Origin of the sequence: Paenibacillus sp. FSL H3-0469, from assembly GCF_038051945.1 — a bacterium.
GTDB lineage: Bacteria > Bacillota > Bacilli > Paenibacillales > Paenibacillaceae > Paenibacillus_AQ.
Window position 1 is genome coordinate 4,436,184 of record NZ_CP150302.1, and the last position, 57,671, is coordinate 4,493,854.

Genomic DNA, 57,671 nt, shown 5'->3' on the forward strand with positions numbered 1-57,671 from the left:
TGGCTACATCCGTTTCCGCTTCTGATTCTGCTGATTCTGCAGTTCCTGCTGCCTCTGCCCCGAAGCTCAAAATCTCCTGGACCATGCATCAGAATCTGCCGGTTGCGGAGGATGCCGTAATGGTGCGGGAGCTGGAGCAAAAGTTCAACGTAGATCTGGACTTCTGGAATCTGCCGAACAACAAATACGAATCCCTGCTCGACCTGAAGCTGGTGCAAGGCAGCATTCCCGACCTGTTCCGGGTCCGGCAGACCCAGGATCTGCTGAAGTACCAGCAGCAAGGCGTGCTCGCCCCTATTCCTGAGGAATTGCTGAACACCTACGCTCCCAATATTCTTAAGGCCATCCGCGAGAATGCACCGGCCTATCAGCAATATGGCCGCATTAACGGGTCCTATTATGGCATTCCAGTCATTAATCCTACCAATATCTACCGGGTCCCTGTGGTCTACCGGCAGGATTGGCTGGATAAGCTCGGCCTTAAGGTGCCGGACACCCTGGCCGATTTCGAGAAATTCATCTATGCCATAGCGAACGAAGACCCGGACGGCAACGGGATCCGGGACACCTATGGCTTGTCTCAGGAGGGCATGAATGTGGTCTTCGGCGCATTCGGGCAGATGGTCTTCACGGATCAGCTCTACTTCAGCCGGAAGGATCAGGGGCTGGTCATTGGCGCTCTGGAGCCGGACATGCAGGAAGCGCTGCGTTATCTCCGCAAATGGTACCGGGATGGGGTCATTGATCCCGAGTTCATCACCGGGGAGAATAGCGGAGGCTACAAGCATCTGTCGCATGCCTTCATTAACGGGCGGATCGGCATGACCTCCATGGGCAATTATTATCACTGGACACAGGCAGGAGCTTATACAGACTGGAGACTGGATGACCAGAAGGCAGCCAGGTTGGTTCCGGTAGAAGCAATGTTTAACGTCAAGGAGTTAACCGCCAAGCATCCGCAGGCCAAGATCGCTTTCGGGCGGCCGGTTAGCGGCCCGGACGGCAGGCGCGGCTCCAAAGCCTATGATATGCTGATGAGCTTCACCGCCATTGGCGCGGATGCTACTCAGGAGCCGGGCAAGCTGGAGAAGATCCTCCAGCTGCTGGACTACGTCAGCGCAAATCCTGACCCCGATGAAGCAGCAGCTCTGCAGTATGGTATTCGGGGGACACACTGGGACTGGGCCGGAACGGACAAGAAGGACATCATCCTGCTGCCGCCGTATAACCATAGGTTCAGCTACCAGAATACGATCGGCGCGGGAATCGGTATGACACTGCCCATCCTTCCTGCCGGCCGGAGCGAGCAGTGGGCAGCAACCCTGGGGCTGGATCACGATGGCATCTATAATGCCCTGGAGGTGGCTACGCCCTCTCTGATCAGGAACGGCCCTGGACTTATTAAGCTAAGAGACCAGGCATACATTGCCTTCATCACCGGGGAGCGTCCGCTTGAGGAATTCGGGGAGTTCGTGGAGGAGTTCCTGGCGGCGGGCGGTGCGGAGGTACTGGCGGAAGCAAATGAGTCCTATAAGACGCTTGATCCACATCAAAAAGGTGAGCAAAAAGCGAGACCCTAGTCTCCTCAGTTGCTCACCGATGTTTACCATTATTGTGCAGCGTTCCCGGGCAGATCCCTGTGCCGGTTGCGCGGATGCTCCGCAAGCATGGAGTCGAGCAAGCTGCGAACCGCAGGATGAGAGGACTGCAGGAACTGCTCCTTGCTGTCGTTATATTCCACGACCCTGCCCTGATCCATGACAGCCAGGGCGTCTGAAATCATACAGGCGGCCTTAATATCATGGGTGATGAACAGATAGGAGAGGCCGAACGCAGCCCTGAGCTCACCAAGCAGCCGCAGAATAGTAGTCTGGTTAATCATATCCAGACTACTAACCGCCTCATCCAACACGATGAGCTTAGGCTTGAGCGCAATCGCTCTGGCAATATTAATCCGCTGCAGCTGTCCTCCGCTGAACTGGTAGGGCTGCTTCTGCATGTCTGCCGCGCTTAGTCCGACACACTCCAGTAGCTCGCCTACCGTCCGCTTCTGCTCCTGAACACTCAAGGATTCGTAGTTGGACAGCGGCTCGCCAATAATCTGCTCGGCTGTCATCCGTGGATTCACGGCTGAATAACAATCCTGAAAGACCACCTGCAGATCGCGGCGTATGGTCCTGCGCACCTGCCGACTCAGCTCATACAGATCCTGGCCTTGAATCAGCACCTGGCCCGCGCGGGGCGGCTCCAGCCCGAGAATAACCCGGCCCAGTGTGCTTTTACCGGCTCCGCTTGATCCCAGCAGCCCCAGGCAGGTTCCCTCTTCTATATGAAGAGACACGCCGGACAGCACAGGTTCCTGCTCCTCCGAACGCCTCCACCGGCGGGATGCAGCATAGGTATGGGTAACTTCCTTGACCTCAAGCATGTATTCTGCCGCTATTCCGGTCATAACTGGCCCCCTGACTGCGGACTAAGCTGAAGCAGCGGCCTTGCTGCAAGCAGCTCCCGGGTATATTCATGCCGGGGATGGTCGAACAACTCGAATACATTAGCGGTCTCAACAATCCGCCCGTGCTGCATGACCGCAACTTCATCAGCCAGCTCCGCAATGACGCCGAGGTCATGGGAGATCAGCAGAATAGCAGTTCCATGCTCCTGCCGAATTCGGTCCAGCTGCCGCAGCACCTGAAGCTGATTGGACACATCCAGAGCCGTAGTAGGTTCATCGGCAATGATCACGGAGGGCTTCAGGCACAGGGTAAGCGCCAGCATCACCCGCTGGAGCATCCCGCCGCTCAGCTCATACGGATACTTGCGCAGCAGCGCTGTGGGATCGGGCAGATTCATATCGGCCAGGGAACGGACCATGCAGGCTCTGGCTTCTTTTTCCCCCAGCTTCATATGTGTACGAATCGACTCCACGAATTGCGCACCAATGGTATACACCGGAGAGAAGGCCGTCATCGGATTCTGCATAATCAGCGCAAGACTACTGCCGCGAAGCCTGCGCATGTCCTTCTCCGGGAGTCCGTTCAGCTCACGGGTATGCAGCCGGATACTGCCTTCGATCACACTCGTCTGCCGGTCCAGCATCTGGAGGATCGCCAGCGACGTAACGGTTTTTCCGCTGCCGCTGCCTCCCACAAGACCCATCACACGCCCCGGCCTCAGCTCCAGGTTAACGTCCTCTATGAGGGGCAGAACTCCTGCCGCTGTCTTCACAGATACCCTCAAATCCTTCACCTGCAGCACAACTTCCGCTTGTTCCATGATTTGCTCATTCCTTCTTTCAGGAGCCTCGTTTGATCCCGTACCGTTCAGACAGCGCCTCGCCCAGCAGATTAAACGAAGCTACAACCATAATAATCATCAAGCCCGGATAGAGCATCAGCTCGGGATGATTGCGGATGAAGGATTTCCCTTCGTTCAGCATCGCCCCCCATTCCGGTGTAGGCGCCTGGACGCCCAGGCCCAGGAAGGACATCGCGGAGATATCCATAATCGCCCAACCCATCTCAAGCGTCCCAATCACCACAATCGACGGCAGAATATTGGGAATAAGGTGCCTGCTCATGATCTGCCAGGGGGAGGAGCCGCTGATCCGCGCTGCCGTGATGAAATTCCGCTCCTTCAGGCTGACAATCATATTCCGGAACATCCGGGCGAAGTACACCCACTGCACCAGCATCAGAGCAATAACCAATTGTGACAGGCCCGGCCCCAGAATCCCGATCAGACCGAAGACCAGAATCATACTGGGAAAAGACATAATGCCATCGCACAACCGCATCAGCACAGCATCCAGCCACCCGCCGATGTACCCCGAAACCACTCCTGCGAGCAGTCCCACACCTAAGGAAGCGGCAAAAATAAGTGAAGCAAAGCCCAGCGAGATCCGTGTTCCATACAGCAGCCTGGATAGATTGTCCCGCCCCAGCTGATCTGTCCCCAGCAGATATTCCCACGAGGGCGGACTGAGCTTCGCTGCCAGGTTCACCCGTATCGGGTCATGCGGTGAGATCCATGGAGCCAACAGGCCAGCAAGACCAAACAGGATCAGCAGGCTGCCGCAGATCATGATCACTCTCTTGCCTTTGAAACGGCTGCTTAAGTTATTCATCCTTGGCTGGCCCTCCCTTTACGCGCAATTCGCGGGTCCAGGAAGAGCTGGAGCAGATCGGCGATCAGATTGCTCCCGGCAATCACACAGACCGAGAGCATGATGTAGCATTGAATCACCGGAATGTCCCGGTTAATGATCGCTTCAATGAAGTACCGGCCGAAGCCCGGCCAGGAGAATACCTGCTCTACGATAATCGCTCCTGTCAGCAGCTTCCCCAGATTGATGCCCAGTCCTGTAATAAGCGGCGCTATGGCAATTCTCAGCACGTATTTATACAGAATCACACGTTCCTTTATCCCTCTAGCCCGGGCATAACGGACATAAGCCTCCTTCAGCTCCTCCAGAACGGTCGTCCGCAGCAGACGCGCGTAGATGGCAATCAGCCAGAGGGCCAGGGTAATAGACGGTAGAATCAGATGCTGCACGGACCCTCTGCCCTCCACAGGCAGCCATTCCAGCTTGACCGAGATGAAGAACATCAGCAGATAGCCGATCCAGAAGACTGGAACACAGGCGCCGATATAGGCGAATACCCGGATCACATGATCCACTAGCCGGTTTTTGTAAATCGCTGCTAACACCCCAAGCGGGATGCTAACCACCAGCGCCAGCACGATACTGGCGGACGCAAGCTGAAGCGTTGCGGGCAGCTTCTGGGCAACCTCTCCCCAGACGGGCATATTGGACAGGTAGGAATGGCCAAAATCCAGCCGGAGCAGCCGGCCTACCGATTGAACATATTGCGTCAGCAGCGGCTGGTCCAGCCCGAATTCATGCCGCTTGGCAGCCAGCACTTCATCATCCGGCTGGATATGGGCCGCAGCCAGATAAGCTTCAGCCGGGTCGACCGGCCCCACCCGGATCATCACGAACATCAGCAATGAGGAGAACAGAAGGATGGGGATGATCGCCAGCACTCTTTTTCCAATATATACGCCCACTTAGAACCCTCCTGCGTGACTACTAGTTCTTCTTGGTGCCATGAAGCGGATATTCATCCCGGTTGGACGGGAACTTGAATTCAGCCACATTGTCCCGGTACACCGCCATCTGCTTGATGTAGGAGATCGGAAGGATCGAAGACTGTTCCTGCAGCGTAGTGAGCACAGAGCCGAACAGCTCGGTACGGGCCTTATCGTCTGTTGTTGCCATGGCTGCTTTGATTTTCTTATCAATCGCAGCCTTCATTGGCAGAGCCGCCAGGGTATCCGAGACCCCATAGCCCGGCTGAACCACAGCCGTCATGAAGGAATGCGGGTCATACGGCGCACCAAAGGTCGAGTAGAAATTCATATCGAACTCATTGGCCTTTCTGCGCTGGATGTAGACGGTCAGCTCGACGCCGGTGATTTTCAGATTCACACCGATTCCCGCCCATTCAGCTTGCAGAGTCTCCGCCATCGCCTTCATCGTCTGATCCGCCTTGTCATACATCAGCTCCAGCTCAAGCTTCTGTCCATCCTTCTCCCGCACGTCAACACCTGAAGGCAGCTTCCAGCCCGCTTCATCCAGCAGCGCTTTTGCCTGCTCCACATCATATTTCACCGGGGTCACCTTGATATTGGTATAAGGCAGATTCGGGGGCAGGATATTGTCCGCCTTCTCCTCCAGCCCCAGCGTCACCCCTTCGACCATCGCTTCCTTATTGAAGCCCATGCTAAGTGCCTGACGGACCTTAAGATCAGCCAGCTTCGCGTTCATGGTATTCAGCACCAGATTGCGGGTTGCAATCGGCTCTGACAGCTTAGTGACGTACTTCCCGGTGCTCTCAAGCTCCTTGTAGGCGTCATAGCTGATGAGACCTTCGCCGTAGATCAGATCCAGATCCCCTTTTTCAAAAGACAGCACACGGGTCTCCGCATCCGGGATCACCTTCACCACCACCTTGTCCACCTTCGGCTTATCGCCCCAATAGTAAGGATTCGGTGTAAAGGTTGCCGCTTCATCCTTCTTATACTCGCTTAGCACCCAAGGTCCGGTTCCGATCGGGCTCTTCACGCCCTTGGATGTATCGCCATCCTCCGGGAAGCCCGCCTCGCCAAGGAAACGTACCGGCCGCACCACTGCAAGATCGTACAGTGCCGGGTAATATGATTCCGTCAGCGTGAGCCGGAACGTAGTGTCATCAAGCGCTTCTGTTTTCTCAATCAGCGGAATCATGCCCAGCCACGTGTGCAGCTTCTTATTATGTAAGACCGCATCCATATTCTTCTTCACCAGCTGTGCGGTAAAAGCCGTTCCGTCCGAAAACTTGACGTTGCTCCGGATCTTGAACGTGTATACCTTGCCATCCGGCGATAATGTCCAGGATTCGGCCAGAGCCGGGACAAGCTTCCCGTCTTGATAACTGACAAGCGGCTCATAGATCATAGACTGGGCTAACAGCTGGGACGGGTTATATAAATGCGGATTCATCGGTCCGATATCCCGGGGCCACGCCATTGTAATAGTCTTCGTAGCTTGCGCGCCTCCGGCGTCCGCTGATTTCTCCGTATTATTCGATGAACAGCCTGCAGCGACCATGGATATAACCAACAATACGAGCAGGCCTTGCAGCAGCTTCTTACCTTTAGATGCGAACATAGCGTTGACTTCCTCTTTTCTAATCGAGAATGATTATCATTATAAATTAAAATATTACTGTACCTGACACAATTCTGTCAATGGTAACGGTTGTATGCTCTGTACATACCAAAAAAAACCACCCCAAAACCTGGAGTGGCGATGATGTCATACGTTATATGTCATGCGTTATATGATTGATTATCCCTGTTCTTGCCCTTCTTCTTCCGGCTCCCCGAATCCCTCGTCTGGACCAGGACTGACGTAAGCCTGCAATACGGAATCCAGCAGTCCGGGGAACCGCTCGTCCAGATCTTCCGTCCGCAGGGACAGAATGCGCTGGGTACCCTGCACCCGGGTATGAATGACGCCCGCTTCGCGCAGCGTCCGGGCATGGTGGGTCAGCGTGGACTTGGCAATCGGTACCTTGAAGCTGTTGCAGGACTGCGGGCCGTGGTTACAGATCTCCGACACTACATACAGACGGATCGGATCGCTAAGCGCGTACAACACTGAGGCGAGCTGGATGTCCTTGCGGTCGGGATGATGGAGCTGCTTCATGAATAAGACTCCTTCAGAGGATATAATAGTACTTCTTTTCACGATGATTTCCTAATTGCATTTTACATTAGCGCATGCTATATTTCAATAGTTCGTAAGTAATCGAACAATACAATAAATTAATGAAGGAGTGGCTTTCTCATGACCTCATCACCTGCTTCTGAGGGCGATCAAGAGCATTCAATGGCTGCTCCGCAAGCGGTTCTTCCACGGGAAGGACTGCTAACTCTGCTATTCAGCGTTGCTGTCGTGCTCGTGATTATGAACACAGCGATGTTCAATCTGGCCCTGCCCGATGTAACCGAGACCTTCGGCATCACCGCAGCGTCCGCCTCCTGGATTGTAACCGGGTATTCCATCATGTTCTCTATTGCCTCAATCACATACAGCCGGCTCTCGGACTTCCTGCCGATCCGCCGGCTGCTGATTATCGGGCTGCTCACCTTAGGGCTTGCTGCTGTGGCCGGATTCTTCAGCACCAGCTTCATTTTCCTGCTGATTGTGCGTATCCTGCAAGCGTCAGGTGCAGGCGCCGTGATGTCACTGTCCCTTGTCCTGTTCACCCGCTACATTCCGCAGGCCCGGCGCGGCAAAGCCATGGCGACGATCATGTCGGCCGTCTCTCTGGGACTGGGTCTGGGTCCGGTAGCCGGCGGCTCCATTGTTGAATACCTCGGCTGGACCTGGCTGTTCGCAGTCACTGCCGCCATTCTGCTGCTGGTGCCGCTGTTCCTGATCCTGCTGCCCAAGGAAGTTCCCGCTAGCGGCTCATTCGACATCCTGGGCGGAATCTTCCTCGGCGTGGGTACCACCGGTCTGCTGCTATTCCTGACCAGCGGACTGTGGATCGCGCTGATCACCGGCATCGCTGCGATAGCCTTATTTGTAGGGCGTATCCGCACAACCCCTGATCCATTCGTGCTGCCCGCGCTATTCAGCAACCGGCCTTATCTGGTACTGGCACTGATCGGGGTTGCCTCTTACCTGTGCAGCTTCGCTACCCTGTTCCTGCTGCCGCAGATTCTGACTCACCGCTTCGGCTTCAGCGCCAGCCATGCCGGTCTGGTCATCTTCCCGGGCTCACTGCTGGCCATCTTCGTCTCCCGACTGGTCGGACGGATGATTGACCGCTACGGCAACACCGGGATTCTGCGCTTCGCACCGCTGCTCGTACTGGCCGCCACCGTATTATTCGCCCTATTCGCCGGACAATCCTGGATCGCCGTCATGCTCGTCTACATGATCATGAGCCTGTCCTTCACTGTACTGTCGAGCAGTGTGTCGAATGAAATCTCGCGTATCCTGCCTGCTTCGCAGATCGGCTCCGGGATGGGGCTCTTCCAGCTGCTGCAGTTCTTCAGCGGTGCCTTCAGCGTCGCGATGGCCGCTAGCGCCCTGGAATGGCAGCGCAGCCTGCCGCTTCAGGCCGCTTACTCCAACATCTACTGGGGCTTGTCAGTTGCAGCAATCGTGGCGATTGGCTCCGCCTTCATCTACCTGCGGGGCAGTCAGCGCAGCCCGCTGCCCGAGATGGCGAAAGCCGCAGACTGCTAGATAACAATACTTTGAATGTAATGCTATATCCGCAACTATACCTTTCACGCATACACCCGCACGCCAAAACACCCTGCAGCCTTCACGGCCACAGGGTGTTTCTTATTCCGGCCGCCCTCAGACGACCAGATATTCCGCATTTCGTTCACATTCCGCACATTTCGCCGGCGGGTCCCAGTCCGAGAACTCCGTCTCCTTCAGATCGACTACATCCGGTGCATCCTCGTACTCGTCCACAAATTTGTCGATGGCCAGCTCTACGTGTTCCTTACAGACTACATACATTCAATCAAGCATCCCTTTCTGTGCCGCTGCGGCGTAGACTTATACTACTGTTCTACCACACTTCCCTGCAAAAAGGAACCTCCCGCAGCGCAAAACACGGCTCTATTCCCGCCCCGTAAACTTCCGGACATCCCCGGCAATGAATCCGAGCGCCTCCTGCCAGAAATTCAGGGAATGCACATCAATATCCATCAGCTTCGCAGCGTCTGCGATGCTCCGGGTACTGGTCGCTGACAGGAACTGTTCATAGCGGCTCACGAACGCCTGCCCCTGCTTTTGGTACTGGGCATATAGCCCCTTGGAGAACAGCAGCCCGAAGGAATACGGGAAGTTCAGGAACTCATTGCCTGCCATATAATACCCCGCCTTGCTAATCCACTGGTAAGGATGAATGGACCCGGGCAGCACGCTGTCCCCGTAAGCCGCAGCCATTGATTCCAGCATCAGTGCGTTCAGCTCCTCTAATGGAAGGGGACCGGATAACCGGCGGGCATAGAGCGCACTCTCGAAGCAGTACCTGGCATAGAAATCGACAATATAATACCCTGCATCCGAGAGACTACGTTCCAGGATCGCATCCGCTTCCTCCGCAGGCAGCGAGTTTAAGAGTTCAACATGAATCAGACTCTCACAAAAAATCGACGCGGTCTCCGCAATCGGCACCGGATAATCCATGTTGACCATCGTATGTCCTGCGAGGCGGCTGGTATGATACGCGTGCCCAATCTCGTGGGCCAGCACACTCACATCTATATATTGGCCGTGGAAGCTTGTTATGATCCGGCTCTCTCCAATCGGGACGATATCGACACACATCCCGAAATTGCCCTTCCCGCTGCGCGGCTCGGCATCAATCCAGCGCTCCCCGAACACCTTGCGGGCGAACCCGCCCAGCTCGGGGCTGAACCTGCTGAACCCCGCGATAATCATCGCCTGGGCCTCAGCATAGGTTATACGGACTGAAGACTCCGTGCCAACGGGCGCAAAAACATCCCAGAACGGCAGCTGTCCCTCCGCATGCCCCAGCCGCCCAGCCTTTCCGGCATAATATTGCCGGAAGACCGGCAGGCTCTCCCGGATGGCCTGAAGCATCACCTCCAGCGTCTCCTGATCCATCCGCGCTGCTTCCAGCACCTTATGCAGCGGAGAGGCATAACCTCTTAGCTCATAGACGGCTGCCGCCTCACCGGAGACCGCATTGATACAGGCAGCACTCTGCTCCGCTACGCTGCGGCAAGCCTCATGCTCTGCTTCAGCCGCCGCCCTACGTACCTCAGGATTGGGATCATAGACCAGATTCCGCAGCTCCGCCAGCGTCACACTGCGGTTTACCCCAGCCAGCTCCAGATCGGTCCGCAGTGTAGACAGCGTCTGCATGTACAGCCGCTCCCACGCTTTAGAGCCGGTGTTCTGCATCCGGGCAATCACCGCTTCGCCTTCTGCGCTAAGCATGTGATGCGATTTCCCCTGTAATCCGCGCAGATAGAAGCTATGCTGCTCCAGATAAGCGCTGGAACGGAGACTCCGCTCCAGCTCATCCGCACTTCCCCCTGCCAGCCACTTGCTGAAGCGGACCAAGGCTTCACCCGCTCCGCTGGTCACCTCTTCCAGCTCATCCATCAGATTCACAGCTTCCTCACACTGGCTGTCCGCACTGAACCGCAGCTCCGCGTAGCTGAACAGACGCAGATATAGCTGTTGATACGCATTATATTGTTTAAGGAACACTTCCATCCGGTCTGCAGCGTCCTGCCCGCTAATGGGCTGCGAGGCCGACCAAGTATTCAGCTCCCCGGCAAGCGTCTCCACCCGCCTGCGGTCGTGCTGAAATCCCTCCGACTCGAAGGAGGGATAGATCCGGTCCAGATTCCATGTTAATTCCATTCATTAACCTCTCCTTAACTATAGTCACAGGAACAACCCTTACAAGAAAATCCATTTGAGTATATCATACACACCAAGTTAGAAGTCCACGGAAATAACAGCTATAATCAACTGTACAGCCATTACCGATACCTGGAAAGGAGCGCCACATGGTCAACCAATCGATCACCGAAGGAGTTATACGTACACGTTCCAAGCTGCGCAGAGATCTGCTAATTTCTGTTTTTGACGAATTCGATGGCAGCATTATGAGCCTGTCCCCTGATAACCGAAGGGAAAAATACAGCAAAATGGCGCAAAGCGCCTTTTCCTTCTACCGGGGGAGCGCTTATCTGTTCTATTTTGACACGACAAGACAATACTTTCCCTACCATAGCTCGCCAAGCCGGCCTACCTGGATTCAAGGAGATCTGCATTTCGAGAACTTCGGCGCCTTCCGCAGTGAGGACGGAGCGATTGTGTATGATGTGAATGATTTTGACGAGGGGTATGTCGGGTCCTATCTGTATGATCTGCTGCGGATGGCGGTCAGTCTAGCGCTTGTCGCCAGGCAGCTTGGTCATGGTCAGTATGAACAGCACAAGCTCATCCTCAGCTATGCGGAGGCTTATTACCGGCAAATTCACCGTTTCTGTGACCACAAAGACCATCCCGGAAGCTATGTAGTGGATGAGGATACCGCCAGAGGACCCGTCCGCAAGCTGCTACGTAAACTGGAGAAGCGCCGGCAGAGTCATTTCCTGGAGAAGGTTACCGCCCAGATGCAGACCAGCAGAGTGTTCCTGGAGACCTCGGAGCTGCTGATCCCCGGAGCTGCGGAGCAGGCACAGCTGGAGCAAGCCTGGGGCTTCTATACCCAGACAGTGGTGTCGCGCAGCCTGAACGAGGAGCATTTCCGGATCAAGGACATCGCGGTCAAACGCGGCTCGGGGACGGCTTCCATCGGCCTGAACCGCTATTATATTCTTATCGAGGGCGGTATGGAGCAGGCAGGGACCGACGATACCGTCCTGGAGGCCAAAGAAGTCCGCGTTCCCGTTCCTGCCTATTTCCTGCCGTATTCGGACTCCTTCTGGCAAGCCTTCGCCCATCAGGGCAAACGCGTATCCGCGACCCAGCAGGCTATGCATCATAAGGCTGATCCCTACCTTGGCTTCCTGACGGTGGATGGCCGGGAGTTCTATGTCAGAGAGCGTTCCCCGTACAAAAAAAGACTGAAGGCCACAAGCCTCACAGATATGGATGAGTTGACCGCAGTGACCCGGCAGATGGGCAGCCTGACCGCCAAAATCCATGCCCGCGCCGATTCCGATGTCGACAAAGGCATTCTCGACTATCACAGTGAGTATGAGATCGCGAAGGCCATGGGCGATGATTCTGAGGCCTTTGCCCGTTATCTTGCTGAGTGGGCCTACGGCTATGCTGGACAGGTGGAGAAAGACTATGCCATGTTCGCGGACTGGGTGTCCGGGCAGTATGGTATATAAAGGTAACGGCCGTTCAAGATAGCCTGCTGCTACCCCGCAAGCAAAGAAGCCCTCTTTACCCGAAACCGGGCGGAGAGGGCTTCTTTGCTCACTATTCCTACTAGACTCAATCTATGTGAACCTATCCTTAATTACCAGGCACTTCCTTCAAATACTGGCCCGGCCGGTCCAGCTCATAGAGCTTGCGGTAACGCGGCTGCTGCTCCATCAGCTCGGCATGAGTGCCGCGCATCTCCACCTGACCATTCTCCATGAAGATAACCTCGTCCATCTGCTCAGCGCCGACCAGATGATGCGTGACCCAGATCAGCGTCTTGCCGGCCATCGCCTCGAACATCGTGGCCAGCAGCTCGCGCTCCGTGCGCGGGTCCAGGCCAACGGTCGGCTCATCCAGCACGACGACCGGCGTATTCTGCAGCAGAATCCGGGCCAGGGCGATCCGCTGGCGCTCTCCGCCGGAGAAGCGCTGCCCCGCCTCGCGTACCGGAGTATCATAGCCCTCCGGCAGCGAAGAGATCAGCGTATCCAGCTTCGCCAGGGCTGCCGCCTGCTGGACCGCTGCCTCCGAAGCCCCCGGGTCCCCGAGCCGGATATTGTTCGCCACCGTCGTGTCGAACAGATGCGGGCTCTGGTTCAGCACCGCGATGAGCTGCGGAATCCGCTCACCGTAAGCCGCAGCATCGATCCCGTTAATCGTCACGGAGCCGATGGTGGGCGCAATCACGCCCTGCACCAGCTTGAGCAGTGTCGATTTACCGGCTCCGCTGCGGCCGATAACTGCAACCTTCCGTCCCTGCGGCAGCGCAAGGTCGAGCCCCTGAACAGAGAAGTCGTCGCCCGCCGCATAGCGGTAGCCCGCCGACTTCAGTTCAATCTGAACCTGTCCGCTGGCCTTGGCAGCCTCGGCAGCAGCACCAGCCTGAGCCGCAGCTTCGGCATTCCTGCCTTTTTCCGCCTCAGAGAGTGCACCCTCCGCCGGGGGCTCCACACCCTCCAGCCGCTCCAGTGAATTCCGGTATTGCGGAATTTTCTCCACAGCCTCGGATACGGGCAGGAAAGCATCCGCCACCGGGAAGACCACCAGCACGAACGCTGCAATCAGCGTTCCGGCAATCGCCCCCTCGGCATACTGTCCAGCCGCCCAGTATAACAGAGACAACACGGCCAGGCCAACAACCGCCTGCCCGATGAACATACGCAGCCGTGCCCAGCGCCGCAGCGAACCGTCTATGCGGGCAACTGCCTGCTCGTCCGCTTCATACGTATCGACGAACTGGCTCTGCCGTCCGCTGATGACCCAGTCACCTAGTCCGAGCACAGCATCTGTCAGCTTTTGATACAGCCGGTTGCGCTCCTGCTTCACCTGACGCTGACGCTTCTGGGTCAGCAGGAGGGAGATCAGAGGTAATACGACAACCAGCACCAGCATATAGAGTCCCATAAGCAGAGCAAAGACCACATCGAACGTCCCGAGCGCAATCATCGCCGCTGCATAGATCAATAGCGCGATAATACTCGGAAAGACCGTACGCAGATAGACATTCTGCAAATATTCGATATCATCGGCAAGCATACCGAGAATATCCCCGGTACGGAAGCGTGAGGACAAGAACAGCGCCTGCGGCTCCAGCATATGGTACAGCCGGACCCGCATCTTCGACAGAATGCGCAGTATCGTGTCATGTCCCACAAGCCGCTCCACATAGTGGATAACAGCCCGGCTGGTCCCGAAGGTGCGCACACCGACAATAGGGACATAGATCATCAGTATATTTTCCGGCGGAATCGAGGCCTTCGAGATCAAGAAGCCTGAAGTATACATCAGCGAGGACGCAGAGAGGATAGTCAGAGCGCCCAGCAAGATGATTAACACGAACCGCCAGAAGTAGGCAGAGTAATAGGGAGCAAACCATCCTTCACGTTTCAATGGATTCCCTCCAATTGACTTTGAATAAGCTCATAATAAGCGCCCTTCCGCGCAGTCAGCTCGCCGTGTGTGCCTATTTCAGCCACCCGTCCCTGCTGCATAACGACAATCAGATCCATGTCGATCATCCAGTGCAGGCGGTGTGTAGCCAGGAATACCAGCTTGTCCTCGAACAGCGGCAGCATCGTCTCCTTCAGCTCATATTCGGTCTCGATGTCCAGATGGGCCGTCGGCTCATCCAGCAGCATGATAGGGCGGCTGCTCAGCAGGGCGCGGGCCAGAGCCACACGCTGCTCCTGCCCGCCGCTGAGCGAACGGCCGCCGCCGCCGATCATCTCGTTCAGACCTTCCGGCAGCGAAGGCACCAACTTCGCAAGTCCCGCAGCGGACAAGGCCGCTTCCACAGCCTCCTGCGAAGCCTCAGGATAATAGAACCGGACATTATCAGCCAGCGTGCCGCTGAAGATATACGGGCGCTGCGGAATATAAGCCGTCTGCTTCCGCCAACCCTCATCGGTCAGCGCACTGACCGGGGTTCCATTGATCGTAAGGGTTCCGGAGGTTGGATGAAGGAAGCCGCCCAGAATGTCTACCAGTGTAGACTTGCCTGCTCCGCTCTCTCCGATAATACCAATCTTGCGATGCCCGCTGAATTCAAGATCAACAGCTTCGAGTGACGGCACTCCGTCCGCTTCATAGGTCACGCCTACCCCGTCAAGCTTCAGGTGGCTGTTATTGTTCCACGTGAAAAATTCGCCTGACCAAGCTCCGCTCTGGCCCGCCATCTCCTTCTGCCCACCCGGCTCCAGCAACTTCGCCTGGACCGTCTCACGGTCAATAATGCTCTTCATCGCTTCACCGGCCTCCTTACCATCCAGTGTGGCATGGAAGTCTGCACCTACCAGCCGTACCGGCAGAAAATATTCCGGGGCGAGAATCAGGATCGTCAGTCCGGTAACCAGCGTCATCTGCTCATTGACCAGACGCAGACCCAGGCTTACCGCTACCGAAGCAACAGACAGCATGGTGAAGAAATCCAGTGCGAACGAGGACAGGAAGGCGACTCGCAGCGTACGCATAGTTGCTGAACGGTAGCGGTCACTGACCTTGGCGATACTCTCACTGTGGCTGCGGCTTCGTCCAAGGAATTTCAGCGTCTCCAGACCGCGCAGCGAATCCACAAAGTGATTCGATAAGGTACGGTAAGACTTCAGCTGACGGTCCATCTGCTTGCGGGCCGTCATCCCGATCAGGATCATGAATACAATAATGATCGGCATCGTTAAGGTAAGAATGACACCGCTGGACGTATCCAGGGTGAACACATAGATAAGCAGCAGAGCGGGTGTTACCGCCATACCGACCATCCGTGGAATAATCAGCTCCAGGTACGCGCGGAACTTCGTTACTCCTTCAAGCACTAATGTGACCATATTTCCGGTCCCCCGGTCGCCAGCCAGCCTTGGTCCCAGCTGGAACAGCTTGTCCATCATCTGTCTCCGCATGCTGCTGCCGGTCGCTTCCGCGAAGCGGTACGCCGCCCGGCTCATCAGCATAGCACAGGCATGACGCACAAGAAACGCAAGAAGGAACAAGAGCGCTCTAGCCCCTTGTTCCTTCAGCGGTTCTCCCGCAAACAGCGCAGAGACAGCTTCTGCCAGCGACTTCGCCAGCAGAAGAATGGAGAAGCTTTGCACCAGGGTTAGGAAGCCAACCAGCAGGAAGACAGGCTTAACTCCTTTGTACCCAAGCAAATTTTTATCCATTAGTATTCAAGATGCTCCTTCTCATGAACCCGTTTGTGGAAGATGAAATAACTCCAGATCTGATAGCCCAGCACGAACGGCAGCAGAGTCAGCGCGACAATTGTCATCACCTTCAGCGAATATTGGCCTGAGGCCGCATTCGTAATCGTCAGGTTGAACGCCTGATCCAGCGAGCTGATCATAACCCGCGGGAACAATCCGATGAAGATCGAAGCAACAGACAAGGCCATCACAGCACCAGTCATCCCGAAGGCATAGCCGTCCTTCTTCTTAGTCATGAAATATCCGGCCAGCAGATAAGCGGCTACACCCAGAACAACTACAATCCATAGCAGCGTTCCGCGTTTATCGAAGATATCTGTCATAGTATAAGTCATCACAACGAAGGCTACCAGCAGCGCCGCCAGTGGAATCAGCAGCTTCTGGGCCAGCTTGCGTGCCCGTTCCTGCAGATCTCCAAGCGTGCGGAGCGTAGTGAACATCAGCCCGTGTACCAGACACAGCAGAACAACTGTAATCCCAGCAACCACCGTATACGCATTAACGATATCGAAGAATCCGGCATACATCTGCATATCCTTGTCAATCGGCAAGCCCTTGATGAAGCTGGCGAATACCACGGCGAGCAGGAACGGCGGCAGGAAGCTGCCGAAGAAGATGCAGACATCCCATGTTTTCTGCCAAGCCTTGGAATCGCGTTTGCCTCTGAATTCGAAGGCGACACCACGGGCGATCAACGCCAGCAGGGCAAATACAAACGGAATATAGAAGCCGCTGAACAGCGTAGCATACCAATGCGGGAAGGCCGCGAACATTGCACCGGCACCCGTAATCAGCCATACCTCATTCGCATCCCAGAACGGCCCGATCGAATTGATCAGTATCCGGCGCTCCGTATCATTCTTGGCCAGAATCTGCGTCTCCATCCCTACACCGAAGTCGAAGCCTTCCAGGAAGAAGAACCCGACGAACAGCACCGCAATCAGCAGAAACCATAATTCATTAAGTGACATTGGTTAGCCCTCCTTGTTATACGGATCGTGGGATTCACCGTGTTCGTTATCCATAGCATAAGGACCTTTTTTGATCACTTTGACGAACAGGCCTACCAGCACTGCACCTAATATGGCATAGATCGCGGTAAAAGAAATCACCGAGAACAGCACCTGTCCGCTGGTAATATTAGGCGATACACTGTCTTCTGTAGTCATAAGTCCGAATACCGTCCATGGCTGACGCCCGATCTCTGTCATAATCCAGCCGGCCGTGTTGGCAATCGGCGGAAGCAGCAGTCCCCAGAACATGAAGCGCATGAACCAGGTATTCGGTCTGTCCATCTTTTTGCGCCACATGAGGTAGATAGCATATACCCCGAACAGCATCATCAGCGTGCCGGCAGCAACCATGATCCGGAAGCTCCAGAAGGTTGTTTTGACCGGCGGAATATAATCTCCTGGTCCGTAGGCTACTTCATACTCCTTCTGCAGCTCCAGCATCCCCTTCACATCACCGGAGAATTTACTGTAGGACAGGAAGCTCAGCAGATATGGGACCTGAACTTCATTGCTGTTGGTCTGGTTCTTCACATCGATATTGGCAAATACCGTCCAAGGTGCCGGGTCGCCGCTCTCACCCCACAGCGCTTCGGATGCGGCCATCTTCATGGGCTGTGTCTCTACCAGATATTGAGCCTGTGCATGTCCGGCAACCGCAACGCCGAAGGAAGAGATAACCCCTACAATGGCTGCAATCTCGAATGATTTCCGGAAAAAGGCAACGTCCTGCTTCTTAAGCAATTTGTAAGCACTGATCCCTGTTACCAGGAAAGCGCCTGTAGCGTAGGCGGCAAGCACTGTATGCGGAAATTCCACCAGCAGCTGGCCGTTCGTAATCAGTGCGAAGATATCATTCATTTCAGCCCGACCGTTATTTATTGCAAAGCCGACCGGATGCTGCATGAACGAGTTAGCCAGCAGAATCCAGAATGCCGACAGCATCGTCCCGAAGGCGACCAGCCAGATGGATAATAGATGAATCCGCTTGGATACCTTATCCCAGCCGAAGATCCAGATTCCGATGAATGTGGACTCCAGGAAGAAGGCCAACAAGGCTTCAATCGCAAGCGGAGCCCCGAACACATCACCGACGAAGCGCGAATAATCCGACCAGTTCATCCCGAACTGGAACTCCTGCAAGATCCCTGTTACTACACCTACTGCGAAGTTAATCAGGAATAGCTTCCCCCAGAATTGCGCCATTCTTTTGTACTCTTCATTGCCCTTTCTTACGTACATGGTCTCCATAATGGCAATTATGAGCGCAAGTCCGATCGATACTGGCACAAAGAAATAATGAAAAATTGTCGTCGACGCAAATTGTATACGCGACAGCAGTACTGTATCCATATTTCTCCCCTTCCTTCTCCCCATTTCGTTATGTCTATTTTGTCAAATATCCATCACTCAAAGTGTGATAATTATCACATTATACGCCCCGTTTAGGCATAAAAAACAATAAATTTGTGACAAATATCACAATTTTGCATTTAAAAGCAAAAAAAATAAGACGGATTCACCGTCTTGAATGTGTCTATCATATATAAGTTGTCTTGACTCATAAAGGTATTGGTTTAGGTAATGGAAATACCTTTCTTAAGCGATTTGAGATCGCCATTTGAATTAAGCAATTGCGGCAGCATCTTCATGCTACGAACCATTGGGGAATGACAGAGACGGCAGGAAGGTGCATGTTCAAATGCGAAATTATCCCTCATCCATCCATTACAATCCTCATTGGTACAGGCCCAAATTGCGGTATTTTCTTCCGGTACTTCCTCCAAAGGCTTTTTCCGGTAGTTCATTGCCGTTCCTCCTTCCTTTATGTTGCAAGCGAGTAATGATAAAAAAAGACCGTCCCAACTTTCACAAGCGGGGACGGTATCTTCTATTAATTACAGTTTTACAACGTTTTCGGCTTGTGGTCCGCGGTTGCCTTGAACAACGTTGAATTCAACGCGTTGGCCTTCGTCCAAAGTTTTGAAGCCGTCGCCAGTGATTGCGCTGAAGTGAACGAATACGTCGCTTCCGCCTTCAACTTCGATGAAACCGAATCCTTTTTCTGCGTTGAACCATTTAACTGTACCTGTTTGCATGTGTGTTACCTCCACAAATTTAAATTAATATGTTCTTTTTATCTTCAGACAAAGAAAAAATTCACACATTGAGAAAGGTTGTAGCTTTGGTTGACAGCCCTTTTCAATGCGAGAATAAGGTATCAATGTAAGAACAATTTCATGTTACCACACCTTAATAACAAAGGCAAGCTGTTCTATCCTAATTTCTCCGGTTTTTCCCTTATAAGGACTACTTCCCAATGTAAGGGCTACCAGTCGTATTAAATTGTAATATTTATACCCAATGCTACCATTTACCCCATTTATTTATTCTTGAAACAGCCCCGCCCTCTTCTTTTTTCCTGAAAAGGACGGCTTGAACTGTTTCCGTAATCGTGACTGCCTCATTATTATATACGGTCATTTCCAATTTTATTCCTCTGGCTTCTCAAGAAGCTGAACTGTTGTCTGCTTCACTTCACCATTACGGTAGAAAGTGATCTTCAGCTTATCTCCGATCTTGGTATGATCGTACAGGTATTTGCGCAGCGATAGCGTGGAGGTAATCGGCTTGTCGTTGAACTTGGTAATCACATCGTTAAGCTGCAGGCCTGCATCCTTCGCCGGCCCCACAGCATCCAGAACCACAACCCCATCCGTTACTGTAGACGGAAGATTAAGCTCCTTACGCTGGTCATCGGCCAGCGGAACATACGGATTATTCAGATCCACGGAATAGACGCCCAGGTATGACCGGGCTATACGGCCTTTGGAGGTAAGCTCATTGGCTGTGTCTACTACACGATTGGCGGGAATTGCAAAACCTAATCCCTCTACCCCCGTATCGGAGATCTTCATCGTATTGATTCCAATCACCTTGCCGTCCAGATCCACCAGAGCACCCCCACTGTTGCCCTCGTTAATGGCCGCATCCGTCTGGATCACTTCCTGCTCCCAATCGTACACACCGTCCTGGTTCAGTGACACCGGTATCGTCCGCTCTGTATAGCTGACAATGCCGGAAGTTAGTGTATCCCCAAGCCCTAGCGGGTTACCGATGGCAATAACAGTTTCACCCAGACGCAGCTTGGAGGAATCCCCAATCTCAGCAATCCGGTCGATTCCCTTGCCGTCAATGGAGAGCACAGCAATATCACTCACCTTGTCGGCACCCACCAGCTCCGCCTTGTGTGTCACACCGTCTACTGTAACCACTTCAAGCTTGCCGGCACCCTCAATGACATGGTTATTCGTGATGATAAAGGCCTTATTGTCGTCCTTCTTATAGATAACTCCTGAGCCTAGAGCCGATTCATCGAGAATATTAAGTTCCTTATTGTCTTTTTTATGATTAATGATGCTCACTACCGCAGGGCGGATATGTGCAGCAGCCTGAATAATCCGGTCATACGGATCTGCACTGCTCGCAGCCACCTTATCAATAACCACCGGGGCCTGAACTCTCTCCGTGGTGAACTGTCCCGTTACCAGACTGAACAGCAGCACAGCCGCTACAGCACTGCAGACAGAGCTGATCAGCGAGATCTGCCAGGTTGCCAGCGACCGCTTCGATTTGCGTACAGCCCACTTGCCGTCAGCATATCCGCCGGTTGATTTAGATTTGCCGCTTTTGCGCCGTGACACCTTGGTTGAATAAAAATCATCATCGAATAATCCCATGTTACACTCTCTCCCCTCTATTGCCACCGCATTCACGACCTGAACGCCAAGCAACCACGCCCGAGCTTAACCGCTATATCTCTTAGACTTCACGAAGTACTAAAAGGTTTCACTTGATTTATTCACCACATTCCAGTGGGTTCTAAGCGCAAGGGATGTCTATTATTCTAATAAGCTACTAAAAAGTTTAACAGCTTGTATCCGGAATATTTTGCAACTTAAAAGACTACAATAGGATTAGAACGCTCTATATGATTGTATCACAGGCAGCCGCGCTGCCCACATGTTTTCTATGTTAAATAAATGTAAATTATTCACAGCCTCACTATAACCTATTTCACAAGGAGGGCCGGACTATGGAGTCTTTTTCAACAAGTAAGGATCTGGTTCAGTTCATTGGCAAGCTGGGGGACCTTAAGGATGAGCATTATCAGCTGATTCTTGTCCAGCATGCAATGATTGAGCTGTTAATTGATAAAGGTCTATTCTCCCGCCAGGAGCTGGAGCACAAGATTACCGAGGTTGACCGCCTTATGACTGGCTCACCTTATCCCATGGCGTAGGCCGGTCATAGTAGGTGTCACAGAGCCTGAACTCACTGTCTTTGTAAAAGCAGCCCCGGTCCTCCATCGCCCCGCGCACGGACATCTTCGCCAGATCCATCATATTATGGTCTCTGCTTAAGTGGGCCAGATAGGCGCGCTTGGTCCGCCCGCTTAGAATCTCGCTGAGCGCTGCTCCTGCCGCTTCATTGGACAGATGCCCAAGATCGCCGAGAATCCGCCGCTTCGTATTCCAGGGATAACGCCCCATCCGCAGCATTTCGATATCATGATTCGACTCCAGCACAAGCACATCGGCATCCGATATAGCCGTTCTCACCTTGTCGCTGACATACCCGAGGTCTGTCGCTACACACAGCTTCTCCTTGCCGTCATAGAAATTGTAAGCTACCGGCTCCGCAGCATCGTGGGAGATGGCGAAGGATTCCACCCGCATGCTGCCGAAATCCCGGTGCTGGCCGGTCTCCATAATGACCCTGTTATGCTCCTCAATCTTGCCGATCCCCTTCTCTATGGCTCCCCAGGTGTTCGAATTCGCATAGATCGGAAGATTATACTTGCGGGCCATCGCGCCCAGCCCCTTAATATGATCCGAATGCTCGTGGGTCACAAGAATCCCGTCCAGCTCCGCTCCCGTCAGCTCACGCATGGCCAGCAGCTCGTCAATCCGCTTCGCACTCAGACCCGCGTCGATCATAAGTGTGGTCTCGCCGTTACGCACCACTGTCACATTCCCGGTAGAACCGCTGGACAGTACTGTAAATGAAATCCCCATATCTCTCCTGCTCCTTCTACTCTGTTGTCTTCGGACTGATAATATCCGCACTGATCGCATCCATATAATAGGCACTGCCGTCCTCCAGCATGAACCGCCACATCGGCGAAGCCACCTGGCTCTCGGAGTTAAACAACTCTCCGTAATAGCCCAGCTCAATCTCCTTCACTGCAGCACCCGCAGGAAAATACTTCTCGATCAGACTGCTAAGCGCCTGCGATGCCGGGAGAACCTTCTGCAGATCCTCGCTCCGGCTTGCTGCGATCTCAATCTTCGGCCAGCGGTAGGCCACAATCTTCTGGTCACTGTTGATCAGCTCCAGCCGCACTCTGAACAGAGACCACTTGTTATCCACCAGCGGATGCAGGACGAACTTGCCGACCTCACTCTCCTGTGAATCGAACCGGTAATTGGCAATGTCGGGAATCTGGCCCTTCAGCAGATTGCTAAGTTCCGAGAACGAGGAGTACATCAGCTTGCTGTCGACCGGCTCCTTAAGCTTCACAGGCAGTTCATTCTGCTCTTCGGCCGAATAACGGTACGTGATATCAGGCAGCTGTGGAGTGCCAGCCGGAATCGGGCACAGCAGCCTGATGTTCTTCTCTTCCATCACCGCCTTAGTCTCAGCAGACAGGGAAGTGAAGTCAAGTCCAGCGCTGACCTGATCACGCACATCAATCCATAGCTGATAGCACAGCAGCAGATTCAGCACCAGAAAGGCATATATCAATACACTCTTAGCCCTTCCCCAGTCCATAACGTCCCTCCTCGAATCGTATCCTGTCCGCTTGGTTTATCTCCGCCCTAATTCAATGTAAGCTCACTGCCGTCACTGAGTGTAACCCGCCAGACCGGATGAAGCTGCAGCTTCTCCCCGGCCAGCGCAGGCATATAGGCAGGCGTAAGCTCAATGATCCGCAAGGAGCTGCCGATCTGCGCCAGCCGCTGCTTCAGCAGTTCGCCGCCGGGCAGCTCAACAATGGTCTTTTCAGACTTTTCCTCATTCGTGTACATCAGGGAGCGCTCATAGGAAGAGACCGTTCCCTGCTGGAGCTCCAGATGGATTACGCCATACTGAAGCTGCGGATTGCTCATAATCGGATAGGAGCCGGACGGATAAGCGCCATAATATTGCTGAAAAGAAACCTTGCGGTCCTGCCGGCTCTCCTCCGTAGCAGCCAGCCTGTAGGTTCCGTTCCAGCCGCCATGGTTATTGACAAATTCCACCGCCACCAGTGCATCCTTCGCCGGTGTGCTGTCCCCGTCCGGAAGTGCTGCAGGATCACTATAACTCATCCAGTTCTGCTCCTGGTCCACCTGCAGGCTGCGTTTGCTGTCCGTATAGATTTTGGAGCCGTCCTTCTCAGGAATATACCTTGTATTGCCTGCATCGAAGAACAGATTGCTTTGCATTTGCTCAATGGTATACATACTCGCAGGCATCACAACTTTAACCAGCGGAACATCCGCCTCAGGGACATAATACTCACCGTTTACGGCTGTATACTGCGTCAGATTCTTACCGAAGTCCACATGCTGCTGCACATCCTGGACCGTAAGATCAGCCTTAGCCGCCTCGTACACAATATCCCCGCGTGTGCTGAAGAAGATAACATGGGCTTTGGAGTCATTTTTGATATTGTAGATCCAGATCCGGTCAATGCTCTCCCCCTCGAACAGCGAATCTGACGAGATCTGCATAACCCGCTGCAGCAGCGTTACCGGAATGCCTGCCCCGAACGACAGCTCAATGCCCGGATTCTCACTTCGGATCTTGTCCCAGTCGAAATCCTGTACGGACCGCCGCTGGAAGCTCTCGAAACTGCGGCCCTTCAGGCGGTTCATAATCAGGTTATAGAAAGTGGAGCTGGGGTAGAACAGTGTATGCTTGTCTCCGCCCATATGAATAATCATTTTATCGGGGTAGAGCAGGTTCTCCACCTTTTCCTTCGGCCCCATATTATCCGTCTTCACATATAAGGTCTTCGACAACACTGCCGAGTCGCTGCCGGGCAGCCTGTAGATCAGATAATAGCTCTCCACGAGACTTCCGAGTATAAGCAAGACCAGCATCCATGACTTGATTCTCTCCTTCACGCCTCACTCCCCCTTTGCTTCATCAAAGGCAGCGTGAACGTGACCAGCGAGCCCTCATTCAGCTCCGATTGCAGGGAAATGGAGCCGCCGTGGGCTTTGACAATTTCCCGGGCAATGGACAGGCCCAGACCTGTTCCGCCCATATTCCGCGAGCGCGCCTTATCAACCCGGTAGAAGCGTTCAAAGATGCGTTCAATATCCTTCTTCGGAATCCCAATCCCGGAGTCGCGGACAGACACGGCCAACATGCCGTCCTCGTTCTTATGCGCCTCCAGCTGAATACTCCCGCCTTCCGGCGTATACTTGAGGGCATTGGAGACCAGATTACCCAGCACCTGGTCAATCTGGTCCCGGTCCAGCCACGCAGTAGCGACATCCTTGCGCACCCTCGTGCTGATATGAATCCGCTTCTGGCGGATCTGGAAGGAGAAGCGGTCGGCCACATCCTCCAGCATCTCGGAGATATCCGTCTGCTGAATGCGCAGGCTGGATTCCTTGGAATCGAGCCGCGACAGATGCAGCAGATCCGTAACCAGCCGGATCATGCGCTCCGTCTCGTTGCGGATAACTCCGACGAACCTCACGGCGAGCTGCGGATCTTCGAGTGCGCCGTCATCCAGCGCCTCCGCATAGCTCTTGATCGTCGTAAGCGGCGTCCGCAGCTCATGCGATACATTCGCCACGAACTCCCGGCGGGACTCCTCCAGATTCTCCTGCTCCGTAACATCCTGCAGCACCGCAATCGTCCCGGCGATCCGTCCGCCTTCACGGCGTTGGATCGGGGTGAAGGTCACCCGCACAATATTGGGGTCCTCTCCACCCATGGGAGACAGATGAAGCATAGCCGACTGAGGAATGCCTTGGGTCACCGAGACGGACTGCTCAGGCTCCAGCCCTAGCAGTCCGCCGAGCGAGGCCCCGGCAGGAAGGGGGCCTTCCGCGCCCAGCATCAAGGCGGCGCGTGTATTCATCAGAATCACCGCGCCGCTCTCATCTGTGGCTACGACACCGTCACTCATATTGGCAAGAATGGAGGACAGCTTCTCCTTCTCCTCTTCGTTCTGCAGCAGCGCCTCGCGCAACCGGTCTGTCATATAGTTGAAGGCCTGGCTCAGCTGGCCAATCTCATCATTGCCGAACACGGGAACCTTCCGGTTGAAGCGCCCTTCCGCCACAGCCGTAGCATGCTTGGTCATCTCCTTAATCGGATGCGTAATCGTATGCGCGAGGATAACTCCCAGCACTGCCGTGAGCGCCAGCGCCAGCAGCAGCCCCGAGAGGAACACACTGTTAATCCGGCTCATGGTGGCATATAAGTCTTTCATATCAGCAGCTATATAGATGGCACCTACCACCTTATCACCGGAAATTACCGGCTTCGCTACTACCTTTTTGCGCACATTATCATCAGCGATGATATATTCCTCATTATCGCTGATGCCCTGCAAGGCGCGGCTGACCACGGTCTGCGTGTTCCGCTGGCCGACATAGTCATTCTGTGAAGGGATCGAGGTGGTGATAATCTTGCCGCTCGCATCCAGCACCTGAATTTCTGCGCCATTGATATACAGATTGTTCACCATGCCGCGCAGGCTCTCCACAGCCGATTCCTCATCGGCTGTGCCCGTCTCACTGCCGAATTTGTCAGCGGTGAGGATCGAGAGCATTTCGGCCCGGGCCTTCAGGTCCTTGGTGAAGTTATCCGTCAGCGAGTTCTTCATCGAGCTGACAAAGTATACGCCGATCAGCTGCATCGCAATCAGAATCAGCAGTACATAGATCACGATAAGCCTGGCCTGGATCGTCCGGAAAAAGGACAGTGCCTTCATTACAACCCTCCGTTTTTGGGGCTATGCATCAAATAACCGAGTCCGCGCCGGGTATGAATATACTCCGGCTTGCTGGGATTCTCCTCAATTTTTTCTCTGAGCCGGCGGATGGTCACATCCACTGTCCGCACATCGCCGAAATATTCGAAGCCCCACACAGCCTGCAGCAGATGCTCCCGGGTCATTACCTTGCCCGCATGGCGGATCATATAATAGAGCAGCTCATATTCACGATGCGTCAGATCCAGAGGCTCACTATCCTTGTACACCATATACATATCCGTATCAATGAATAATCCGAAATGATAGACCCCCTGCTTGCTCTCCACCGCTTCACTCGGCGCTTCCGACTGCGATGGCTTATGCTGGCGCCGCATTTGGGCCTTAACTCTGGCCAGCAGCTCACGTGTACTGAACGGCTTGGTCACATAATCATCCGCACCGAGCTCAAGACCCAGCACTTTATCGATCTCTCCATCCTTCGCGGTAAGCATAATGATAGGAATATCCAGATGGGCAGAGCGTACCTCACGGCAGACATCCATTCCGTCCTTGCCGGGCAGCATGAGATCCAGCAGCATCAGATCGGGGCGTTTGGACAGAGCCAGCTCCACCGCACTGTTGCCGTCGAAGGCGCAGATGACCTCATAGCCCTCTTTTTCCAGATTGAATTTCAATATATCAGCAATAGGTTGTTCATCATCCACTACCAGAATCGTTCCCATTTGCATATGCTCAGCTTCACCTTTCTAACGGTACTCGAAACCCTGATTCCTTTATTTTAACATACCTGGCTGGGCGTCACATCAAATTACCCCCGCAAAGTGAGGCTTTAGCTTCGAGGAGAACTCAGATACTTTCCGTGAGATACAAAAACCGCCCGAAATCATCCGGACGGCAGGGAATTATAGAATGGAAGCCTATCTGTCATTCATTACTTTAGGTATTTCATCGGATTGATGGCCGTCCCGTTCTTGCGGATCTCAAAATGCAGGTGCGTCCCCGTCGAGCGCCCGGTGCTGCCCATAATGCCGATGGAACTTCCCTGTCCCAGCTTCTGTCCGGTTGAGACCGAGATACTGCTTAAATGCCCGTAGTACGTAACGTATCCGTTGTTATGGTCAACAATCACCACATTGCCATAACCGTTCTGCACACCGGCGAAGCTGACCGTCCCTGCATCCGCAGCCTTGATCGTGCGGTTGCCCGATACCAGATCGACTCCCTTGTGTGTGCGTCCCCATCGCTCGCCGTAGCTGCTGGAGATCATCGCTCCGCTAACCGGCCAGGCGAACATTCCTGTTCCTTCACCTACAACCTTGGTACCAGAATAGACCACTTCAGGCAGAGAAGCCTTTACTACGCTCTGACCCAGCCACTCCTCCTGAACCACCTGTCCGTTCTCTTTGGTCAGCCTGTACTTCATCGTTTTGAGCCCGGTTTGTCCGGGACGGACTACCTTCCGCTTGCCTGCCGGCAGCTGGTCACTCTTGCGGATAATCACCTCAGGCTCCGTGACCACCTCTTCGGTTACCTGTTCTACGGTCACTACCGTAAGGTCAGGCTGCGGCACCGTTAGCTGCAATTCATCCCCAATCTGCAGACTAAGCTCCTTCACCTCAGGATTATTGCGGAAAATCTCCGCCTGGGTAATGTTGAACCGGGAAGCAATAGCAGAGACTGTGTCGCCTTCCTGAACCGCATAGCGCAGCGGCGCCTCTCTGCCTTCGGTGAGTACCTTCACTGCTTCTTCTACGCTAAGCACCTTATTGGGATCTGCCTTCACCGGAACGATGTTGACTTCCTCCCGGATCTTGACTGACTCCACCTGATCATTGGCGGCTGAACCAGCCGCTCCCGCCTTGGCTGCCGTCTTCTTCAGCTTCGCACCCGGAGCTGCCGCATTCTGCGGAGCGTAATGCGCCTTAACGGCCTGAAGCACTGCCGCCGCCGTCTCCTGATCCTTCACAATTCCCAGCGGTTCTCCGTCCACAGCCAATTGTACGCCTACGGCATAAGCCTTGAGCATACCATCCAGCTTGTCCAGTGTAGCTTCGCTGTTAACCTCCGGCTTGTAAGCCCGCTCGGCCTCGGTAGTAATACCGCCGGTCTGCAGGACCATCACAGAGTCAGGATATTTGAGCTGATATTCCCGTCTCTTCTCCTCGAACAGCTTGTTCAACTCCGCCTGCTGGTTCAGCGCACCAATCTCCTCGCCGTTCACCAGCACCTTATAATAGGTTACTGTATTCGCTGTCACCTGCTTCTTCTGTGCCCCCACCAGGAAGGTGGTCAGCAGAACGAGACCGGCAGAAGCCAGTACCCATGAACGCCGGCGGCGGCGGGATTTCATATCCGGCTGAAAGACACGGGGTTCCCCCGAAGTCATTGCATCCTTACCTTGTTCACCTGCTGCACCAGATCCTGTGGATGCTTCTGCACGGTTCCGCAGGTTCCCCATCCGGCGTATAAACTTAAATCCTTTCATGAAACTCTCCCTTTCGGCTATAAAAACAAGAATGTATATGCTCTTCGCGCATCCGATTTGCATGAGTACGAATATGACTGTGTGACGCCTTCGAAAAAGGTTACAAAATATTAACCCTTATTAGTCCTTTTTTACTGTACCATAGCATGCAGAAAAATTTCAACTTTGCTCCCATAGCAAAACCCGCGAAATTCGCGGGTTTTTTCCCAAAATATGCGTTTTAAACGGTGGTCCCGTGTCCAAAAAGTGACAATTATTAATTCTGATTCGGCTCTCCACTATCTGGTGTAAGCATTTTCATCAGCGTCTTATATTCATCCTCATCAACGTACTTCGCAATGATACCCTGCAGTTCCGTAACTTCGCTCTCTGTCAAGCCGCCTTCCAGGGCAGCGGAGATCTTAATCATCTCCTCCTGCGGGAGCTTGTTCATGAGAATATTGAAGATATTGGATTTGGTATTAGCGGGCAGATTCTCCTTCAGGTCATTCATTGCCTCCGGCGTCATCACCAGATTCTGGTCCAGCCCTTGCTCACTTTGTTCTTCTCCTGCCTCCGCTTGCCCCATCACAGGCAGCGCGTTGTCCGGCACCGTCTCGTCCACCGTTTTCTCTTGATTATTCCCGGATTTCCCGCCGCTGCCATTCTTCTTCTCCCCGTCCGTCTTGCCCGCATCAGCCTCCTTGGTGGAGCTTTTAGTCTCGCTTGAGGCCGCTTTGGAATTTTCCTTGGGGGCCCCCCCGCTGCCGCCCATACCGGTCAGACTCTTCACGAAGCCGCCGATTCCCGGCCCTGGCCCGTCCAGCTTGATATCGAAGCTGGCCAGCACCGACTGGATATACGTATTCACCACATAGGCCGTTGTCAGCATGGACAGGCCGCTCGCCAACACCACAATCAGGCAGACGCTCAGCGCACGCTTCACTATTTTCACCATCATCTCTCCCTTGCACCCTGCTCTATTCAACCTCTGAAGAATCAGTTCGCTATTGATCCCATTCTCACAGTATTGACTAGAACAACGCCCGGGAAACGTCACCGAAGCATAGAAAAGCTGTTTCCCTGCTGAAAAATCATCTGGACACACAGAAACAGGAGCCTCACCGAGGCCCCTGCTCCTATACGTATCTATTTAGTTCTGCTTCGGTCTAGATATAGATTGGCAGCACTTGATTAGTCTGTTCACGGTTGCGGCCTACAGAGAAGATCGAGATCGGAATCCCGGTCAGCTCCGATACACGTTCCACGTATTTGCGTGTGTTGGCCGGCAGATCCTCCAGCGTCTTCGCCCCAGTGATGTCCTCACTCCAGCCTGGAAGCTCCTCGTAGACTGCTTCACATTCTGCCAGCATTTTTAGGCTAGCCGGGTAATGTGTGATAATGTCTCCACGGTACTTGTAGCCGGTGCAGATCTTCACAGTCTCAAGACCGCTCAGAACGTCCAGCGAGTTCAGCGACAGGCCGGTGATTCCGCTGACGCGGCGGGCGTGACGCACCACTACACTGTCGAACCAGCCTACGCGGCGGGCGCGTCCGGTTACTGTTCCGTACTCATGGCCGGTCTCGCGGATATAATCACCGGTCGCATCGTTCAGCTCTGTAGGGAACGGACCGTCGCCGACGCGGGTAGTATAAGACTTAGCCACACCAATAACCTGCTTGATCTTGGACGGGCCTACGCCAGAGCCAATGCAGACTCCGCCAGCTGAAGGATTCGATGAAGTTACGAACGGATAAGTTCCTTGGTCGATATCCAGCATAACGCCCTGTGCGCCTTCGAACAATACTCTGGATTCCGCATCAATCGCATCATTCAGCACCACCGAAGTGTCAGTTACATAGCCGCGCAGCACTTCTGCATACTCCAGATATTTGGTCAGAATCTCTTCCACATTCAGCGGCTCAGCACCGTATACCTGAGTGATCACCTGATTCTTCTCTTCCATCAGTGGACGAAGTCTCAGCTCGAATTCCTCAGCGTCCATCAGATCAGCAATCCGGATGCCGTTACGGGCAGCCTTATCCATGTAGCACGGGCCGATTCCCTTGCGTGTGGTACCGATTTTGTTCGGTCCTTTGCGGTCTTCCTCAAGTGCATCCAGCACCATATGATAAGGCATAATGACATGCGCACGATCACTGATTACCAGGTTCTTCGTATCAAAGCCATTGTCATGAATATAATTAATTTCTTGGATCAGCGCTTCCGGGTTGATAACCATTCCGTTGCCGATAACACAAGTCTTCTCTTTATAAAATACACCAGATGGAATCAAGCTCAGCTTGAACTTCTTTCCGTCAATCAGAATCGTGTGACCGGCATTGTTACCCCCTTGATACCGGGCGACCACATCTGCACTTTCCGCCAGAAAATCCGTGATCTTGCCTTTGCCTTCGTCTCCCCATTGTGTTCCCACGACGACTACCGTTGACATGTACATTCCTCCGTAGGTGCTAGCAAGCACCATTATTTTTCCGCTTATCATAGGGGCTCTGTACGCGCTTCATCTTGTACGCAGCCCTCCGGACACCAGGCGGGCAGGCCGCCAAAGCACAATAATCAGTGTAACAGCGGCACTTTTTAAAGTCAAATAAAAACGAACGATCACAGACTGGAATGTGCGATCGTTCGTGTATTGTGCGAAATTTGCCTAACCTGCAAATGGTTCTGCATGGGCCCGCTCGTAGTTGACGAACTTGTTGAAGTTCTTGAGGAATACAAGCTCTACCGTCCCTACCGGACCGTTACGCTGCTTGGCAATAATAATTTCGATAATATTCTTCTTCTCGGTATCCTGATTGTAATAATCATCACGGTACAGGAACGCTACGATATCCGCATCCTGCTCGATAGAGCCTGATTCACGAAGGTCACTCATCATCGGCCGTTTGTCCTGGCGCTGCTCCACACCGCGGCTGAGCTGGGACAGGGCAATGACGGGAACGTCAAGCTCACGGGCAATCTGCTTCAGGGTACGGGAGATTTCCGATACCTCCTGCTGGCGGTTCTCCCCGGCCTTGCCCCGGCCCTGGATCAGCTGCAAGTAGTCGATGACAATCATTCCGAGTCCCTTCTCCTTCTTCAGCCGGCGGCATTTCGCCCGGATATCGGTCACCGTAATGCCTGGGGTGTCGTCAATATAGATTTCGGACTCGGACAACGACTGGATACCCATCGTGAGCTTGGACCAGTCATCATCACTCTTGAAATCACCGGTACGCATAATATTGGCATCCAGATTCGCCTCAGCGCAGATCATACGTTGAACCAGCTGGGGGGCCGACATTTCCAGACTGAAGATGGCTACTGTCTCCTTCGCCCGCACCGCCACATTCTGCGCGATATTCAGGGCGAAGGCCGTCTTCCCGACGGATGGACGGGCCGCCACAATAATTAAGTCATTGCGCTGGAAGCCGTTTGTCATATGGTCCAGGTCAACGAACCCGGTGGGAATCCCCGAGGTTCCGCCTTTATTCTGATGGAGCAGCTCCACCCGGTCGAATACCTGCATCAGCACATCGCGGATGGCAATGAACCCGCTGCCGCTGCGGCGGTTCGAAATCTCCAGAATTCGCCGCTCGGCGTCACTCAGCATAATGCCCACATCTTCGCCGCCGGTATAGCCTTCGCTGACAATCTGCGTTGCTGTGCGGATCAGCCGCCGCAGCATCGCCTTTTCTTCAATAATCTGGGCGTAATAATCGACGTTGGCCGCAGTCGGCACCGCATGCGCCAGCTTTGCCAGATAGCTGACCCCGCCGATATCCTCAAGCTCCCCCTTATCCTGGAGCCGGGAAGTCAATGTAATCAGGTCAATCGGCTGGCTCTCTTCTCCGAGCTGCACCATCGCCTCAAATATCATCTGATGCGGTTTGTCGTAGAAGTCTTCGGTATTCACCCGCTCCATCGCGGTAATTAGCGCTTCATCTGATAGTAGAACAGCACCCAGTACGGCCTGTTCTGCCTCCAGATTCTGCGGGGGAACCCGATCGAAAAAGAGATCTCCACCCATCCTACTCCTCCGTTACCTGAACCGTGAGGTTAGCCTTTACTTCAGTATGCAGCTTTACCGTTACCTGGAACGTGCCTACATGGCGGATCGAATCGCTCAGCTCAATTTTGCGCTTGTCGATTACGATCCCCTGAGTAGCTGCCAGGGTCTCGCCGATCTGCTTGCTGGTGATAGCGCCGAAGAGACGGCCGCCTTCACCTGCTTTGGCCTTCAGGGTCAGGGTCAGCTCATCCAGCTTCTTGCCCAGCTGTACCGCTTCCTCCTTCTCCTGGTCCTTGCGGCGCTGTTCGGCGGCCGCCTGGTTCTCCAGTGTCTTCACATTGCCGTCTGTAGCCGGACGAACCAGCCCGCGCGGCAGCAGGAAATTGGCTGCATAGCCCTCCGACACCTCTTTAACCTGCCCCTTCTTGCCTTGACCCTTAACATCCTTCAAGAATATGACCTTCATTCAAATAACCCCTCTTTCGCTTCAATTTCGGCCAGCACTGCGAGCAGTCTGGCTTCCGCTTCTTTGGTTGTTCCTTCAAGCTGTACGGCCGCGTTGGACAGATGTCCGCCGCCGCCCAGCTTCTCCATGACTACCTGCACATTCATCCGTCCCAGAGAACGGGCGCTGATGCCGATCAGACCGTCAGGACGCTCACTGATGACGAAGGAGGCAACCACATTCGTCATCCCCAGCAGCGTATCCGCCGTCTGGGCGATCAGCAGCTGCGGGATCTTCATCCCGGGCTGTGTGACCACCAGCGCGATCTGGTCATACACCATACGCGCATGCTTGATGATCTCCGCCTTCGAGATGTACTCCTGCAGATCCTCCTTCAGCATACGCTGAATGAGAATCGTATCCGCCCCGACCCGGCGCAGGAACCCGGCAGCCTCGAAGGTCCGCGACCCTGTATGCAGCGCGAAATGCTTCGTATCGACCGTGATCCCGGCCAGCAGCATCGTGGCCTCCAGCGGACTGAGCTTAATCTTGTCATGAATGTACTGCAGCAGCTCTGTCACAAGCTCACAAGTCGATGACGCATACGGCTCCAGATACACGAGCACAGCGTCATTGATGAACTCCTCACCCCGGCGGTGATGGTCCACCACCACAATCCGGCTGGCGTATTGTACCAGCCGCGGCTCCATAGTCATGGAAGCCTTGTGGGTATCCACAACAATCAGCAGCGTATGCTCCGTCATCATCTGGAGAGCCTGCTCTGGCGTGATGAAGGTCTTGTAGAGCGCCTCATCCTTGCGGATCTCCTCCATCATCCGGGTAATCGAAGGATTCGGCGTCTCCATCACAATGCTGGCTTCCACATTGTACATCTGTGCCGCCTTAAGCAGACCAATCGCCGCTCCCACAGCATCAATATCCGGTATCCGGTGCCCCATAATCAGCACCCGGTCGCTTTCCTGCATCAGATCCCGCAGGGCGTGGGCGATCACCCGCGCCCGGACGCGGGTGCGTTTCTCGGCGGCATTGGTCTTGCCGCCGTAGAAGGAGAGCCGCTGGCCCGCCTTCACAGCGGCCTGGTCCCCGCCTCTGCCAAGTGCCATATCCAGACTCGACTGGGCAAGCGCTCCCAGCTCACTGGCCGATTCCGAGCCGTAGGCAAGGCCTATGCTCAGCGTCATCGGCACCTTGAGGTCGGCCGTCATCTCACGGACCTCGTCCAGCACCACGAACCTGCTCTCCTCCAGGGCCTGAAGGCTGCGGTGATTCAGCAGCATCAGGTACCGCTCGGAAGACAAACGGCGCAGATAGACCTCGAATTGCTTGCTCCACTCGGTAATCTCACTGGCTACCTTCGCGATCAGCGAAGTACGCTGCTGATCATCCATCCCCTGGGCGGCTTCATCCAGATTATCCATCATGACAATTCCAATCGCCAGCTTCTCTTCCTCATACCGCTCACGCAGCACAACAAGCTCGGTAATATCGAATAAATACAGCAGCCGCTCGCTTGGAATCACCACCACCTCATAATAACGGTCATCGACCGTAAGCTCATGGCGGTGCTCCTTCAGTACCCCGTCCTTAACCGGTTCCCGCTTGGAAGGCAGGTTCTGCAGAGAAGCCATAACCTCAGGCATCAGCTCCTGCATATCTTCACCGACAAGCGACTTGCGGGAGAAGATCTGGCCGGCATTCCGGTTATGCCATTCCACTGCCCGGCCCTCACTGTACAGGATAATCCCGAGCGGAAGCATGCTTACAGCCTCCCCCTCCACCCGCTTGATGCGGAAGGACAGGCCGTTGATATAATCTACAAGGTTGCGGCGGAACGACAGCTCGGCCTGCAGCATGGTGAAACACAATGTGCCGGCCAGGAAGAGACTGGCAACACCGAGGACCCAGTTATAGATACTGACTACTATAATCAGGACCAGCAGCAGTAAGAACGCCCACACGGTATGATAGCCGTGCCAGCGTCTTTGCAGAAATTTTGGCATGAGCCCTCACCCTATCGTTTCGATTTCTTCACAAGCTCCCGCAGCGGAAACGCCAGGTCCACCACACCAATAATCCAGAATCCCGGCAGAGCAATAACAGGGATTGCCAGCAGAAGAGCGATGATCTTGCTCCACTTCCGTTCATGCACCAGGAAGAAGAGGAAGCCGACGGTCTGGATCTTGAACGCAATCTGCAGCAGCGGCAGCAGATTGGCCGAGACCATTAGCATGAAGCCGCTGTCGGCACCGCCGAACAGCAGGCTGATGACCACGCCAAGCAGATAATACCAGATGAACGATCTGGCCAGTCTCCATTCCCGCGCCGGCTTCAGCTTAGGCACCGCATATTCCATACTGTTCAGAATAGGGCGGACAATGGAATGGGTAATAACCGCAATCACGAACGCACTGAGGATCAGCGTCATCGGAATTGCCTGGATCGTCAGCCAGCTCATCTGGCCAATCTGATCAGAGGAAATGGATATCTCGGACAGCAGCGGATTGCTTGCACCCATACTTGCCAGCCAGTCCGCATAGGTCTTCAGAACATCATAGACATAGTCGTATAGGTTGAACTTAAGGAACGTCGTACTGATCAGCAGGATCAGCAGGAATTCAGCAAGTATAGCGACCATGCCGGCAATCAGAGTAGAAATCGCTGAAGCACGCTTCTTGTACCATCGTCCCATCACAAGGGCCGGGATCAGGAAATAGGCCGCAATCAGGATATACATCGGGGTAATCAGGCCCACAATCAGCAGCACCGGTAACAGATGCAGTATGAACTGCTTGGTGTTAAGGGTCGTAAAGAGCACTATGGCCGGAATAATCATAAAGAATGTTGTAATAAGTAGTAGCGGGGTTGACAGGGATAACAGCAGCAACAGATAAGCTACACTCCAAGCCACAGATGTCCAGCGAAATTTCAACAGTATTCACCTCTTACGCATATGTTCTTCTAATGCAGATATATCCTGGTACCATTCTTCGAGCTGATGGCCCTCTTGCCTGTGCTTTCGCAGCTTATCCAGCAGTAAATCATCCAGCTCGCGATAAGGGATACCGAGTCTGCGCCCCAAGATGTACGAGCTCATAATCAGGCTGGCCAGACTGTCGCCGACACGCGTGGTACTGCCTTCCCACAGCGCCTTGAATAACCTTGAGACTTGATCAATTACTTCCGTCTTTAACCACTCAATTACCTTGGCACGTTTGGCCACATCCAGATCCTTCGGCACATTGGGCACTGTCTCTCTACCTCCGGCAAAAAGCATTATTCTCCATTATAGCATAAAAATTTCCGAGCCACACGGACGCCTGCCGCCCCTGAATACCGCCATCCGTCTTTCAAAAAAGGCCCGCATTCCGCTTCGCCGGAAATACAGGCCTTGGTTCCTTATAACGATTCGAGCGATTGCCGTGAGACAAATTTCTCGCAGTATTCTATAATCTGGCTCCGGCGTACAATGCCGATAAACCGCTTCATGTCGTCGACCACCGGTACAAAGTTTTGCACCTTGGCCAAATTAATCAGATCTTCCATATCCGCATCAATCGAGACCGCCAGATTGTTCATCCGCAGCGGGACATCCTTAAGCAGAAATTTGGAAGCATTCTCAAAAGTGACCGCGCCGCCCGACTCCTTCATATACCAGAGTAAATCCCCTTCTGTAACCGTTCCGGCATATTCCCCGTTGCGGTTCAGGATCGGCACTGCTGTATAGCGGTGAAACTCCATCCGTTCCAGCGTCTGCCGCAATGTCGAATCCATAGTAACACATGCGACTTCCTGCTTCGGAAGTAAAAAAAACGCAATATTCATCTCTTGATCCTCCTCAAAGAATTCCGAAGGAATGCTACTTTACCTTCCTTGCACTAAAGCCCACCGTAGTTATACGTCTGCCCTCAGCAATAAGTTCCATTCCATTATAGCATGAAGACAGTAAACAGCAGCCATTAACCTTGCAGGAATGGCTGCTGTTTTTAGACACGGACAACAATGGCCGTTTAATCCTTATTGTACTGCGGGTGTGGCCGAAGGCTCAAGCGCATTGCCGGCCTTTCCTGGTTCAATCAGCTGATCAACCGGTGTGCCGGGGTTCATCCAGTTGTCGATCAGGGCTTTGGCTTTATTCAGATCCTCTTCGTTCACTATATCGTAATAGATCCCGTCCATCCGTTTGCCTTCCCCCATCACCGTGAAGCTGGAGATATCCATATCCTTACCGCCCATGAACTTCTTGGCCAGACTGATGATCATTGAGGGCTGAATATCCGTTTTGAAATTGTCGCCCATGATATCCAGCAGTTCAGGGATGTTGCCGATCTGGCTGATCGATAACATTTTATTCGCTACGACATCAATAAAGACCTGTTGACGTTTGGTCCGGTTGAAGTCGCTATCCTCACGGTAGCGGGTATAGTTAAGCGCCTCTTCCCCGCTGTAGTTCGACTTGTTAGCCTTAATGGTGAATTTCTCATGGTCTTTGCCTTTGTTGACAATATCCTTCTTGATCGGGAGCGGCACACCGCCGATGGCATCAACAGCATCCTTCAGCCCCTGAAAGTTGATGGTGGCATAATATTGAATATCATGGCCGAGGAGCGCTTCCAGTGTGTCCTTGGACATTTGCTGCCCGCCGAACGCATAAGCATGTGTAATTTTGTCTTTCTTATTGTCCTTGTAACCGATAATTTCCGTGTAGGTATCCCGGGGAACGGAGATCAGCAGAATCTTATAATCCTCCGGCCGGATCACCGCATACATCATGGTATCTGAGCGTGCGGTTTCATTCTTCCGCTGATCTGTACCCAGCAGCATTAGAGAGAACGGATCACTTTTGAGTGCTACAGGTTCCGCCTTAACGTTTGTTGGATTTTTGGTGGTGTTATTCTCCAGAGGCACAAAGGATTCATCTGTCAGCTTCTTCTCTACCTGATCCGACAAAAAGAGATCAAAGGCCAGCACAGCAAGCGGCTTCTGGAACAGAAACGCTCCGGCGGCAATCACCAGTACGAGAATGAGCGCAATGTATCTTTTCTTTATTTTTTTAAGCTTATTCATCATTTTAATTCCTTCTTTATGGTGGAATGTACATATTATGAACGTAATCTATTTACAATGGCCGCCTGGGCTTCCAGGGCAGTCATGAGTGGGCTGTTCTAGCTGCTGTGCGCCGCCCTGCTTCTGATGGTATTATTCCCCCTTTCCGGGATTCGGGTCGTTCTAATTGTAGAATAAACCTGGGAAACGACTTTGACACATAAACAATATTTCTATTGTAATCACTTCACCACTAAAAAGAAACAACAAATAACGACAATATCGGCATGGAGGCCGCTTATATTCCATAAAGTATATGACGCAGCAAACGGCGTTTTGATTCTTTTTCAGGGAAAAAAAATAAAAAAAGACAGTCTGTTCAGCCACTTAACGCAGCAATACAGACCGTCCTCCACAGCCTATTCAGTATCCTTAATCCACCAGCTCTGCGGATCGATGATATTGCTTAAAGCGTTCATTGTTACCCCTTGCAGGCGTTTATTTACCGCAGTAATGTCCGATCGTTCAGCGAAAAAGATCATCGGAACCTCATCATTGATCAGCTTCTGCCATTCATAATAGATTTCCTTCCGGAAGTCCTTATCGTACGCCTTCAGGCTGACTCCTTCCCGGATCAGGTCCTCACTTCGCTTCGAGGTCCACCGGGGGTAATTCCACGAATCCGTAGCCCTCCATAAACCCGAAGGATCAGGGTCGCTCGCCAGTCCCCACACGCCGTTGAACAGCTCCACTGCCGGATCATCCGACTCCACCGCTTCATAAAAGGCGTTCAGCTCCTTCAGGCTTCCTCCGCTGAGCCGCACATCCAGCCCGACATCACGCCAATTCTGGAGAATGGCTGCCGTCCGCGCCTCAGCCGTTTTGCTGCCGCTCATGGCATCATAGTGAATAACGAGCTTCTTGCCGCCGGGATCTTCGCGGAGTCCATCCCCGTTCAGATCCAGATACCCGGCCTCATCCAGCAGCTGTCCGGCCTTTTCAGGAGAATAAGGGTAGGTGTCGATCTCCTCATCTGCGATCTTGGCCCAGCTGGAACTTGGAATAGGCGTCTCGATAAGCGTCCCCAGGCCATAGGAATATTTATCCAGAATCCCTTGCCGGTCAAGTGCATAATACATTGCCTTACGCAGGCTTTTATCCTGGAACTTGGGATTATCCATCACCACCTGACCATCTGTCTCATCCCAGTGTCCGAACTTGAACCCGATATATTCAAATGTCATTCCCGGTGTGACCCTAATCTCTACATTATCCAATTGTCCTGCAGCCTCATAGGCATCACGCGGCAATGCCGCCATATCGACAGTTCCTGCTTTAAGCAGAGCGGTAATATCTTTGCTGTCGATCACCTTATAAGTAATGCCATCCAGATGCGCGCCGCCCTTGTAATAATTATCAAACCGTTTCATTTCCACCGTCTGGCCCGGCACAATGCTGGTTACCATGAACGGACCCGTGCCAATCGGCTGCTTGCGGACCTGATCGCTGTCCGCCATGTCCTTAACTGCCACTCCTTCGAAATACCGCTTGTTCATCGGGTAGGCCCACAGATTATCAATCACGTTCACCCGTGCTGAATTCATTGTAATGCGCAGCGTATACGGGTCCATCACCTTAAGCCCTGTAATTTCCTTCGCCTGGCCCTGGTGGTACGCTTCTGCTCCCTTGATCATCTCAACGCTATAGTATCTGGAACCCGTATACTCCGGGCTGGCGATAGTCTCCAGGGCAAATTTCCAATCCTCCACGGTCAGCTCGTCCCCGTTATGCCAGCGGACTCCGGGCTTAATCGTGAATGTGAACACCGTATGATCCTCGGACTCCTGCCAGCTGGCGATATTAGGAGCGGTGGACAAATCATCCTTAACGGTGAACATAGCCTCAGTGGTGAACTCCAGCACATTGGAATCATCTTCTCCTTCAAAGAATGCCGGTTCAAAGATACCTTGAAAAGCGGACGGGTAGCCGAAGGTTACAGTCCCGCCTGTAATGGGTTCATCGGCTGTTTGGCTAAGGCGCGCCACAACATTCTTGACGGCCGGGCTTGGCCCATTGCATGCCGATAATGCCACCAAGAGCGCAAGCGGTAGCATCAGTCTGCCGATGAGTCGGTTCGACATATATTTCTTCCCTCCCGGGTTGGTTCACACAGTAATGTAAGCGATTTCTACACTAGATTTTACTGTAATGCCTATTATGCAGATTATGGACAATTATTTATTCCACATTATAGAGGATATACAATATTCGCTGTGAAGTGAAGTGTTTAATTTATTTCGGTGCAGCCAGGAACCCGTCCGATATTGAAAAAAGCCTGCCCTGACGGGCAGACTTCAGCTACAGCAGCGCCTTAATTTTCCTCTCCCGGATGGATGATGCTCAGGCCCTCCACATGCTTTTTACGCATCAGCTTACGCTTCTTCCGGGTCTCCTTGCTCTCAAAAATAATATCAAAATCATAATCCTCGGGATACAGCTCCTCCTTGGACAGATAAGGCTTCAGCCGCTTATGGTTAATGCTCAGCTTCTGCTTCTGAATCATCACTCCGACCCTGCCCCGGCTGTCCTTCTTCTCATAGACAATTCCCGTTCGCCCCAAAGAGCTGACATAAACAGCATCCCCCACAGCAAATTCAGGAGCCGGAGCATTCGCCTGCTGTGATGGACTGTCTCCCTGCTCTCCGTCAGCCGTTCCATCTGCTATGGCGGTTATCTCAGCTTCGGCTGCTTTAGCCCTCTGTGCCGCTCTGACAGCGTCCTTCCACGGGCTGTCACCGCCTCTGTGCCCCTGCTGCTCCGTCACAAGCTCTTTGGCCCGCCCAATGACAGAATGGAGAATCCCCAGCTTCTCGGCGATCTGCAGTGCGTAGCTCTCGCCAGCTTCGCCAATCGTTAGCTTATAGAGCGGCTGCAGCGTGTTCTTATCGAACTCCATCCGTGCGTTCTCGAAGCCCGCCGTTGCCGCCGCGAAGGCCTTCAGCTCATTGAAGTGGGTCGTTACCACGATATTAGCCCCCTTCCGGTTCAGCTCCTCGAGAATCGCGATCGACAGCGCGAACCCTTCACCGGGGTCTGTGCCGGCAGCCAGCTCATCAATCAGCAGCAGCACGCCTCTGCCCGCATCATAGAGCATTCCTTCAATACTCTTCATTTGTGCCGAGAAGGTGCTCAGGGACTGTGTCAGGCTCTGTCCGTCTCCGATAACACTTATTACATTGGTGAAGACAGCGAAGTCACTGCCGGGATCAACCGGTACCAGCAGGCCGGACTGTGCCATTAATACGAGCAGACCCAGGGTTTTGAGTACAACCGTCTTACCGCCAGTATTCGGCCCGGTTACGATCAGCGATTTATATCCCTGGCCCAGCTCCAGACTGACCGGCACCATGTCCTTCAGCAGCGGGTGACGGCCTCCATTCATTCTCACATAACCACGTTCGTTCAGCGCGACTGGCCCCGCATCCATTACCCGGGCAACCTTCCCTTTAGCGAAAATAAAGTCATACATGCCCGTTACCTCAATATTCAGCCGGATAGCGGCCTGCTCCTGCTCTAACAGCCCTGTCAGCATACTCAGGATTATTCCTTCCTCACGTGCCTCGTCAGCAGTCAGCAGCTCAATTTCTCCCTGTAATGAGGCCACCTCATCCGGCTCCACGAATACCGTCTGCCCGCTGGTGGACTGGTCCAGCACCGAGCCCTTAATTTGCTTGTGATATTCCCGTTTCACCGGAATGACATACCGTCCGCCGCGCATACTGACCAGGTTGTCCTGCAAAATGGATTTGTGGCGGTTCATGATGCTCTCCAGCTTCCGGTGCAGACGCTCCTTGGCAACTGCCAGCCGTTTGCGTACCCGTTCCAGCCCTTTACTGGCCTGATCATCGATGACGCCCAGCCGGATACACCGTTCAATCTCATCCCGGACCCCGTTTAGCTCCTGAAGTGATGCCCCGTATGCGGCGATGCGCGGCGCTATCTGCTCCTTGGCGGCCATGTACTTCCTGAGCTGCCCGCAGCTGTTCAGAAACAGCGAGACTGCGGTGAAATCCTGTTCATTGTACATATAGCCGGTCCCGAGCAGTGACAGCACCCATTCAATCCCCTCCAGCGAGGGAATCGGCACACTGGCTCCGCGCTCCAGCAGCTCTTTCGCTTCTTGCGCCTCCTCAAGCGCCCGGTGGATCGCCGGCAGATAGATCATCGGCTGAAGCTCCTCGACAACCCTTCTTCCCTCATACGATACCGCATGACGCATCAATTCCTGCTTAATCGTCTCATATTCCAATGTGTGCAGACTCTGCAGATTCATTCTGAGCTCCTCCTTGTATACAAGTATATTTCTTATCCCCATCAACTGCGCATAACGCAAAAAGAGGGCAAAGAACCGCCACCACGGCAGTCTTCGCCCTCTTTTTGCTGCTATTTCTTCTCTTTGGCCTCAGAGTCCCACCCCTTTCGGGAGAAGCCCTGAAAACAGAAAAAACCGTGCTGCAAGAGCACGGTTAATCACAAAGAGAATAATAGCCGGATCAAGAGGCCATCATGACGCTTCGCGTGTGTTCTTAACTAAATCATTCATTCCAGCAGCCCGCGGTCTACTCAGTCAGAGGTGCCGACAGGACAGACTCTAACAAGACATGCCCCTGACAAAATCAGAGCATGCGGCGGCTAACAGCCGGAACGATATGAAATTGCTTAGTTAAGAACGCTCACCAACATCAAAATTTCCCCTTTAGTTATAGGATACCTGTAATTTACTACATCTGGGAACCACTTGTCAATTATGGGTTAATGCAAGCGGAAACGGCCTTGCCGTCCTTCAATAGGAGGGTACCGTTTCAGCGAGAAATAGAAGGATAATTTATCACGTGAAACAAAAAAATTAAAAAAAAGCAGCCGGCTAAGCCGGCTGCTTCATAAAACGTCCTATTCTGTTGTGTAAGGCAGCAGCGCGATTTGACGCGAGCGCTTTACAGCAATAGTCAGAGCGCGTTGGTATTTTGCACTTGTACCAGTTACACGACGCGGCAAGATCTTTCCGCGTTCGCTGATGAACTTCTTAAGAAGCTCAGTGTCTTTATAATCAATGTGAGTAATCTTGTTCACAGTGAAATAGCACACTTTTTTACGCTTGTTGCGTCCACCACGACGTGCCGGTCTTTTGTCGTTGTCCGCACCTTCTCTTGGTTTGAAAGCCATGTTCAGTTCAGTCCTTCCTTATTAAAATGGCAAATCATCGTCCGATATATCGATCGGTTTTCCATCGCCCGAAAAAGGATCTTGGGTATTGTTGTTACGCGAGAAATTATTGTTGCTTCCATTTCCGCGAGCACTGTTCCCGCCGTTACCGCCGCCACCGAAGGCTGGCTCTTCAGGCATACTTCCACCACTTGATGCATTTCCGCCTTCACGGCTCTGCGCGGATTCCAGGAAACGGACATTATCGGCAATAACTTCAGTAACGTATACACGTTTGCCTTCGTTATTCTCATAATTCCGTACTTGGATGCGTCCTTCCACGGCTGCCAGTCTTCCTTTGCGCAAGTAATTGGCACAGGTCTCAGCCAGCTGTCTCCAGGTTACTACCGGGATAAAGTCCGCTTCGCGTTCACCGTTCTGGCCCGTAAAGTTACGGTCTACGGCAAGCGTAAACTGTGTTACGGCAACACCAGCAGGAGTATAACGAAGTTCCGGGTCACGGGTCAACCGACCGATCAGAATGATACGGTTCAACAATTAGGTCCCCTCCTTAATAGCGCGATTCGTTACAAAGCTTGTCAATATCTTAGGCAACGTCGTTCGTAATGAGATAACGAATTACTTCGTCAGAAATCTTCATGATACGCTCAAGTTCAGTAACTACTGCAGGTTTTGCACTGAAGTTAACCAAAACAAAAACGCCATCACGATGTTTCTTGATCTCATACGCAAGACGGCGTTTACCTTGCACGTCGTGCTTTGTAATTTCTCCGCCGTTGGAGATGATGCCTTGGAATTTTTCGACTGCTGCTTGAACGGCTTCTTGTTCAATGTCAGGACGAATAATGTACATGACTTCATATTTGCGCATAATTTTCACCTCCTTATGGTCTGCGGCCCCTGATCAGGTCAGGAGCAAGGAACGAGCACAAACATAGACTCGCACCAAATCAATATACCAAATCCGGCAGAGGATTGCAAGTTTTATTAATACGTACCAGATGCTGGTCCCCAAGAAAAAACTGTAGCCGGATTCCGTAAGAATGCCCGAGTAATCCCCCGCCTTCAGGGCTACAATATAACAGCTTCATTATTCTATAACAGGAGGTTATCCACCAATGGGCGAACAGACTGAGTATGAAAAGGGCGACAAAGCCCCCAACCCGGGCATTTACACCGAGGTAGGCGAAGCGCGGAGCTTCCACACGGAGATTCAGAATCCGAAGCGGATTACCATGGAGAAAGGCGACACCTTCCCGGAGACCACCAACCAGAACCGCAAGTGGAAAAAGGTCGAGAAAGCCCGCGTCCATTAATTTCAGCAGCCAGGTATAAAACCCTGAAGGCTGCACATACTAGACCCAGGCAGTACAAAAGAGAGGTGTGGTTCCGTTGAACGTCGTAGACGAACACGATCACAGGGATTCTGAATTCAGCAGCTATCGTACCCGGGGAGAGTAGAGTTGGCTCTGTAAAAAGGAGTTACAGCTTTGGCAATACCCATTCACAGTAGTAGCTATAGACAGAGATTTCCGAACGTCATTGATGTACTGCCTCTGGAAGAGAGACCTGCGAAGGTCTCTCTTTTTGCATGTTCTCCACCTGAACTGCACGCTGAAGTATTTTTACACAAAAAAGCCCCCGTACCAGAACGGAGGTCTCATCATTTAAGCATATAATTGCTGAAGTGGCGGAGAGGGTGGGATTCGAACCCACGCACGCTGTGACACGCCTAACTGATTTCGAGTCAGCCCCCTTGGGCCTCTTGGGTACCTCTCCGCAGCAAGAATTATCATATCATGCCAATCGCACAATTGCAAGCGTTATTCATTTGCGTTTTCGCTTCCCGCGCCAGCTTAATTATTCTCCGCTCCGCTATCCGCTGAATGCAGGACCTTCTTGAGATTCTTCTCGAATTTGGCGCGGGGAATGAGGACGCTGTGCTGACAGCCGGTGCACTTAATCCGGATATCCATCCCCATTCGGATAATCTCCATCTCATTCGTTCCGCACGGGTGCTGCTTCTTCATCTGCACAATATCACCCAGCCCGAATACCTTGCGTTCCATTATTCTTCCCCCTCCTCTGCCTCTTGCGCAGCAGCCACCTGCCTTCTTGGGCTGGTCTCCTGCTCCTCACGGGCTCTGCGGGCTGCATCTGCGCGTTCCTGCTCACGAGCCGCCTCAGCCTCCCTCTCCGCCTGCTCACGCGCCTCTTGCTCGGCCTTAGCGGCCTCCAGGGCACTCTGCTTCTCCAAAGCCTGCTTGATATCATTCTGAATCTGCCGCTCAGCTGCATCTCTGGCATTAGGCAGGCAATTCGCCGCTATGCGGATGACATACTCAGAGGTGCTCATCGATTGGATTCCCAGAATATTAGGGTAGGCAATGACACTGGAGCTGCGTTCCTCGATGCCTTGAAGCGCCTCGCCGATCAGTGCCAGGGTGGCCTCGAGCCCGCGTTCGATTTTGACCGGAACATCTACTACAGCCAGTGCATTCGCCAGCGAATAATTCGTCACATTCACAATCGTGCCGTTAGGAATGATGTGGACCTCGCCCGTAGTACTTAACAGTCTGGTCGTTCTCAGGCCAATCATCTCTACCGTTCCCTTATAGGTTCCGCTCTGGATAACATCCCCGACTGCGAATTGATCCTCGAATATAATGAAGAATCCGGTAATCACATCTTTGACCAAACTTTGTGCACCGAAACCTATCGCCAGCCCGACTACCCCTGCTCCGGCAAGCAGCGGCTTCAGATCGAAATTGAACTCCGACAGAACCAGCAGAATCATAGTGAAGTTACAGAAGAAGGTAACCACATTCTTCATCAGTCCGCCGACGGTGGAGAATCGCCGGTTGTTCGCTAACATTCTCCCCCTCGTCTCCCGCTCAAGAGACCGGTCAATCACATTGGAGACCACTTTGATAATCACCCGGGTCAGAATGAAAATCAGCAGAATCCGTATCCCGGCAAATAGCACAGTGGCCCACATGTCCGCATTGCTTAGCCAGTCCCATACCCTATCTTTGAAACGCACAGCATCCTTGAGGGCATCTCCGCCTGTTGTCTCGAGCAGCCAGTAATTCATCGAACCCCTCCTTCTTCCCCTACCTCTATATACCCGTCTCCCTTTGCAGCTTTGGCATAGATTCCGCGGATCTCTATGCTCTGCTCTGCTACAATGACCCGCACCTCTTCCAGTGCACTCCGGGAGAATTGAATCGACATCGCACAGCCGGCGGTGATCTCCTTGGGCGTAGGGAAGATATCGATTTCAATCTCCGCATATTCAAGCAGCATCTCGGCGCGCAGCGCCTGCTGGGTCGAATCAAACGCTATCAGCAGTTCCTCCTTCACACTCCACGCCTCCCCTGGGCTATTGGTCCTATCTATTGCCGCCATAGTATAAAAAACCACTTCCATCCATATACTAGGATCATCAGAACACGCTCCCGCGGATGTAAGCCTTGCATAATCAGCTGCCTGGCAGCCTGACCGCTTATTCAGCTGATTTTCCCGTGATTTGCAGTCGCCGCCTCAGAAAGGACGATTATATGAATTTCTCTTCCAAAGCTTCACCACTGCAAGAACCATCTTGTTTAAAAATATCACATGCCGACCCCAATATCTATTCTGCCATTACCCACCGTCTGCTGTTCCACTTTTCGCGCACCCGTCCGGATACGCCCATTGTCATTATCTGCGTGGGCACGGACCGCTCGACCGGCGATTCCCTTGGCCCCCTGGTCGGCACGACACTGGCCCGATTTCACAGCCCGCTGTTCCATCTCTACGGTACGCTGGAGGAGCCGGTACATGCCATTAACCTGGAAGAGACAGTGAGCCTTGTGTACCAAAAGCATGCCAACCCGTTCATCATTGCCATTGATGCCTGCCTCGGCCAGTCCGCCAGCGTCGGCTGCATCCAGGTGGTTGAAGGTCCGCTGCGTCCCGGCGCAGGGGTCAACAAGCAGCTTCCCCCCGTTGGCGATATCCATTTGACCGGCATCGTTAATGTGGGAGGATTCATGGAATACTTCGTATTGCAGAACACCAGATTAAGCCTGGTGATGCGCCTGTCGGATATTATTTCATCCAGCCTCTACTCTGCCTTGAAGCAGTGGAACCTGCATGCTAGATCTGCTGCAACGCGAGAGCAATAACTTCCTTCTCCTCCGGTGACAGAGCATACGTTGATGCTCCCTGTTCAACCGGTTTGGCATATATATATGAGTTCTCGCGGTTGTGCAGACTGCTCAGTACAATCCCGCTGCGGTTGTCATCCAGAATGGCAAGCGAGAAGCTCAGGTCATTACCGCGTTCTCCAAAAGCATTATAACGCTTCATGGCCACCTTCGACTTCATGCCGCGCATTTTGGTATGTGCCGCCTCAAGCAGCGCCTTCTGCTCCTGCTGGGTCTCCTCCAGCATATCCCCCTGATTCTTCAGGTTGACCAGCAGATTCTCCAGATCTTCTATGCCATTCCCGCTCATCATGGCTTCATACCGGCTGCGTATTCTGCGAAGCTTGACCCCCTGGACGATCATCAGAATGGCCATCAATAGGATTACCCCCGCAAAGCCCATGATGAACGCCGATAAATACTCGTTTATGATTTCATTTAACTCCGACATGTTGAATCATCCTTTATACAAAAATAAGAATTCCTACGCTGCAACAACACCGACCTGTATAATCCACTTGAATCCTTATCCACTTATTCGTTTGAACGCGATACGCCGTACATTTCCTCCATGGCTAACAGCAGCCGCTGAACATCCGCTTCAGTGGAGCTTACTCCCACACTTGCCCTAACCGCTCCGCTATCCAAAGTGTCTGCAGCCTGATGGGCCAGCGGTGTACAGTGCATGCCTGCACGTACAGCAATCTGGTATTCGCGGTCCAGCCGGTGGGCAATATGCGCAGATTCCTGCCCCTCTACGACAAAAGCCACAATTCCGCTTCGCGGCTCGCCTGGGGCCGGGCCCAGAATCCGCATACCCGGAATAGCAGCCAAGCCCTCCATCAAGAGCTGTGTCAGCTTCCATTCCTGCATATGAATCTGTTCCACTCCCAGTGCCTTAACCGCCTTCACGCCAGCCAGCAAACCGGCTATACCGACGGCATTCTGTGTCCCTGCCTCATAACGGTCCGGACGGACATGGGGCTGCTCGCTATTCTCCGATTGACTGCCAGTCCCTCCATGCATCAGCGGTTCCAGATCCAGCCCAGGAGAGATATACAGCCCCCCGGTTCCTTGCGGGCCGAGCAGCCCTTTGTGTCCCGGAAATGCCAGCAGATCAATATTCATGGCCGCCACATCAATATTCAATGCTCCTGCACTTTGAGCCGCATCAACCAGGAACACAGCTCCATGTGACTTCACTATATCACCGATATCCCCAATCGGCAGAATGCTTCCCAGCAGATTGGAGCTATGATTGCAGATCACCATCCGGGTGTTAGGACGCAGAGAACGCTGAAGCTCCTGAAGATTGATTTGACCCTCGCGGTCCGCCTGTATATAATCCACTTCAATGCCGATGCTCCGGCGCAAATACTCCAAGGGTCTGCGCACAGAGTTATGCTCCGTCATCGTTGACACGACATGATCCCCTGGTTGAAGTGTACCCTTAATAGCCATATTTAGCCCCATAGTTGTGTTATGAGTAAATGCGATATCCTGGGCATTCGCTACACCAAACAACTCTGCCAGCAGCATCCGCGTACGAACCAATACCCGACCCGTCCCGATAGCCAGTGAGTGGTTGCCCCGCCCGGCATTTGCCCCTGACTGCTCCAAAGCCTCCATCATAGCTGCAGCCACCTCCGGCGGCTTAGGCCACGAAGTAGCTGCGTGATCGAGATATACCAGCCTCTCCATCTTCCACCCTCCCTCTTTTCGATTTAAAAAACATACCCCTCCATATCCGTATTAAGGATATCTCAGGATATGTCTTCGGTACAAATATCCAAATCAGTTCCCCAGCAGCTCCAGCAATCTTTCCAGGTCTTGGGCACTGTAATAGTTTAATTCGATTTTCCCTTTTTCCTTACCTTGTTTAATTTTGACGGTTGTCTTGAACCGCTCCCGTAATACTTCCTCTACATTATCAATATAGGGATCACGTTTCACAACCTTGGCTTTAATTCCGTTAGCTGGTTTGCGGTCAAGATTCTTCACTACCTCTTCCAGTTCTCTAACACTCCACTGAAGCTCCACACACTGTGCAGCCAATTGCTTGATGACCTCCGGATCTTTCAGAGCCACAATTGCCCGGGCATGCCCCATCGAAATTGTTCCACGTGAAACATAATCCTTCACTTCTTCCGGTAAGCTAAGCAACCGCAAAAAGTTGGCGATATGCGATCTGGACTTTCCGACTTTAAGAGAAAGCTCTTCCTGAGTCAGCGCGAATTGATCCATCAGTCCTTGATAAGCAACCGCTATTTCCATCGCGTTAAGATTCTCACGCTGGAGGTTCTCGATCAAGGCAATCTCCATCACCTGCTGATCACTGAGGCTGCGGACCACTGCCGGAATCGTAGCTTTACCGCAATATTGCGAGGCCCGGAATCTGCGTTCCCCGGCAATAATCTCATACCCTTTCAACACACTGCGAACAATGATCGGCTGGATCACTCCATGCTGTCTTATGGATTCTGCAAGCTCCTGAATAGCCTCTTCATTGAAATCCTTGCGCGGCTGATAAGGATTGGCTCTAAGCTGTGACAACGGAATCTCTACTACCTTGTCGTCCTCATTAATCGACAGAGAAGGGATTAATGCATCCAAGCCTTTCCCCAAACGTTTACTCATAAGAGATCACTTCCTTTGCCAACTCTAAATATACTTCCGCTCCCTTGGAACGGGAATCGTAGGTAATAATTGACTGTCCATGTGAAGGGGCTTCGCTTAAGCGTACATTACGCGGGATAATTGTTCTGTATACCTTTTCCTGGAAATATTTTTTCACTTCTTCAATCACCTGAATCCCAAGATTGGTCCGGGCATCCAGCATCGTGAGCAATACTCCCTCTATTTTGAGATGCGGATTAAGATTCTTCTGAACCAGTCTGACAGTATTGAGCAACTGGCTTAGTCCTTCAAGCGCATAATATTCACATTGTATAGGGATGATCACTGAGTCTGCAGCTGTTAGAGAGTTAATGGTAAGAATCCCTAATGATGGCGGGCAATCTATGATGATGTAATCATAATTCGCCTTCACTGCATTCAGTGCTTTCTTCAGCTTCAATTCCCGCGATATCGTAGAGACCAGCTCGATCTCTGCTCCTGCCAGCTGAATGGTTGCCGGAATAATATGAAGGCCCTCAATCCGGGTCTCTTGAATCGTTTCCTGCGGATTTGCTTCATTAATAAGAATATCATAAATGCAATTCTCTACATCCGCTTTGTTGACACCAACGCCGCTCGTAGTGTTGCCTTGCGGATCAATATCAACAAGCAGCACTCTCTTCCCCAGAGTAGCCATGCTGGCACCCAGGTTCACAGAGGTTGTTGTTTTACCTACCCCGCCTTTTTGATTTGCTATGGCAATAATCTTGGACACTTATTTCACCTCGAATTGTTTAGAAAGAATCATCTTGTAGTTCTTAGCTGTTAACGGCATAATAATCTGGTTCTACGGCATCACGCTTGCGGCGATGTAGACAAACAAGTGGAAACGGCATTACAGTCCTTTTACATATAAATTCTTATATTTGAAAATAGACAACAAATTATCCTTAGAGTGTATATGGGATAACGTTCGGAGCTAGTCATACAAAAGGCGGCCAACACCTCAGGGCCGCCTTCAGCTTTTGTTACCATTATCGTTTTGGAATTTGGATTACAATCTCATAATGATCTCCGCGGTCATTCTCGGAGGTCTTAATCTCCATTCCTGAGCCGGTCACCATGTCTATAGATTGGCGGATTGTATTAAGAGCGAGACGGACATCTTTGGTATAGGAGGTCCGTTTTGATTTTTTGGTCTGGGTAACGGCCTTGTAGAAGGCGATACGTGCTTCCGTTTGTTTTACATTCAATTCCTTGGAAATAACCTCAGCCAGAACCTTAAGCTGCATTTCCTCAGTGTCTAGCGACAAGAGCGAGCGTGCATGGCGCTCGGTGATTTTTCTTTCCATTAATGCCGTCTTAACCTGTTCAGGCAAATTCAGCAAGCGGATTTTGTTGGCAATGGTGGATTGGCTTTTGCCAAGCCGCTGAGCCAGACTCTCCTGGGTCAATTGATGCAAGTCAATCAGCTTCTGATACGCGATCGCCTCTTCAATAGAGGTTAAGCCCTCACGCTGCAAGTTCTCGATCAGTGCGATCGATGCAGCCTGTGAATCATTGAATTCGCGGACAAGCGCCGGAATAGTGTCCATGCCCAGCTTTTTAACTGCCCGCCAGCGTCTTTCGCCTGCAATAATCTCATACTGGGAATCACGCATACGAACAACGATCGGCTGGATCACGCCATGAGTTTTGATAGTCTGACACAACTCGTCGATCTTCTCATCATCGAAAATAGTCCGTGGCTGATACGGACTGCTGATGACCTCATGAACCGGGATTTGTTTGATCTCTTCTCCGCTGCTCCGCTCGGTAAATCCAAAAAGCTTGGTGAATTGTTCTTTCATTCCGTTCATAACCACCTAATTTCGTTATAGTACGATCCTCTCAACCTTTCATGCGAAAAGCTTATCGTACAGCGTAAGAAAAGTATCCATAAGTCATTTATAGCTGCTTCTCTTATAAGACGGCCTGGCATTCATTCTGATCACATCTATTAAAAGTCTTACTATATTATTCTATCACTTTTCCACTAATAATCCTATTCTCCATAATGACCTATTTTTCCTGCAAACCACCCTGAATTGACCCTGCTTTCCACAAAAACTCCCCCGCAAAATGGGGCTTTAGCTTCGATGTTGACTCAGGTACTTTGCGGGGACCCCAAACTTATAAATTCTTATCTATTAAAAAAAGATCAAGCTCACTTTCGCATGAGCTTGATCCAGTATAACAGAAGACTGTCAAATGTTGTTTCACGTGAAACAATTAGATGAGCGGCGACTTCGCAGGTACGCCGGGCTTACGCGGATACTTCGACGGAGTGGCCCCAGTCTTACGTACAAGAATGATATGGCGGGAAGATTCTTCCACTGGCAGACTGAAGGATTCTACCTTATGCAATTCAGCACGCAGTTCCTTGAAGCTGCGCTTGGCCTCTTGAAGTTCCTCCGTCGGATCACTCCCCTTCATGGCAGCGAAGATGCCCTCCTTACGGGTGAATGGCAGACAGAATTCATTCAGAAGCGATAAGCGGGCCACCGCACGGGCAGTGACAACATCATAAGCATCCCGGTGAACAAACTGTCGGGCGACATCCTCAGCCCGGCCGTGAATGAGCTTTACACCCTTCAACCCCAGAGTATCACAGACATGCTGCAGGAAGGTGATCCGTTTGCTAAGTGAATCCACAATCGTCAGCTTGAGATCAGGGAAGCATATTTTTAGCGGAATGCCAGGGAACCCTGCCCCCGAGCCGATATCAGCAAGACTCTTCGTCTCCTCCATATTCACATAGAAGGCTAAAGATAAAGAATCATAGAAGTGTTTGGTATATACCTGGCTCCGCTCTGTAATCCCGGTTAGATTCATCTTCTCATTCCAGGAGACCAGTTCCTGATAATAGAGTTCAAATTGTTCAAGCTGCTTCATTGAGAGTTCCAGCCCATGCTCCTTGAGCAGGGAGGTGAACTCGGCTACCGTTGTATCCATAGATTATCCTTTCGCCGCTGTTACACGGTTGTAGTGCTCCAGATAGACCAGCAGAATTGAGATATCTGCCGGAGTAACGCCTCCGATACGCGAAGCCTGCCCTATCGAGATGGGAGCGATTTTGGTCAGTTTTTGCCGCGCCTCCATGGCCAGTCCATGAATCTCATTATAGTTGATATCGTCAGGAATCTTCTTCTGCTCCATCTTCTGCAGCTTCTCTACATGCTGGAGCTGTTTCTCAATATAGCCGGCATACTTAATCTGGATCTCTACCTGCTCCTTCATCTCTTCATCCAGCTCCTCTGGAGAAGGAGAGATGAGATCCACGAAGCTGTAGGCTAACTCAGGGCGGCGCATTAAGGTCAGCAGGTTACTACCATCTACAATTGGTGCAGAACCATAACTGGCTAGGGCTTCATTCACTTGTACCGGTTTAACCTTCGTCTCCTGCAGACGGATAATCTCACGGTCCACCCGGCCCTTCTTATCAAGGAACGCTTCATAGCGCTGCTCTGTAATCAGCCCAATGTCATAGCCGATTGGTGTCAGGCGGAGATCTGCATTGTCATGACGGAGCAGCAGCCGGTATTCCGCACGGGAAGTCAGCAGGCGATAAGGTTCATTCGTTCCCTTAGTAACTAGATCATCAATCAGAACGCCGATATAGCCCTGCGAACGATCCAGCACCACCGGCTCTTTCTCCTGTACTTTACGCGCTGCATTGATTCCGGCAATTACACCTTGCCCTGCCGCTTCCTCGTAGCCGGAGGTGCCGTTGATTTGTCCTGCAGTGAATAGTCCCGGCAGACGTTTGGTTTCCAGAGACGGCCAGAGCTGCGTAGGAACCATAGCATCATATTCAATGGCATAGCCGTTGCGCATCATCTCTACCTTTTCCATACCGGGAATAGACCGCAGGACCGCCAGCTGCACATCCTCAGGAAGGCTTGTCGACAGACCTTGTACATAGTATTCCGATGTATTTTTACCTTCCGGCTCCAGGAAGATCTGATGCTGTGATTTATCACTGAACCGGACGACCTTATCTTCAATGGAAGGGCAATAACGCGGACCCGTTCCTTCAATAATACCCGTGAACATCGGCGCCCGGTGCAGATTGTCATTGATGATCTGGTGGGTTACCGGAGAGGTGTAGGTCAGCCAGCAAGGCAACTGCTCATTATCCGAGGATTTGGTTTCAAAAGAGAAGAATTTCAGCTTCTCATCGCCCGGCTGGATTTCCGTCTTGGAGAAATCAATCGAATCCTTGTGGACACGCGGCGGCGTTCCGGTCTTGAAGCGGACCAAATCGAAGCCCAGTTCACGCAGATTCTCGGACAGGCGTACGGACGGCTGCTGATTATTTGGTCCGCTCTCATACGTCAGCTCACCCATAATCACTTTGCCGCGCAGATAGGTCCCGGTTGTCAGAATAACGGTCTTGCTGTGATATACCGTCCCGGTCTTCGTCACCACTCCGGCGCAGCGTCCGTCCTCCACGATCAGCTCTTCCACCATCCCTTGGCGCAAAGTCAGGTTAGGAGTCTTCTCCATCGTTTCTTTCATCGCATGCTGATAGAGGAACTTGTCTGCTTGTGCACGCAAGGCGTGAACGGCAGGTCCCTTGCCCGTATTAAGCATTCGCAGCTGAATGAAGGTCTTATCTATATTGCGGCCCATTTCCCCGCCCAGTGCATCAATTTCACGCACCACATGACCCTTGGCGGGTCCGCCAATCGATGGATTACATGGCATGAAAGCCACCATATCCAGGTTAATTGTAATCATCAGTGTGCGGCAGCCCATCCGTGCAGCAGCCAGGGCTGCTTCGCAGCCGGCATGACCGGCGCCGATGACGATAACGTCATAGCTGCCTCCATCATAATTCATAACGGTTCCTCCTTCTTATTTGCCGAGGCAGAATTGCGAGAAGATCTGGTCCAGCAGCGAATCAGCTGCCGTATCTCCAATAATCTCTCCGAGCTGCTCCCAGGCCAGACGTACATCAATCTGTATCATATCTATAGGAATCAGCATCTCCGCTGCTTCATAAGCATCCTGTAGCGATTTATATGCCTTCTTAAGTAAGGCTATATGCCTTACATTGCTTACATAGGTCAGATCGCCCGATTCCAGCTTGCCCCCGAAGAACAGTGCGGAGATCGCCTCTTCCAGTGTGTCTAGTCCTTCCTCTTGCAGCACCGACATCGGTACAATGCTCGCTTCATCGAAAAAGGAGCTCAGCTTCCCCGTATCCAGCCGGGACGGTAAGTCCATTTTATTCATGATGACCAGCGCTTGTCTACCGTGGATTTGTTCCATCAGTGCCAGTTCATCCTCATGAAGCTCCTCATTGGCATTCAGCACCAGCAGAATCAGATCCGCATCGCTGAAAGCCGCCTTCGAGCGCTCCACACCGATTCTCTCCACCACATCCATCGTCTCACGGATACCGGCAGTATCCAGCAGCTTCAGCGGGATATTATTAATCGTTACATACTCTTCTATCACATCACGCGTTGTTCCCGGAATGTCGGTCACAATCGCCTTGTTGTCGCGGGCAAGCGCGTTCAGCAGCGAGGATTTCCCGACATTGGGCCTGCCTACAATAGCTGTAGTAATCCCTTCGCGCAGAATCTTTCCTTCATTGGCGGTTCGAAGCAGCTTATCTATGCCTTGCATAACCTCTTGACTCTTATCCTTGATGAAATCAGCAGTTAAGGATTCCACATCATGCTCAGGGTAATCAATATTCACTTCAATATGGGCCAGTGTCTCAATAAGGGTGTGCCGAAGCTCATGGATACGTGCGGATAACGAGCCGCTAACCTGCTTGAGAGCAACTGAGAAAGCCCGGTCCGACTTGGAACGAATCAGATCAATCACGGCCTCGGCCTGCGACAGATCAATCCGCCCGCCCAAAAAGGCGCGCTTCGTGAACTCTCCCGGCTCGGCCAGCCGGATATCCTGCTGCAGCAGCAGATCCATTACTCTTCTTACAGAGATTACACCGCCATGGGCGCTGATCTCCACCACATCCTCCGTGGTAAAAGAACGCGGTCCCTTCATGACTGTTACCAGCACCTCTTCCAGCTGTTCCCCGTCCTGCGGACTAATGATATGTCCATAATGCACGGTATGGGACTCAGCTTCCGGAAGGGGGATACGGCTTTTGAACAAGGGGGCAACTTGGGGGATTGCCTGCGGTCCGCTAACCCGGATGATGGCAATACCGCCCTCACCCAAGGCTGTCGATACAGCGGCAATAGTGTCACTAAGCATGTTGTAATTCACCTCAGGATTTGGTATTTAAAAAAACAATGACTCCTCGCATAGGTCAAGGAGTCATTGCGGCATATAGTTCTACTTCAAAGTTATAACGACGCGGCGGTTCGGCTCTTCACCCTTGCTGAGGGTGTTCACCTGCTTGTGATCCTGTAATCTGGAATGGATGATCTTGCGTTCCTGCGGGGACATGGGCTCCAGAACCACCTCTTTGCGGGTCCTCACCACACGCCCGGCCAGACGGTCAGCCAGTTCCTCCAATGTCTTCTTGCGGCGCTCCCGGAAGTTCTCCGCATCCAGCACGAGCCGGATGAAGCTGTCAGAATACCGGTTGGCCACAATATTAGCCAAATACTGCAAAGCATCAAGAGTTTGTCCTCTTCTGCCAATCAGCAGCCCAAGCTCCGGACCGGAAATTTGCAGAACAGTTGATTCCTTGGCATGAACGATTTCAACTTCCACCTCGAGCCCCATGCTCTTGGCGACATCTACAATGAAATGAACGGCCTGGCCGTATGCTTCTTCCACCGGGTGTCCGGAATCCTGGCGCGGTACACCGCTGATCGCCTCTGTATTGCTCTCTCTTGTTGTCTGCTGAGACAGTAGCGGAGCACTCGCCGCTGATGCCGGTGCGGCTTCCGGGATCAAGGTCAATTCCACCTTGGCACCCTTCGCACCGATCAATCCAAGGAATCCTTTTGACGGCTGTTCAAGTACGTTGACCGTTACCCGGTCCTTGTGAACTCCAAGCTGATTAAGTCCCCGTTCTACAGCTTCTTCAATGGTTTTCCCTGTCGCGACGACTTTGCTCATTTTGACTTTTTGACCCCCTTCTTCCCATTGCTTCCGTTTCCTTTAGCAGTAGGAGTTACATCTTTGCGGGCGTTAGAGTTGCTGTTCTTGCTCTTCGTCAGGTTAACATCTTTGGCCTTGCTGTTGCCTGCATTGGCCGTAGCGGTGGCAGCGGCAAGTGCTGCTTTGTGCTTATCATTGTTGCGGTACAAGAAGTAGTTCTGAATGATGGTGTACAGATTGCTATAGAACCAGTACAGCGGAAGTGCAGACGGGAAGTTGTAGGACATGATGAAAATCAGAACCGGATATACCATCATCATGAACTGCATTGGACCCTGCTGTTGTACCGGGTTCATTTTGGTCATCAT

Annotated in this window: 54 protein-coding genes and 1 tRNA gene (2 of these 55 cut by a window edge); 6 read left to right on the forward strand and 49 right to left on the reverse strand. The window is 52.6% G+C overall.

Features of this window, described 5'->3' with window-relative positions; translation table 11 throughout:
* A protein-coding gene (locus NSS83_RS19530; RefSeq protein ID WP_341346329.1) for an ABC transporter substrate-binding protein crosses the window boundary here: on the forward strand, positions 1–1,580 show its 3' portion. It extends 97 nt beyond the left edge of the window; 1,580 of the gene's 1,677 nt are visible here — the last part of the coding sequence; its start codon lies off the left edge, out of view; the stop codon is at positions 1,578–1,580.
* Positions 1,581–1,609: 29 nt separating this feature from the next.
* On the opposite strand, the gene nikE is transcribed toward NSS83_RS19530, so the two are convergent.
* The 6 genes from nikE to NSS83_RS19560 all read right to left on the reverse strand — a co-directional run bounded on the left by nikE (position 1,610) and on the right by NSS83_RS19560 (position 7,249).
* The gene (gene nikE, locus NSS83_RS19535) at positions 1,610–2,428 is read right to left on the reverse strand and encodes a nickel import ATP-binding protein NikE (RefSeq protein ID WP_341348749.1); all 819 of its coding nucleotides are present in this window, start codon (positions 2,426–2,428) and stop codon (positions 1,610–1,612) included.
* Positions 2,429–2,448: 20 nt separating this feature from the next.
* Positions 2,449–3,273 (reverse strand): ABC transporter ATP-binding protein, encoded by an 825-nt coding sequence (locus tag NSS83_RS19540; protein ID WP_341346330.1) that lies wholly within the window; start codon positions 3,271–3,273, stop codon positions 2,449–2,451.
* A gap of 19 nt (positions 3,274–3,292) precedes the next feature.
* Positions 3,293–4,123, reverse strand: a complete 831-nt coding sequence (gene nikC / locus NSS83_RS19545) for a nickel ABC transporter permease subunit NikC (protein WP_341346331.1) — start codon at positions 4,121–4,123, stop codon at positions 3,293–3,295.
* Positions 4,120–5,067, reverse strand: coding sequence for a nickel ABC transporter permease (nikB, locus tag NSS83_RS19550; protein WP_341346332.1), 948 nt, complete (start codon positions 5,065–5,067; stop codon positions 4,120–4,122). The genes nikC and nikB overlap by 4 nt, the downstream gene beginning before the upstream one ends.
* A 22-nt stretch (positions 5,068–5,089) precedes the next feature.
* Positions 5,090–6,709, reverse strand: a complete 1,620-nt coding sequence (gene nikA, locus NSS83_RS19555) for a nickel ABC transporter substrate-binding protein (protein WP_341346333.1) — start codon at positions 6,707–6,709, stop codon at positions 5,090–5,092.
* 180 nt (positions 6,710–6,889) lie between these two features.
* Positions 6,890–7,249 (reverse strand): helix-turn-helix transcriptional regulator, encoded by a 360-nt coding sequence (locus tag NSS83_RS19560; protein ID WP_036699783.1) that lies wholly within the window; start codon positions 7,247–7,249, stop codon positions 6,890–6,892.
* A 141-nt stretch (positions 7,250–7,390) separates the two neighbouring features.
* Here NSS83_RS19560 and NSS83_RS19565 point away from each other — a divergent pair, with 141 nt between their 5' ends.
* Positions 7,391–8,803 (forward strand): MFS transporter, encoded by a 1,413-nt coding sequence (locus tag NSS83_RS19565; RefSeq protein ID WP_341346334.1) that lies wholly within the window; start codon positions 7,391–7,393, stop codon positions 8,801–8,803.
* A gap of 117 nt (positions 8,804–8,920) precedes the next feature.
* Here the strand turns inward: NSS83_RS19565 and NSS83_RS19570 are convergent, their stop codons facing one another.
* Positions 8,921–9,088 carry a CxxH/CxxC protein gene (locus tag NSS83_RS19570; protein ID WP_063829067.1) on the reverse strand — a complete coding sequence of 56 codons (168 nt, stop codon included), beginning with the start codon at positions 9,086–9,088 and terminating at the stop codon, positions 8,921–8,923.
* A gap of 102 nt (positions 9,089–9,190) precedes the next feature.
* Positions 9,191–10,972: a M3 family oligoendopeptidase gene (locus tag NSS83_RS19575; RefSeq protein ID WP_341346335.1), complete on the reverse strand. Its 1,782-nt coding sequence runs from the start codon at positions 10,970–10,972 to the stop codon at positions 9,191–9,193.
* 149 nt (positions 10,973–11,121) lie between these two features.
* Here NSS83_RS19575 and NSS83_RS19580 point away from each other — a divergent pair, with 149 nt between their 5' ends.
* Positions 11,122–12,459, forward strand: coding sequence for a DUF2252 family protein (locus NSS83_RS19580; protein ID WP_341183201.1), 1,338 nt, complete (start codon positions 11,122–11,124; stop codon positions 12,457–12,459).
* 127 nt (positions 12,460–12,586) lie between these two features.
* On the opposite strand, the gene cydC is transcribed toward NSS83_RS19580, so the two are convergent.
* The 7 genes from cydC to NSS83_RS19615 form a co-directional block, all read right to left on the reverse strand.
* Entirely contained in the window at positions 12,587–14,386 is a 1,800-nt protein-coding gene (gene cydC, locus NSS83_RS19585) for a thiol reductant ABC exporter subunit CydC (RefSeq protein ID WP_341183200.1), read from the reverse strand.
* The gene (cydD, locus tag NSS83_RS19590; protein ID WP_341183199.1) at positions 14,383–16,152 is read right to left on the reverse strand and encodes a thiol reductant ABC exporter subunit CydD; all 1,770 of its coding nucleotides are present in this window, start codon (positions 16,150–16,152) and stop codon (positions 14,383–14,385) included. Before cydD ends, cydC begins: the two co-directional genes overlap by 4 nt.
* Positions 16,152–17,165 (reverse strand): cytochrome d ubiquinol oxidase subunit II, encoded by a 1,014-nt coding sequence (gene cydB / locus NSS83_RS19595; protein WP_341183198.1) that lies wholly within the window; start codon positions 17,163–17,165, stop codon positions 16,152–16,154. The genes cydD and cydB overlap by 1 nt, the downstream gene beginning before the upstream one ends.
* 3 nt (positions 17,166–17,168) lie before the next feature.
* Positions 17,169–18,557 (reverse strand): cytochrome ubiquinol oxidase subunit I, encoded by a 1,389-nt coding sequence (locus tag NSS83_RS19600; RefSeq protein ID WP_340995130.1) that lies wholly within the window; start codon positions 18,555–18,557, stop codon positions 17,169–17,171.
* A gap of 224 nt (positions 18,558–18,781) precedes the next feature.
* On the reverse strand, positions 18,782–19,012 hold the full coding sequence (locus tag NSS83_RS19605) for a cold-shock protein (RefSeq protein ID WP_036699797.1): 231 nt from the start codon (positions 19,010–19,012) through the stop codon (positions 18,782–18,784).
* Positions 19,013–19,102: 90 nt separating this feature from the next.
* Positions 19,103–19,303 (reverse strand): cold-shock protein, encoded by a 201-nt coding sequence (locus NSS83_RS19610; RefSeq protein WP_019914582.1) that lies wholly within the window; start codon positions 19,301–19,303, stop codon positions 19,103–19,105.
* Positions 19,304–19,696: 393 nt separating this feature from the next.
* Positions 19,697–20,944, reverse strand: a complete 1,248-nt coding sequence (locus tag NSS83_RS19615; RefSeq protein WP_341183197.1) for a trypsin-like peptidase domain-containing protein — start codon at positions 20,942–20,944, stop codon at positions 19,697–19,699.
* Positions 20,945–21,300: 356 nt separating this feature from the next.
* Here NSS83_RS19615 and NSS83_RS19620 point away from each other — a divergent pair, with 356 nt between their 5' ends.
* A complete protein-coding gene (locus tag NSS83_RS19620) occupies positions 21,301–21,507 on the forward strand; it encodes a hypothetical protein (RefSeq protein ID WP_209879260.1) in 207 nt (68 codons plus the stop codon).
* On the opposite strand, the gene NSS83_RS19625 is transcribed toward NSS83_RS19620, so the two are convergent.
* From NSS83_RS19625 to rpsF, 20 genes are all read right to left on the reverse strand, one after another.
* Positions 21,476–22,282, reverse strand: coding sequence for an MBL fold metallo-hydrolase (locus NSS83_RS19625; protein ID WP_036699804.1), 807 nt, complete (start codon positions 22,280–22,282; stop codon positions 21,476–21,478). The two genes, NSS83_RS19620 and NSS83_RS19625, sit on opposite strands and share 32 nt — an antisense overlap.
* A gap of 16 nt (positions 22,283–22,298) precedes the next feature.
* On the reverse strand, positions 22,299–23,039 hold the full coding sequence (gene yycI, locus NSS83_RS19630) for a two-component system regulatory protein YycI (RefSeq protein ID WP_341183196.1): 741 nt from the start codon (positions 23,037–23,039) through the stop codon (positions 22,299–22,301).
* 47 nt (positions 23,040–23,086) lie between these two features.
* Positions 23,087–24,379, reverse strand: a complete 1,293-nt coding sequence (gene yycH, locus NSS83_RS19635; RefSeq protein WP_341346336.1) for a two-component system activity regulator YycH — start codon at positions 24,377–24,379, stop codon at positions 23,087–23,089.
* On the reverse strand, positions 24,376–26,208 hold the full coding sequence (gene walK / locus NSS83_RS19640; RefSeq protein ID WP_341346337.1) for a cell wall metabolism sensor histidine kinase WalK: 1,833 nt from the start codon (positions 26,206–26,208) through the stop codon (positions 24,376–24,378). The genes yycH and walK overlap by 4 nt, the downstream gene beginning before the upstream one ends.
* Positions 26,208–26,939 (reverse strand): response regulator YycF, encoded by a 732-nt coding sequence (yycF, locus tag NSS83_RS19645; RefSeq protein ID WP_036699813.1) that lies wholly within the window; start codon positions 26,937–26,939, stop codon positions 26,208–26,210. The genes walK and yycF overlap by 1 nt, the downstream gene beginning before the upstream one ends.
* Before the next feature lie 203 nt (positions 26,940–27,142).
* Complete coding sequence (locus NSS83_RS19650) at positions 27,143–28,696, reverse strand: M23 family metallopeptidase (protein ID WP_341183193.1); 1,554 nt, start codon at positions 28,694–28,696, stop codon at positions 27,143–27,145.
* A gap of 256 nt (positions 28,697–28,952) precedes the next feature.
* Complete coding sequence (locus NSS83_RS19655) at positions 28,953–29,636, reverse strand: hypothetical protein (RefSeq protein WP_341346338.1); 684 nt, start codon at positions 29,634–29,636, stop codon at positions 28,953–28,955.
* 208 nt (positions 29,637–29,844) lie between these two features.
* Positions 29,845–31,131 carry an adenylosuccinate synthase gene (locus NSS83_RS19660; protein ID WP_341183191.1) on the reverse strand — a complete coding sequence of 429 codons (1,287 nt, stop codon included), beginning with the start codon at positions 31,129–31,131 and terminating at the stop codon, positions 29,845–29,847.
* Between the two features lie 216 nt (positions 31,132–31,347).
* Positions 31,348–32,709 carry a replicative DNA helicase gene (gene dnaB, locus NSS83_RS19665; RefSeq protein ID WP_036699821.1) on the reverse strand — a complete coding sequence of 454 codons (1,362 nt, stop codon included), beginning with the start codon at positions 32,707–32,709 and terminating at the stop codon, positions 31,348–31,350.
* A 1-nt stretch (position 32,710) separates the two neighbouring features.
* A complete protein-coding gene (rplI, locus tag NSS83_RS19670) occupies positions 32,711–33,157 on the reverse strand; it encodes a 50S ribosomal protein L9 (protein ID WP_341183190.1) in 447 nt (148 codons plus the stop codon).
* The gene (locus NSS83_RS19675) at positions 33,154–35,157 is read right to left on the reverse strand and encodes a DHH family phosphoesterase (RefSeq protein ID WP_341183189.1); all 2,004 of its coding nucleotides are present in this window, start codon (positions 35,155–35,157) and stop codon (positions 33,154–33,156) included. Before NSS83_RS19675 ends, rplI begins: the two co-directional genes overlap by 4 nt.
* Before the next feature lie 11 nt (positions 35,158–35,168).
* Positions 35,169–36,086: a DUF2232 domain-containing protein gene (locus NSS83_RS19680; RefSeq protein WP_341015530.1), complete on the reverse strand. Its 918-nt coding sequence runs from the start codon at positions 36,084–36,086 to the stop codon at positions 35,169–35,171.
* A 6-nt stretch (positions 36,087–36,092) separates the two neighbouring features.
* The gene (locus tag NSS83_RS19685) at positions 36,093–36,395 is read right to left on the reverse strand and encodes a MazG-like family protein (RefSeq protein ID WP_341348750.1); all 303 of its coding nucleotides are present in this window, start codon (positions 36,393–36,395) and stop codon (positions 36,093–36,095) included.
* Positions 36,396–36,553: 158 nt separating this feature from the next.
* Complete coding sequence (locus NSS83_RS19690) at positions 36,554–36,979, reverse strand: CBS domain-containing protein (protein ID WP_036728036.1); 426 nt, start codon at positions 36,977–36,979, stop codon at positions 36,554–36,556.
* A gap of 192 nt (positions 36,980–37,171) precedes the next feature.
* Entirely contained in the window at positions 37,172–38,224 is a 1,053-nt protein-coding gene (locus NSS83_RS19695; RefSeq protein WP_341183188.1) for an LCP family protein, read from the reverse strand.
* 395 nt (positions 38,225–38,619) lie between these two features.
* Positions 38,620–40,341: an oligopeptide ABC transporter substrate-binding protein gene (gene opp4A / locus NSS83_RS19700; protein ID WP_341346339.1), complete on the reverse strand. Its 1,722-nt coding sequence runs from the start codon at positions 40,339–40,341 to the stop codon at positions 38,620–38,622.
* A gap of 230 nt (positions 40,342–40,571) precedes the next feature.
* Entirely contained in the window at positions 40,572–42,533 is a 1,962-nt protein-coding gene (locus tag NSS83_RS19705; protein WP_341346340.1) for a DNA mismatch repair protein MutS, read from the reverse strand.
* 617 nt (positions 42,534–43,150) lie between these two features.
* Positions 43,151–43,423 carry a 30S ribosomal protein S18 gene (gene rpsR / locus NSS83_RS19710; RefSeq protein ID WP_036699837.1) on the reverse strand — a complete coding sequence of 91 codons (273 nt, stop codon included), beginning with the start codon at positions 43,421–43,423 and terminating at the stop codon, positions 43,151–43,153.
* 21 nt (positions 43,424–43,444) lie between these two features.
* Positions 43,445–43,960, reverse strand: coding sequence for a single-stranded DNA-binding protein (ssb, locus tag NSS83_RS19715; protein ID WP_036699840.1), 516 nt, complete (start codon positions 43,958–43,960; stop codon positions 43,445–43,447).
* Positions 43,961–44,009: 49 nt separating this feature from the next.
* Positions 44,010–44,294, reverse strand: coding sequence for a 30S ribosomal protein S6 (rpsF, locus tag NSS83_RS19720; protein ID WP_341346341.1), 285 nt, complete (start codon positions 44,292–44,294; stop codon positions 44,010–44,012).
* A 247-nt stretch (positions 44,295–44,541) separates the two neighbouring features.
* On the opposite strand from rpsF, the gene NSS83_RS19725 reads away from it, so the two are divergent.
* Positions 44,542–44,739 carry a YjzC family protein gene (locus NSS83_RS19725; RefSeq protein WP_341183185.1) on the forward strand — a complete coding sequence of 66 codons (198 nt, stop codon included), beginning with the start codon at positions 44,542–44,544 and terminating at the stop codon, positions 44,737–44,739.
* Between the two features lie 372 nt (positions 44,740–45,111).
* On the opposite strand, the gene NSS83_RS19730 is transcribed toward NSS83_RS19725, so the two are convergent.
* The 4 genes from NSS83_RS19730 to NSS83_RS19745 all read right to left on the reverse strand — a co-directional run bounded on the left by NSS83_RS19730 (position 45,112) and on the right by NSS83_RS19745 (position 46,786).
* Positions 45,112–45,202 (reverse strand) — tRNA-Ser (locus NSS83_RS19730).
* 77 nt (positions 45,203–45,279) lie between these two features.
* Complete coding sequence (locus tag NSS83_RS19735; protein WP_076081909.1) at positions 45,280–45,492, reverse strand: DUF951 domain-containing protein; 213 nt, start codon at positions 45,490–45,492, stop codon at positions 45,280–45,282.
* A complete protein-coding gene (locus tag NSS83_RS19740) occupies positions 45,492–46,517 on the reverse strand; it encodes a mechanosensitive ion channel domain-containing protein (RefSeq protein ID WP_341183184.1) in 1,026 nt (341 codons plus the stop codon). Before NSS83_RS19740 ends, NSS83_RS19735 begins: the two co-directional genes overlap by 1 nt.
* Positions 46,514–46,786, reverse strand: coding sequence for a DUF3343 domain-containing protein (locus NSS83_RS19745; RefSeq protein ID WP_341183183.1), 273 nt, complete (start codon positions 46,784–46,786; stop codon positions 46,514–46,516). The genes NSS83_RS19740 and NSS83_RS19745 overlap by 4 nt, the downstream gene beginning before the upstream one ends.
* Before the next feature lie 197 nt (positions 46,787–46,983).
* Here NSS83_RS19745 and yyaC point away from each other — a divergent pair, with 197 nt between their 5' ends.
* Positions 46,984–47,592, forward strand: a complete 609-nt coding sequence (gene yyaC / locus NSS83_RS19750; RefSeq protein ID WP_341185166.1) for a spore protease YyaC — start codon at positions 46,984–46,986, stop codon at positions 47,590–47,592.
* Here the strand turns inward: yyaC and NSS83_RS19755 are convergent.
* The 10 genes from NSS83_RS19755 to NSS83_RS19800 form a co-directional block, all read right to left on the reverse strand.
* A complete protein-coding gene (locus NSS83_RS19755; RefSeq protein WP_341183182.1) occupies positions 47,564–48,064 on the reverse strand; it encodes a DUF4446 family protein in 501 nt (166 codons plus the stop codon). The two genes, yyaC and NSS83_RS19755, sit on opposite strands and share 29 nt — an antisense overlap.
* Positions 48,065–48,147: 83 nt before the next feature.
* Positions 48,148–49,314, reverse strand: a complete 1,167-nt coding sequence (locus NSS83_RS19760) for an aminotransferase class V-fold PLP-dependent enzyme (protein ID WP_341183181.1) — start codon at positions 49,312–49,314, stop codon at positions 48,148–48,150.
* A 93-nt stretch (positions 49,315–49,407) separates the two neighbouring features.
* A complete protein-coding gene (locus tag NSS83_RS19765) occupies positions 49,408–50,250 on the reverse strand; it encodes a ParB/RepB/Spo0J family partition protein (RefSeq protein ID WP_341183180.1) in 843 nt (280 codons plus the stop codon).
* Complete coding sequence (locus NSS83_RS19770; RefSeq protein WP_341183179.1) at positions 50,243–51,004, reverse strand: AAA family ATPase; 762 nt, start codon at positions 51,002–51,004, stop codon at positions 50,243–50,245. Before NSS83_RS19770 ends, NSS83_RS19765 begins: the two co-directional genes overlap by 8 nt.
* A gap of 259 nt (positions 51,005–51,263) precedes the next feature.
* The gene (gene noc / locus NSS83_RS19775; protein ID WP_036728058.1) at positions 51,264–52,079 is read right to left on the reverse strand and encodes a nucleoid occlusion protein; all 816 of its coding nucleotides are present in this window, start codon (positions 52,077–52,079) and stop codon (positions 51,264–51,266) included.
* Between the two features lie 421 nt (positions 52,080–52,500).
* On the reverse strand, positions 52,501–53,223 hold the full coding sequence (rsmG, locus tag NSS83_RS19780) for a 16S rRNA (guanine(527)-N(7))-methyltransferase RsmG (protein ID WP_341183178.1): 723 nt from the start codon (positions 53,221–53,223) through the stop codon (positions 52,501–52,503).
* Positions 53,224–53,226: 3 nt separating this feature from the next.
* A complete protein-coding gene (gene mnmG / locus NSS83_RS19785; protein WP_341183177.1) occupies positions 53,227–55,113 on the reverse strand; it encodes a tRNA uridine-5-carboxymethylaminomethyl(34) synthesis enzyme MnmG in 1,887 nt (628 codons plus the stop codon).
* A gap of 15 nt (positions 55,114–55,128) precedes the next feature.
* Complete coding sequence (gene mnmE, locus NSS83_RS19790; protein WP_341183176.1) at positions 55,129–56,505, reverse strand: tRNA uridine-5-carboxymethylaminomethyl(34) synthesis GTPase MnmE; 1,377 nt, start codon at positions 56,503–56,505, stop codon at positions 55,129–55,131.
* 81 nt (positions 56,506–56,586) lie between these two features.
* A complete protein-coding gene (jag, locus tag NSS83_RS19795) occupies positions 56,587–57,321 on the reverse strand; it encodes an RNA-binding cell elongation regulator Jag/EloR (RefSeq protein WP_036699874.1) in 735 nt (244 codons plus the stop codon).
* Positions 57,318–57,671: the final stretch of a YidC/Oxa1 family membrane protein insertase gene (locus tag NSS83_RS19800; RefSeq protein WP_341183175.1), read on the reverse strand. 585 nt of this gene lie beyond the right edge of the window; the window shows 354 of its 939 coding nt (coding positions 586–939); its start codon lies off the right edge, out of view; it ends in the stop codon at positions 57,318–57,320. Before NSS83_RS19800 ends, jag begins: the two co-directional genes overlap by 4 nt.

Excerpts from the sequence above, each read along its gene's own strand:
- rpsF (WP_341346341.1), bottom strand. The coding sequence starts at position 44,294 with ATGCGCAAATATGAAGTCATGTACATTATTCGTCCTGACATTGAACAA.
- yycI (WP_341183196.1), bottom strand. The coding sequence starts at position 23,039 with ATGGACTGGGGAAGGGCTAAGAGTGTATTGATATATGCCTTTCTGGTG.
- NSS83_RS19675 (WP_341183189.1), bottom strand. The coding sequence starts at position 35,157 with ATGCCAAAATTTCTGCAAAGACGCTGGCACGGCTATCATACCGTGTGG.
- cydB (WP_341183198.1), bottom strand. The coding sequence starts at position 17,165 with ATGTCACTTAATGAATTATGGTTTCTGCTGATTGCGGTGCTGTTCGTC.
- NSS83_RS19570 (WP_063829067.1), bottom strand. The coding sequence starts at position 9,088 with ATGTATGTAGTCTGTAAGGAACACGTAGAGCTGGCCATCGACAAATTT.
- NSS83_RS19655 (WP_341346338.1), bottom strand. The coding sequence starts at position 29,636 with ATGATGGTGAAAATAGTGAAGCGTGCGCTGAGCGTCTGCCTGATTGTG.
- NSS83_RS19660 (WP_341183191.1), bottom strand. The coding sequence starts at position 31,131 with ATGTCAACGGTAGTCGTCGTGGGAACACAATGGGGAGACGAAGGCAAA.
- jag (WP_036699874.1), bottom strand. The coding sequence starts at position 57,321 with ATGAGCAAAGTCGTCGCGACAGGGAAAACCATTGAAGAAGCTGTAGAA.
- rsmG (WP_341183178.1), bottom strand. The coding sequence starts at position 53,223 with ATGGATACAACGGTAGCCGAGTTCACCTCCCTGCTCAAGGAGCATGGG.
- NSS83_RS19605 (WP_036699797.1), bottom strand. The coding sequence starts at position 19,012 with ATGAACTACCGGAAAAAGCCTTTGGAGGAAGTACCGGAAGAAAATACC.
- mnmE (WP_341183176.1), bottom strand. The coding sequence starts at position 56,505 with ATGCTTAGTGACACTATTGCCGCTGTATCGACAGCCTTGGGTGAGGGC.
- NSS83_RS19565 (WP_341346334.1), top strand. The coding sequence starts at position 7,391 with ATGACCTCATCACCTGCTTCTGAGGGCGATCAAGAGCATTCAATGGCT.
- nikC (WP_341346331.1), bottom strand. The coding sequence starts at position 4,123 with ATGAATAACTTAAGCAGCCGTTTCAAAGGCAAGAGAGTGATCATGATC.
- nikE (WP_341348749.1), bottom strand. The coding sequence starts at position 2,428 with ATGCTTGAGGTCAAGGAAGTTACCCATACCTATGCTGCATCCCGCCGG.
- NSS83_RS19560 (WP_036699783.1), bottom strand. The coding sequence starts at position 7,249 with ATGAAGCAGCTCCATCATCCCGACCGCAAGGACATCCAGCTCGCCTCA.
- NSS83_RS19580 (WP_341183201.1), top strand. The coding sequence starts at position 11,122 with ATGGTCAACCAATCGATCACCGAAGGAGTTATACGTACACGTTCCAAG.
- NSS83_RS19765 (WP_341183180.1), bottom strand. The coding sequence starts at position 50,250 with ATGAGTAAACGTTTGGGGAAAGGCTTGGATGCATTAATCCCTTCTCTG.
- dnaB (WP_036699821.1), bottom strand. The coding sequence starts at position 32,709 with ATGGGTGGAGATCTCTTTTTCGATCGGGTTCCCCCGCAGAATCTGGAG.
- NSS83_RS19620 (WP_209879260.1), top strand. The coding sequence starts at position 21,301 with ATGGAGTCTTTTTCAACAAGTAAGGATCTGGTTCAGTTCATTGGCAAG.
- NSS83_RS19690 (WP_036728036.1), bottom strand. The coding sequence starts at position 36,979 with ATGAATATTGCGTTTTTTTTACTTCCGAAGCAGGAAGTCGCATGTGTT.
- NSS83_RS19615 (WP_341183197.1), bottom strand. The coding sequence starts at position 20,944 with ATGGGATTATTCGATGATGATTTTTATTCAACCAAGGTGTCACGGCGC.
- noc (WP_036728058.1), bottom strand. The coding sequence starts at position 52,079 with ATGAAAGAACAATTCACCAAGCTTTTTGGATTTACCGAGCGGAGCAGC.
- mnmG (WP_341183177.1), bottom strand. The coding sequence starts at position 55,113 with ATGAATTATGATGGAGGCAGCTATGACGTTATCGTCATCGGCGCCGGT.
- yyaC (WP_341185166.1), top strand. The coding sequence starts at position 46,984 with ATGAATTTCTCTTCCAAAGCTTCACCACTGCAAGAACCATCTTGTTTA.
- NSS83_RS19575 (WP_341346335.1), bottom strand. The coding sequence starts at position 10,972 with ATGGAATTAACATGGAATCTGGACCGGATCTATCCCTCCTTCGAGTCG.
- walK (WP_341346337.1), bottom strand. The coding sequence starts at position 26,208 with ATGAAGGCACTGTCCTTTTTCCGGACGATCCAGGCCAGGCTTATCGTG.
- NSS83_RS19600 (WP_340995130.1), bottom strand. The coding sequence starts at position 18,557 with ATGGATACAGTACTGCTGTCGCGTATACAATTTGCGTCGACGACAATT.
- NSS83_RS19740 (WP_341183184.1), bottom strand. The coding sequence starts at position 46,517 with ATGAATTACTGGCTGCTCGAGACAACAGGCGGAGATGCCCTCAAGGAT.
- NSS83_RS19540 (WP_341346330.1), bottom strand. The coding sequence starts at position 3,273 with ATGGAACAAGCGGAAGTTGTGCTGCAGGTGAAGGATTTGAGGGTATCT.
- opp4A (WP_341346339.1), bottom strand. The coding sequence starts at position 40,341 with ATGTCGAACCGACTCATCGGCAGACTGATGCTACCGCTTGCGCTCTTG.
- cydD (WP_341183199.1), bottom strand. The coding sequence starts at position 16,152 with ATGGATAAAAATTTGCTTGGGTACAAAGGAGTTAAGCCTGTCTTCCTG.
- NSS83_RS19735 (WP_076081909.1), bottom strand. The coding sequence starts at position 45,492 with ATGGAACGCAAGGTATTCGGGCTGGGTGATATTGTGCAGATGAAGAAG.
- rpsR (WP_036699837.1), bottom strand. The coding sequence starts at position 43,423 with ATGGCTTTCAAACCAAGAGAAGGTGCGGACAACGACAAAAGACCGGCA.
- NSS83_RS19760 (WP_341183181.1), bottom strand. The coding sequence starts at position 49,314 with ATGGAGAGGCTGGTATATCTCGATCACGCAGCTACTTCGTGGCCTAAG.
- NSS83_RS19625 (WP_036699804.1), bottom strand. The coding sequence starts at position 22,282 with ATGGGGATTTCATTTACAGTACTGTCCAGCGGTTCTACCGGGAATGTG.
- rplI (WP_341183190.1), bottom strand. The coding sequence starts at position 33,157 with ATGAAGGTCATATTCTTGAAGGATGTTAAGGGTCAAGGCAAGAAGGGG.
- NSS83_RS19755 (WP_341183182.1), bottom strand. The coding sequence starts at position 48,064 with ATGTCGGAGTTAAATGAAATCATAAACGAGTATTTATCGGCGTTCATC.
- NSS83_RS19695 (WP_341183188.1), bottom strand. The coding sequence starts at position 38,224 with ATGATGAATAAGCTTAAAAAAATAAAGAAAAGATACATTGCGCTCATT.
- yycF (WP_036699813.1), bottom strand. The coding sequence starts at position 26,939 with ATGCAAATGGGAACGATTCTGGTAGTGGATGATGAACAACCTATTGCT.
- NSS83_RS19610 (WP_019914582.1), bottom strand. The coding sequence starts at position 19,303 with ATGCAAACAGGTACAGTTAAATGGTTCAACGCAGAAAAAGGATTCGGT.
- NSS83_RS19725 (WP_341183185.1), top strand. The coding sequence starts at position 44,542 with ATGGGCGAACAGACTGAGTATGAAAAGGGCGACAAAGCCCCCAACCCG.
- NSS83_RS19705 (WP_341346340.1), bottom strand. The coding sequence starts at position 42,533 with ATGAATCTGCAGAGTCTGCACACATTGGAATATGAGACGATTAAGCAG.
- NSS83_RS19650 (WP_341183193.1), bottom strand. The coding sequence starts at position 28,696 with ATGAAAGGATTTAAGTTTATACGCCGGATGGGGAACCTGCGGAACCGT.
- nikA (WP_341346333.1), bottom strand. The coding sequence starts at position 6,709 with ATGTTCGCATCTAAAGGTAAGAAGCTGCTGCAAGGCCTGCTCGTATTG.